This is a genomic window from Streptomyces sp. NPDC049597 (assembly GCF_040675505.1).
Classification (GTDB): Bacteria; Actinomycetota; Actinomycetes; order Streptomycetales; family Streptomycetaceae; genus Streptomyces.
Genome location: NZ_JBFAOY010000039.1, coordinates 1 through 51,432, shown reverse-complemented (window position 1 = coordinate 51,432; position 51,432 = coordinate 1). Strand labels below are relative to the sequence as shown.

37 protein-coding genes, 6 tRNA genes and 1 riboswitch are annotated in these 51,432 nt (G+C 72.1%); of the genes, 18 read left to right on the top strand and 25 right to left on the bottom strand.

From position 1 onward, the window contains the following. Positions 1-374: 374 nt before the first annotated feature. Positions 375-941 carry a MarR family transcriptional regulator gene (locus AB0K02_RS30025; protein WP_365995715.1) on the bottom strand — a complete coding sequence of 189 codons (567 nt, stop codon included), beginning with the start codon at positions 939-941 and terminating at the stop codon, positions 375-377. A 158-nt stretch (positions 942-1,099) separates the two neighbouring features. On the opposite strand from AB0K02_RS30025, the gene AB0K02_RS30020 reads away from it, so the two are divergent. Beyond that, the gene (locus tag AB0K02_RS30020) at positions 1,100-2,374 is read left to right on the top strand and encodes an MFS transporter (RefSeq protein ID WP_365995717.1); all 1,275 of its coding nucleotides are present in this window, start codon (positions 1,100-1,102) and stop codon (positions 2,372-2,374) included. Between the two features lie 4 nt (positions 2,375-2,378). On the opposite strand, the gene AB0K02_RS30015 is transcribed toward AB0K02_RS30020, so the two are convergent. Further along, positions 2,379-4,034 carry a SpoIIE family protein phosphatase gene (locus AB0K02_RS30015; protein WP_365995713.1) on the bottom strand — a complete coding sequence of 552 codons (1,656 nt, stop codon included), beginning with the start codon at positions 4,032-4,034 and terminating at the stop codon, positions 2,379-2,381. A gap of 129 nt (positions 4,035-4,163) precedes the next feature. After that, positions 4,164-5,627 (bottom strand): NAD(P)/FAD-dependent oxidoreductase, encoded by a 1,464-nt coding sequence (locus tag AB0K02_RS30010; RefSeq protein ID WP_365995712.1) that lies wholly within the window; start codon positions 5,625-5,627, stop codon positions 4,164-4,166. 325 nt (positions 5,628-5,952) lie between these two features. Here AB0K02_RS30010 and AB0K02_RS30005 point away from each other — a divergent pair, with 325 nt between their 5' ends. Together AB0K02_RS30005 and AB0K02_RS30000 are read left to right on the top strand one after the other, a co-directional pair. Beyond that, on the top strand, positions 5,953-6,735 hold the full coding sequence (locus AB0K02_RS30005; RefSeq protein WP_365995711.1) for a helix-turn-helix domain-containing protein: 783 nt from the start codon (positions 5,953-5,955) through the stop codon (positions 6,733-6,735). A gap of 231 nt (positions 6,736-6,966) precedes the next feature. Next, positions 6,967-8,997 carry a sigma-70 family RNA polymerase sigma factor gene (locus AB0K02_RS30000; protein WP_365995710.1) on the top strand — a complete coding sequence of 677 codons (2,031 nt, stop codon included), beginning with the start codon at positions 6,967-6,969 and terminating at the stop codon, positions 8,995-8,997. A 144-nt stretch (positions 8,998-9,141) separates the two neighbouring features. On the opposite strand, the gene AB0K02_RS29995 is transcribed toward AB0K02_RS30000, so the two are convergent. Further along, complete coding sequence (locus AB0K02_RS29995) at positions 9,142-11,316, bottom strand: asparagine synthase-related protein (RefSeq protein WP_365995709.1); 2,175 nt, start codon at positions 11,314-11,316, stop codon at positions 9,142-9,144. Positions 11,317-11,998: 682 nt separating this feature from the next. Here AB0K02_RS29995 and AB0K02_RS29990 point away from each other — a divergent pair. From AB0K02_RS29990 to AB0K02_RS29975, 4 genes are all read left to right on the top strand, one after another. Beyond that, positions 11,999-13,483 carry an MFS transporter gene (locus AB0K02_RS29990; RefSeq protein WP_365995707.1) on the top strand — a complete coding sequence of 495 codons (1,485 nt, stop codon included), beginning with the start codon at positions 11,999-12,001 and terminating at the stop codon, positions 13,481-13,483. A 159-nt stretch (positions 13,484-13,642) separates the two neighbouring features. After that, positions 13,643-14,884 (top strand): L-2-hydroxyglutarate oxidase, encoded by a 1,242-nt coding sequence (gene lhgO / locus AB0K02_RS29985; protein WP_365995705.1) that lies wholly within the window; start codon positions 13,643-13,645, stop codon positions 14,882-14,884. A gap of 374 nt (positions 14,885-15,258) precedes the next feature. After that, on the top strand, positions 15,259-16,050 hold the full coding sequence (gene trmB / locus AB0K02_RS29980; protein ID WP_365995704.1) for a tRNA (guanosine(46)-N7)-methyltransferase TrmB: 792 nt from the start codon (positions 15,259-15,261) through the stop codon (positions 16,048-16,050). A 112-nt stretch (positions 16,051-16,162) separates the two neighbouring features. Further along, on the top strand, positions 16,163-17,515 hold the full coding sequence (locus tag AB0K02_RS29975; protein WP_365995703.1) for a PrsW family intramembrane metalloprotease: 1,353 nt from the start codon (positions 16,163-16,165) through the stop codon (positions 17,513-17,515). A 168-nt stretch (positions 17,516-17,683) separates the two neighbouring features. On the opposite strand, the gene AB0K02_RS29970 is transcribed toward AB0K02_RS29975, so the two are convergent. The 3 genes from AB0K02_RS29970 to AB0K02_RS29960 all read right to left on the bottom strand — a co-directional run bounded on the left by AB0K02_RS29970 (position 17,684) and on the right by AB0K02_RS29960 (position 20,705). Beyond that, entirely contained in the window at positions 17,684-18,724 is a 1,041-nt protein-coding gene (locus tag AB0K02_RS29970) for a M23 family metallopeptidase (protein ID WP_365995702.1), read from the bottom strand. A gap of 11 nt (positions 18,725-18,735) precedes the next feature. After that, positions 18,736-18,892, bottom strand: a riboswitch (cyclic di-AMP (ydaO/yuaA leader). Positions 18,893-19,160: 268 nt separating this feature from the next. Continuing rightward, the gene (locus AB0K02_RS29965) at positions 19,161-20,363 is read right to left on the bottom strand and encodes a PP2C family protein-serine/threonine phosphatase (protein WP_365995716.1); all 1,203 of its coding nucleotides are present in this window, start codon (positions 20,361-20,363) and stop codon (positions 19,161-19,163) included. A 268-nt stretch (positions 20,364-20,631) separates the two neighbouring features. Beyond that, a tRNA-Met gene (locus tag AB0K02_RS29960) sits at positions 20,632-20,705 on the bottom strand. 251 nt (positions 20,706-20,956) lie between these two features. On the opposite strand from AB0K02_RS29960, the gene sigJ reads away from it, so the two are divergent. Beyond that, positions 20,957-21,835 (top strand): RNA polymerase sigma factor SigJ, encoded by an 879-nt coding sequence (gene sigJ, locus AB0K02_RS29955; RefSeq protein ID WP_365995701.1) that lies wholly within the window; start codon positions 20,957-20,959, stop codon positions 21,833-21,835. A gap of 115 nt (positions 21,836-21,950) precedes the next feature. After that, entirely contained in the window at positions 21,951-22,949 is a 999-nt protein-coding gene (locus AB0K02_RS29950) for a peptidoglycan recognition family protein (protein ID WP_365995700.1), read from the top strand. Positions 22,950-23,096: 147 nt separating this feature from the next. Here AB0K02_RS29950 and AB0K02_RS29945 read toward each other — a convergent pair whose 3' ends face one another. The 8 genes from AB0K02_RS29945 to AB0K02_RS29910 all read right to left on the bottom strand — a co-directional run bounded on the left by AB0K02_RS29945 (position 23,097) and on the right by AB0K02_RS29910 (position 33,056). Further along, on the bottom strand, positions 23,097-24,710 hold the full coding sequence (locus AB0K02_RS29945; RefSeq protein ID WP_365995699.1) for a phosphodiester glycosidase family protein: 1,614 nt from the start codon (positions 24,708-24,710) through the stop codon (positions 23,097-23,099). 602 nt (positions 24,711-25,312) lie between these two features. After that, a tRNA-Lys gene (locus AB0K02_RS29940) sits at positions 25,313-25,385 on the bottom strand. A gap of 105 nt (positions 25,386-25,490) precedes the next feature. Continuing rightward, complete coding sequence (locus tag AB0K02_RS29935; RefSeq protein ID WP_365995698.1) at positions 25,491-28,526, bottom strand: FG-GAP-like repeat-containing protein; 3,036 nt, start codon at positions 28,524-28,526, stop codon at positions 25,491-25,493. A gap of 266 nt (positions 28,527-28,792) precedes the next feature. After that, positions 28,793-30,931, bottom strand: coding sequence for a DEAD/DEAH box helicase (locus tag AB0K02_RS29930; RefSeq protein WP_365995697.1), 2,139 nt, complete (start codon positions 30,929-30,931; stop codon positions 28,793-28,795). Between the two features lie 258 nt (positions 30,932-31,189). Next, on the bottom strand, positions 31,190-31,705 hold the full coding sequence (locus AB0K02_RS29925) for a hypothetical protein (RefSeq protein WP_365995696.1): 516 nt from the start codon (positions 31,703-31,705) through the stop codon (positions 31,190-31,192). Positions 31,706-31,870: 165 nt separating this feature from the next. Beyond that, on the bottom strand, positions 31,871-32,233 hold the full coding sequence (gene crcB / locus AB0K02_RS29920; protein WP_365995695.1) for a fluoride efflux transporter CrcB: 363 nt from the start codon (positions 32,231-32,233) through the stop codon (positions 31,871-31,873). Next, on the bottom strand, positions 32,230-32,709 hold the full coding sequence (locus AB0K02_RS29915; RefSeq protein WP_365995694.1) for a CrcB family protein: 480 nt from the start codon (positions 32,707-32,709) through the stop codon (positions 32,230-32,232). The genes crcB and AB0K02_RS29915 overlap by 4 nt, the downstream gene beginning before the upstream one ends. Further along, positions 32,706-33,056, bottom strand: coding sequence for a metallopeptidase family protein (locus AB0K02_RS29910; RefSeq protein ID WP_307714680.1), 351 nt, complete (start codon positions 33,054-33,056; stop codon positions 32,706-32,708). Before AB0K02_RS29910 ends, AB0K02_RS29915 begins: the two co-directional genes overlap by 4 nt. A 76-nt stretch (positions 33,057-33,132) precedes the next feature. On the opposite strand from AB0K02_RS29910, the gene AB0K02_RS29905 reads away from it, so the two are divergent. From AB0K02_RS29905 to AB0K02_RS29890, 4 genes are all read left to right on the top strand, one after another. After that, positions 33,133-34,695: a metallophosphoesterase gene (locus tag AB0K02_RS29905; protein WP_365995693.1), complete on the top strand. Its 1,563-nt coding sequence runs from the start codon at positions 33,133-33,135 to the stop codon at positions 34,693-34,695. Between the two features lie 80 nt (positions 34,696-34,775). Continuing rightward, a tRNA-Glu gene (locus AB0K02_RS29900) sits at positions 34,776-34,848 on the top strand. A 39-nt stretch (positions 34,849-34,887) separates the two neighbouring features. Continuing rightward, a tRNA-Asp gene (locus tag AB0K02_RS29895) sits at positions 34,888-34,962 on the top strand. 22 nt (positions 34,963-34,984) lie between these two features. After that, positions 34,985-35,061 (top strand) — tRNA-Phe (locus AB0K02_RS29890). A 105-nt stretch (positions 35,062-35,166) separates the two neighbouring features. Here the strand turns inward: AB0K02_RS29890 and AB0K02_RS29885 are convergent. From AB0K02_RS29885 to AB0K02_RS29875, 3 genes are read right to left on the bottom strand one after another with little or no spacing between them, the layout of a single operon-like run. After that, positions 35,167-35,997 carry a cytochrome c biogenesis CcdA family protein gene (locus AB0K02_RS29885; protein ID WP_365995692.1) on the bottom strand — a complete coding sequence of 277 codons (831 nt, stop codon included), beginning with the start codon at positions 35,995-35,997 and terminating at the stop codon, positions 35,167-35,169. Next, the gene (locus AB0K02_RS29880; protein ID WP_365995691.1) at positions 35,994-36,752 is read right to left on the bottom strand and encodes a DsbA family protein; all 759 of its coding nucleotides are present in this window, start codon (positions 36,750-36,752) and stop codon (positions 35,994-35,996) included. The genes AB0K02_RS29885 and AB0K02_RS29880 overlap by 4 nt, the downstream gene beginning before the upstream one ends. Before the next feature lie 58 nt (positions 36,753-36,810). Next, complete coding sequence (locus AB0K02_RS29875; RefSeq protein ID WP_365995690.1) at positions 36,811-37,413, bottom strand: hypothetical protein; 603 nt, start codon at positions 37,411-37,413, stop codon at positions 36,811-36,813. A 118-nt stretch (positions 37,414-37,531) separates the two neighbouring features. On the opposite strand from AB0K02_RS29875, the gene hrpA reads away from it, so the two are divergent. The 3 genes from hrpA to AB0K02_RS29860 all read left to right on the top strand — a co-directional run bounded on the left by hrpA (position 37,532) and on the right by AB0K02_RS29860 (position 42,122). Then, positions 37,532-41,494: an ATP-dependent RNA helicase HrpA gene (hrpA, locus tag AB0K02_RS29870; RefSeq protein WP_365995689.1), complete on the top strand. Its 3,963-nt coding sequence runs from the start codon at positions 37,532-37,534 to the stop codon at positions 41,492-41,494. A gap of 90 nt (positions 41,495-41,584) precedes the next feature. Then, positions 41,585-41,659, top strand: a tRNA-Asp gene (locus AB0K02_RS29865). 271 nt (positions 41,660-41,930) lie between these two features. After that, complete coding sequence (locus AB0K02_RS29860) at positions 41,931-42,122, top strand: DUF6274 family protein (RefSeq protein WP_365995688.1); 192 nt, start codon at positions 41,931-41,933, stop codon at positions 42,120-42,122. A 357-nt stretch (positions 42,123-42,479) separates the two neighbouring features. Here AB0K02_RS29860 and bldC read toward each other — a convergent pair whose 3' ends face one another. Both bldC and AB0K02_RS29850 read right to left on the bottom strand, forming a co-directional pair. After that, positions 42,480-42,686 carry a developmental transcriptional regulator BldC gene (bldC, locus tag AB0K02_RS29855; protein ID WP_003949541.1) on the bottom strand — a complete coding sequence of 69 codons (207 nt, stop codon included), beginning with the start codon at positions 42,684-42,686 and terminating at the stop codon, positions 42,480-42,482. 478 nt (positions 42,687-43,164) lie between these two features. Next, a complete protein-coding gene (locus tag AB0K02_RS29850; protein ID WP_365995687.1) occupies positions 43,165-43,995 on the bottom strand; it encodes a hypothetical protein in 831 nt (276 codons plus the stop codon). A 154-nt stretch (positions 43,996-44,149) separates the two neighbouring features. On the opposite strand from AB0K02_RS29850, the gene AB0K02_RS29845 reads away from it, so the two are divergent. Next, positions 44,150-45,241 (top strand): Glu/Leu/Phe/Val dehydrogenase dimerization domain-containing protein, encoded by a 1,092-nt coding sequence (locus AB0K02_RS29845; RefSeq protein WP_365995686.1) that lies wholly within the window; start codon positions 44,150-44,152, stop codon positions 45,239-45,241. Between the two features lie 280 nt (positions 45,242-45,521). Further along, a complete protein-coding gene (locus tag AB0K02_RS29840) occupies positions 45,522-45,785 on the top strand; it encodes a DUF3073 domain-containing protein (RefSeq protein ID WP_365995685.1) in 264 nt (87 codons plus the stop codon). 54 nt (positions 45,786-45,839) lie between these two features. Here AB0K02_RS29840 and purM read toward each other — a convergent pair whose 3' ends face one another. The 5 genes from purM to AB0K02_RS29815 all read right to left on the bottom strand — a co-directional run. Then, positions 45,840-46,907, bottom strand: a complete 1,068-nt coding sequence (purM, locus tag AB0K02_RS29835; RefSeq protein WP_365995684.1) for a phosphoribosylformylglycinamidine cyclo-ligase — start codon at positions 46,905-46,907, stop codon at positions 45,840-45,842. Between the two features lie 42 nt (positions 46,908-46,949). Next, entirely contained in the window at positions 46,950-48,467 is a 1,518-nt protein-coding gene (purF, locus tag AB0K02_RS29830; protein ID WP_365995683.1) for an amidophosphoribosyltransferase, read from the bottom strand. Between the two features lie 455 nt (positions 48,468-48,922). Continuing rightward, positions 48,923-49,729 carry an META domain-containing protein gene (locus AB0K02_RS29825; RefSeq protein ID WP_365995682.1) on the bottom strand — a complete coding sequence of 269 codons (807 nt, stop codon included), beginning with the start codon at positions 49,727-49,729 and terminating at the stop codon, positions 48,923-48,925. A gap of 48 nt (positions 49,730-49,777) precedes the next feature. Next, positions 49,778-50,566: a sterol carrier family protein gene (locus tag AB0K02_RS29820; protein WP_365995681.1), complete on the bottom strand. Its 789-nt coding sequence runs from the start codon at positions 50,564-50,566 to the stop codon at positions 49,778-49,780. A gap of 83 nt (positions 50,567-50,649) precedes the next feature. Continuing rightward, positions 50,650-51,432, bottom strand: a 783-nt coding sequence (locus tag AB0K02_RS29815) for an AIR synthase-related protein (protein ID WP_365995679.1), incomplete at its 5' end; no start/stop codon positions are given.

Below are 51,432 nucleotides of genomic sequence, written 5' to 3'. Positions count from 1 at the left end.
CTCTATCAGATCTTTCCGATCCGATTTCCTCGGTGCTTTCCAGTTCTTCGCTTTCGCGCTTCCCTTTCCGGCGGTTCCGACTCTATCAGATCCTTCGGGCCTGATTCCCAGTCAGAGGGGGTTGTCCTCCCGGCCGTTGGGCCGTTCCGACGCCCAAACTCTAGCGGGTTTCCCGGGCGACTCATAATCGAGTCATCGAAATGAATTTCGGCATGCGAAATTCACCCCGACTGAGGGATCGTGCTGAGTTTGGTTGCCGCATCAGCGGCGAGGATGGCCGTCGCAGAACCGTTCCGGCCCCGCGACAACTCGAAGAACCTTACGGATCGACGGGGGCCGTGTCAACTCTTCCCTGCCGCCGCCGAGACCGGTCCCTAGTCCAGGTCGGTCAGGCGTCCGCCGGCGTCCGGCTGATCGTGCTCGACCCGGCGCAGCACGCGGATCAGCAGCTCGCCCAGCAGGGCGCGCTCGTCCGCTGCGAGGTCCTGGAGCAGGTCCTCCTCGAACGTGGTGGCCATGCGCATCGCCTCGAGCCACTTCGTGCGGCCCTCGTCCGTCAGCTCGACGATCACGCGGACGCGGTTGTTCTCGTCCCGGTCGCGGGTCACGAGACCCTCGCTCGCCATCCGGTCGATGCGGTGGGTCATCGCGGCCGGCGTCAGACCGAGTCGCTTGGCGAGTTCCCCGGGGCCGAGGCGATAGGGGGAGCCGGAGAGGACCAGAGTCTTGAGGACCTCCCATTCGGCGTTGCTGATGCCGAGGGCCGCGACCTGGCGGCCGTACGCGACGTTCATCCGGCGGTTGAGCCGTCCGAGTGCGGAGACCACCTTCTCGACCTGGGGGTCGAGGTCCCCGTACTCGCGCTGGTAGGCGGCGATCTGCTCGTCGAGGGTCGGCTCCTGCGGGCCGGAGACGGCGTCCGCGGGGGTCTCAGTAGGCATGCGCGGAAGTATCGCACGGCACTCGTTGGCCTTGAAGTCCTTCAGTGTGTACTGTTGAGCTTCGAACTTTACTGTTGAAGTCTTCAGACTTCAGTCCTCCAGGTCCTGCAGGACCTCGACCGAAGTGGGTGAGTGTGACCAAGGCGAAGGGTGCAGCGATGCGCCGGATCCAGGCGGGGAACGCGCTGAGCGCGTTCGGGCTCGGCTTCACCGTTCCGTACCTCTACGTCTACGTGGCGCAGGTGCGCGACCTGGGCGCGAGTACGGCGGGAGTGGTGCTCGCCGTCTTCGCGATGGCCGCCCTCGTCGCCCTGCCGTTCACCGGGCGGGTCATCGACCGGCGCGGCCCGCTGCCCGTACTGGTGGGCGCCGCGGTGCTGGCGTCCGTCGGCGCGGCGGGCATGGGGCTGGCGGGGAGCGTTCCGGCCGTCGTCCTGGCGGCGGCGGTGCTCGGCGCCGGGACCGCCGTCATGCAGCCGGCGCTGGCCACCATGATCGTCTGGTGCTCGGAGACCACGACGCGGACCCGCGCCTTCGCCATGCAGTTCTTCCTGCAGAACCTCGGTCTCGGCATCGGCGGCCTGATCGGCGGGCACATCGTCGACGAGAGCCGGCCCGACAGCTTCACCGTGCTGTTCGGCATCGAGGCCGCGATGTTCCTCGTCCTCGCCGGTATCGCGCTGACCGTACGGCTGCCCGAGTCCGCGGCGCTGCGCGGTGTCCGGCCCGCCGCCTCGGAGGGCAGGGCCAGGGGCGGCGTGCGCGCGCTGCTGGGACACCGGGCGATGGTGCAGCTGCTGGTGCTGGGCTTCGTCCTCTTCTTCGCCTGCTACGGGCAGTTCGAGTCGGGACTCGCCGCGTACGGCACCGAGGCGGCCGGGATCGAGCCCGCCACCCTGGGCACGGCGCTCGCCGCCAACACCGCGGTGATCGTGGCCGCGCAGTTCCTGGTGCTCAGGTTCGTCGAGCGCCGCAGCCGCAGCCGGGTCATCGCCTCGGTCGGCCTGATCTGGGCCGTGGCGTGGACGGCCGCGGGCTACGCGGGCCTCGGCCACGGCAGCCAGGCCATGGCGACCGCCGCGTTCATCTCGACGTACGCGCTGTTCGGGCTCGGCGAGGCCATGCTGTCGCCGACCGTGGCGCCGCTGGTCGCCGACCTGGCGCCGGAGTCTATGGTGGGGCAGTACAACTCCGCGTTCGCCCTGGTCAAGCAGCTCGCGCTGGCGGTCGGTCCGGCCGTCGGCGGTCCCATGGGCGCCGCGCTCCACGCGCCGTACATCGTGACGTTCGTGCTGTTCTCGCTCGGCATCACGGTGCTCGCGCTGCGGCTGGGCAAGCAGCTCACGCCGGTGCAGGACCGCCCGGCGCCGGCGGCGAAGTCCCGCGTGGTGACCGTGCACAAGCCCGAGGAGGCCGTCGCCCCCGCCCACTGAGGCGTCAGGGCAGGGCGAACTCGCACCAGACGGCCTTGCCGCCACCCGGCGTGCGGCGGCTTCCCCAGGACGAGGCGATCGTCGCGATGATCGAGATGCCGCGGCCCGCCTCGTCCTCGGACTCCGCCCGGCGGCGTCGCGGCAGGTGCTCGTCCCCGTCCGTCACCTCGACGATCAGCCGCCGGTCCGTGCGGCGCAGCCGCAGGCGCATGGGCGGGGAACCGTGCTTGAGGGAATTGGCCACCAGCTCGCTCACGGCCAGGACCCCGAGGTCGTGCAGCTCGGGCGAGAAACGCCAGGAGGCCAGCACCCCGGAGGCGAAGGCACGCGCGCGGGGCGCGGCCTCGATGCCGCCGAGGAGGTCCAGCGCCGCGTTGTGGAACAGCTCGGCGTTCGCGCCTTTGCGGGTCGGATGCTGCAGGACGAGAAGCGCGACGTCGTCGTCGTGCTCGGCGGTCACCCCCAGGGAGCGGATCAGCCGGTCGCAGACCACCTGCGGGGTGCCGGTCGCACCGGACAGCGCGCGCTCCAGCGCCGCCATGCCCTCGTCGATGTCCTCGCGCCGGCGCTCCACCAGGCCGTCCGTGTAGAGGACGGCGGTGGCGCCGGGCGGGAGGTCGATGGACCCCGAGGCGTGCAGATATCCGCCGGTGCCGAGCGGCGGGCCGGTGGGCTCGTCGGCGCGGCGGACGGTGCCGTCCTGGTCGCGGACGAGGATCGGCAGGTGCCCGGCCGACGCGTACACCAGGCGGCCCTCGTTCGGGTCATGGACCGCGTACACACAGGTGGCGATCTGGCTGGGGTCGATCTCGGCGGCGAGCCCGTCGAGCAGCTGGAGCACCTCGTGCGGCGGCAGGTCCAGGCGGGCGTAGGCCCGTACGGCGGTGCGCAGCTGGCCCATGACGGCTGCCGCGCGGACACCGCGGCCCATCACGTCGCCGATGACCAGGGCCGTACGGCCGGCGCCGAGCGTGATCACGTCGTACCAGTCGCCGCCGACCGCCGCGTCCGTGCCGCCGGGCTGGTAGGTGGCGGCGAACCGCAGGTCGTCGGGCTGCTCCAACTCCTGCGGCAGGAGCGACCGCTGGAGGGTCACGGCGGTCTCGCGGTGGCGCCGCTCGCTGGCGCGCAGCCGCTCGGCCGCCTCGGCGTGGTCGGTGACGTCGGCCGCGAAGACCAGGACGCCCTCGGGCTCCTTGCCGCCGTCGGTCCGCTCGGCGGGCAGGCAGGTGACCGTGTACGACCCTCCGCCCCGGGTCCTGCGGGACTTGACCGTACGGGGCTTGCCGCTGCGCAGCACCTGGTCCATGAGCGGGAGCAGGCCGAGCTCGGCGAGCTCGGGGCAGCTGTCGGCGGCCGTGGTGCCGGGCGTGCGGTGACCGAAGGCGGCGGCGTACGCCTCGTTGACGTACGCGATGCGGTGGTCGGGGCCGTAGACGAGGGCGACCAGGGCGGGGAGGCGGCCGAGGATCTCCGGAACGGAGAAGTCCTCCAGCGCCGGAACGTCCGAGGGGAGCTCCGGGGGCTGTCCGGACTCACCGCGGGCCGCGGGCACCGCGCCCTCGCCCCGCTGCACCGGCGAGAGCCCCTGGTCGGTCCTCCGTGCTGCGGCGCGACGCTGCGTACCGGGGAGCCTGGGGCTCCAACGCGTGAAGTTCACTGACTTTCAAGCCTCAATGGGGGTCGTCGCCAAGGGTCACTCTGTGCAGGTGTGAGCCCACCTATGGTCACACGTCCAGTGTGGTCGACCGGACCGACAGTCCTCTTCGTCCAGTTCCTGTCGGCGGCGTCAGACGCCCGAAGGGCCGTCAGGGGAACTGTCCGCCGACTCGTCCGCGGCACTGGGCGGGGGGCCGCTGTCCTTTCCGTCGCCGTCGCGTCTGGCACCCGCGGCAAGTTCGAACTCTGCTCGCGGATGCTCCAGCGAGCCGAGGGAGACGATCTCACGTTTGAAGAGACCGGCGAGGGTCCATTCGGCCAGCACGCGGGCTTTGCGGTTGAAGGTAGGGACGCGGCTGAGGTGGTAGGTGCGGTGCATCAGCCAGGCCGGATAGCCCTTGAGCTTACGGCCGTAGACGTGGGCGACGCCCTTGTGGAGGCCGAGGGAGGCGACGGAGCCGGCGTACTTGTGGGCGTACTGGTGCAGCGGCTGTCCGCGCAGGGCGGCCGTGATGTTCTCGGCCAGGACCTTGGTCTGGCGCACGGCGTGCTGGGCGTTGGGCGCGCACTCGGCGCCGGGCCTGTCGGAGGTGACGTCCGGGACGGACGCCGCGTCACCCGCCGCCCAGGCGTGGGCGACGCCGTCGACGGTGAGGTGTTCGGTGCAGACCAGGCGGCCGCGCTCGTTGAGGGGGAGGTCGGTGGCGGCGAGCAGGGGCGCCGGTTTGACGCCGGCCGTCCACACGACGGTCCGGGTCGGGAAGCGGGAGCCGTCGCTGAGCACGGCGACCCGGTCCTCGCACGATTCGAGCCGCGTGTCCAGGCGTACGTCGATGTTCCGGGCGCGCAGTTCCCGGACGGCGTAGCGGCCCATCTCCTCTCCGACCTCGGGCAGGATGCGCCCGGCCGCCTCGACGAGGATCCACTTCATGTCCTCGGGTTTGACGTTGTGGTAGTAGCGCGCGGTGTAGCGGGCCATGTCCTCCAGTTCGGCGAGGGCCTCGACGCCCGCGTAGCCGCCGCCGACGAAGACGAAGGTCAGGGCCGCGTCGCGGATCGCCGGGTCGCGGGTGGAGGACGCGATGTCCATCTGCTCGATGACGTGGTTGCGCAGGCCGATGGCCTCCTCGACCGTCTTGAAGCCGATGCCGTAGTCGGCGAGGCCGGGGACGGGCAGGGTGCGGGAGACGGAGCCGGGGGCGATGACGAGCTCGTCGTAGGTGATCTCGACGGCCCCGGTGCCCTCCTCCTCGGTGGCGAGCGTGGTGACGGTCGCCGTCCGCTTGGCGTGGTCGACGGCGCGGGCCTCACCGATGACGATCGTGCATCTGGCGAGGACGCGACGCAGGGGGACGACCACATGGCGCGGGGAGATGGAACCGGCCGCGGCCTCCGGCAGGAACGGCTGATACGTCATATAAGGGTCGGGGGCGACCACCACGATCTCGATGTCGCCGCGGTCGAGCTCCGGCTTCAGCTTCCGCTGCAGGCGCAGCGCGGTGTACATCCCGACGTAGCCGCCGCCGACGACCAGAATGCGTGTGCGCGGCGAGGTGCCGGAGGTCGTGCCCCGGGAGTTTGCAGCCTTCACCATCCCATGACGCAACGGCCTCAGTCGTTTGTCCACAGGCCCGGCGAATTGTGTGACCGGAAGCCGTCGGTGGCCCTGTCGCGGCACAGCTCGGGGCATAACGGAAGCCTCGCAGGTCAGGCCGGGCGGGGTGGCGGGAGGCAGCGGGTGGAATAGGGATCCTTCCGGTCCTTGCTCCGATCGGGGGGCGCTCCGCACGAAGTACCCCCTTCTGAATTGACTCCGGCTCAACTATGTTCGTTGTCGATCGGGGTGCCAGGCCATGGCACCCCGGCAGACCAGGGCGGGGATGTCTCCGGGGGGAGACGACATGACCGGGGGAACGCTTATGCACATTCAGGAATCGCATTGGCAGACCGCTGTCGCGCCGGCTTCGGCCGCGGACGGCAGTGGGAGCGGACAGACGGGTCCGCTCGGGACGGGCCGTTCGGCGCCGCTGCGCGTGGACGCGCAGCGCAATCTCGAGCATGTCCTGCGCGCTGCCCGTGAGGTGTTCGGCGAGCTGGGGTACGGGGCCCCGATGGAGGACGTGGCCCGGCGTGCCCGGGTCGGAGTGGGCACGGTGTACCGCCGTTTCCCGAGCAAGGACGTACTGGTGCGCCGGATAGCCGCGGAGGAGATCTCCCGGCTGACCGAGCAGGCGCGCACGGCTCTCGGGCAGGAGGAGGAGCCGTGGTCGGCGCTCTCCCGGTTCCTGCGCACCTCGGTGGCGTCCGGTGCCGGGCGGCTGCTTCCGCCGCAGGTGCTGCGGGTCCGGGCGGACGGCGACGAGACGGCGGGGCACGCCGACGACCTGCCGGGTGAGGCGCGCGAGGACATGTGGGTGCCGCAGCAGCGGGCGGCGGCGTCCGGGCTGCGTGTGGTCAGGCCGCGCCCTGTGCCGGCCGAGGAGCAGGACGACGCCGGCGCGGCGGACCTGCTGGAGGTCGTGGGCCGGCTGGTCGAGCGGGCACGGGCCGCGGGTGAGCTGCGCGACGACGTGACGGTGGCCGACGTGCTGCTGGTGATAGCGACGGCCGCCCCGTCGCTGCCCGACGCCGCGCAGCAGGCGGCCGCGTCGACCCGGCTGCTGGACATCCTGCTGGAGGGTCTGCGGCCGCGGTCCGCGTGAGGTTCCGCGCGGGACGCTCGTCCTGTGATCCGTGCCTGGCGGCTCGGCGCCGTAAGCCGCCCGTGTACACACGCCGGATTGATCCTGCCTCTTTCGGGTGACCGACGGTGGGCGGTTCGGGGGAAGTCGCCCCGGACGGGTGGTTGCGGCGCATGGGGGTTCGGAGTACAGCAGCCCTGTGGCACGCTTGCGCGGTAATTCGGGTCCGAAGTGCTTACGGGGGCTTCCGCGATGAGCGGTGACCATCAGGACGAGTCACTCGGCGGTGGAGGCTTCGGGACAGCCGGACCGCCACGGCGGGTGCCCGGCCAGAGCCGACGGAGCGGCTCGTCCGGTGTGCCGCGCCCGCGTGCCGACGGCCCGGACAGCGCGGACACCGGCCCGGACGGTGCCGTCAACGGCTTGGCGCACGAGCCGTATCCGGTGGACCCGGACGCGGACGCGGCGGAGTACGTCGTTCCGCAGCAGCGGGGCGGCAGAGCCGGTTCGGTGCCTCCGCCGGCGCACGAGCGCCCGTCGGCGGACGCCGAGCTGATACGGCGCTTGCGGGACGGCGACGACGGCGCCTATGAGGAGCTGTTCCGCCGCCACTGCGAGGCCGTCCGGCGGTACGCGCGTACGTGTTGCCGCGACGCGCACACCGCGGACGACCTGACGGCCGAGGTCTTCGCGCGGACCCTGCAGGCGGTGCGCGGCGGGGCCGGGCCGGAGCAGGCGGTGCGGGCGTACCTGCTCACCACCGTCCGCCGGGTCGCCGCCGCCTGGACGAAGACGGCGAAGCGGGAGCAACTGGTCGACGACTTCGCGGTGTTCGCCGCGGAGGCGGCACGCAGCACGGACGCGGCGACGGACGACACCCTCGGCCTCGGGGCGGACGTGCGCGCGATGCACGAGGCAGAGCAGTCGCTCGCCATGCAGGCCTTCCGGTCCCTGCCCGAGCGCTGGCAGGCCGTGCTGTGGCACACGACGGTGGAGGAGGAGTCACCGAGCGACGTCGCTCCCCTCTTCGGCCTGACCGCCAATGCGACGGCGGTGCTGGCGAGCCGGGCCAGGGAGGGGCTCAAGCAGGCGTACCTCCAGGCCCATGTGAGCACCGCGCTCACCGCGGGCGGCGACTGCGCCCGGTACGCGGACCGGCTGGGCGCGTACGCCCGCGGCGGCCTGCGGATGCGGGCGGAGCGGGGTCTGAGCAAGCACCTGGAGGAGTGCGTCAAGTGCCGTCTGGCCGCCGGTGAGCTGGCCCATGTGAACGCGGGCATTCCCGCACTGCTGCCGATCGCGCTCATCGGCTGGTTCGCCGCCGGGTACTCCCTCAAGGCGGCCGGGATCGTCGCCGGCGGTGCGGTGGGCGCGGCGGGTGCCGGGGCCTCCGCGGCCGTCACGTCGGGCGCGTCAGGCGGGGCCGCGGCGTCCGGCGCGTCCGGCGCGTCCGGCGGGGCCGCCGTGGAGGGAATCGGCGCGCCCGCGAAGGCGGTGATCGCGGCGGCCGTGGCCGCCGCCGCGACGGCCGGGCTGGTGTGGGCGTTCTGGGGCGGCCCGGAGCCCCGGCCAGAGCCGGATCCCGTGGCCGAGCCCCCGGCCGCCCAGCCCGCCGCGCCGGTGCCGCCCGCACCCCGGCCGAAGCCCGAGCCGCCGACAACGCCCGCGCCCGTTCCCCAGTCGGCCGAGGCCGGCCCGAAGTCGACGCCGAGCCCCACTCCCACGCCCACGCCGACGCCGACGCCGCGACCCGTCGAGCCGAAGCCCACCCCGACCCCCGGTGCGCCCACGACACCGCCGACGCCGACTCCCTCACCGACGACGAAGCCCGTGCCGCCTCCCGCGCAGCCGAAGGTCTACCGGGTCAACCGCCTGGGCTACGGCATCTTCGGCGACCACACCGGTCCCGAGGTGCGGCACGACGAGAGCAGCTGGATGTGGCAGCGCTCGGGCATGTCGATCGACGGCAAGAGGTACGGGCACGGGGTGACGGTGCACGGCAGGTCGTCCGTCACCATCGACCTCAACCGCGCGTGCACGGCCTTTGACGCGTCCGTCGGCGTCGACGACCTGACGCCGGGGGCGCGCCCGGTGCGCTTCTCGGTGTACGGGGACGGGCTCCGGCTCTGGCGCTCGGCCGCTCTCGGCCACGGCGACGCGGCGGTGCCGGTCCACGTGCCGCTCGCCGGCCACAGGACGCTGCGTCTGGTCGTCGAGCCGGGGGACGCGTGGGGGACGGCTGTTCTCGCGGACTGGGCGGAGTCCCGGATCAGCTGCCGCTAGGCAGCAGCGGCGGAGATCTCCCGCCCCTGAGCCGCCGGGCGCGGCGAGGTCGATCTCGCTCGCCCGGCCGGTACGCACGCCCTCGGGCGCGCATACCTCTTGATCCGTGCGTCGCGCCCGGCTCGTCCGTGCGTCGCGCCGGCTCTACGCCTGGAGCGTCCGGCGTTTGGGGACGCCTCCCGCCACCGCGCGGCGGCGCGGCGCCGCCGTGCCCGTCCAGCAGGTTCCGCGGCGGGACAGGAGCCGGCGCAGCCACAGTTCCGTGGACACCAGGTCGGCGAGGCCGTCCAGCGGGACGGGTTCGCCTTCCGAGGCGGCCCGCAGCGCCTTGCGGACGACGCGGGCCTCCACCAGGCCCGCGTCCGCGAGCAGCGGGGCGTCGAACAGGGCCATCAGATGCGGGAGCGCGGCCCGCAGACCGGTGCGCGCCGCCGCCGTCGCCGTATGCGACGCGTGCGTCGTGGCGCCCCAGCCCGGCGGGAGGTCGTGGACGCCGGCCCCCGCGAGGACCGTGCGCAGCACCGATGCCCGCGCCCCCGGCTGGACCCGCAGCGATTCGGGGAGGTCGCGGCTGGCGCGTACGACCTGGTTGTCGAGGAAGGGGGCGTGCAGCCGCTGGCTGCGGATCTCGGCGGCCTGCTCCAGGATGCGCTGGTCCGCCGCGTGGCGGCTGAGCGCCGCCCGGGCCCGGGCCTCGCCCGGCCGCTGCACGGATGTCGGCCGCGTCGCCGCCTCCATCAGGCGAACCGATACTTCAGCCAGTGCCTCGCCGGTCAGCCAGCGGGCTGCGGGGCCGGGCCGTGCCCAGTTCAGGGCGGCGAGCGAGGCGCCCACCGCTCCGTTGAGACCGACCGCGCCCGTGCGGTTCGCGGAGAGCAGCCGGTCGGCGGCGGCCTCGAGACCGGCACGGTAGGGCGTGCGGGCCAGACGTCGCGCCGCCCGGTACACGGTGAGCGGCACGAACAGCGACTGCGGCGAGGCGCCGTCGGCCCGGGCCAGTGCGGTGACCGGCCGCAGCAGATGGCGTCGGCGCCGGTCCATCAGCAGATCCGCGAGCCGCGCCGGATGCGCGTCCAGCACCTGCCGTGCGCCCGCCCCCGTGAAGTGGTCGGCGCTGCCGGCCGCGAGCCGGCTGCGGTGCCGTTCGGCCGTCACCAAGGCCGGCGCCGGCTCGTCGGTGAGCGGCCCCGAGTCGAGTCCGGCGTACGGGAGGGACTCCTCCCCGGCCGCGACGACGACATGGTGCAGCCGCGGGTTGGCGGCGATGGCGCGGGCGCGTTCCAGCTCCGGCTCACGGGCCTCGCGTCCCGTGGTGACCAGGTCGTTGAAGGTGACGGCGAGCAGCCGCTCGCCCGCGCCCGTCCCGTGCCCGAGCACGGTGCCGGGCACGCCGGGCAGCCCGGCGGCCAGCAGCGCCAGCGTGCTGGAGGCGCTGCCCCCGGACAGGTCGGCGCCGATGCCGGGAGCGGGCGCCCCTCGTGCGGCGCGGCGTTCGGCGGGACCCATTCCCGGCACGGGGCCCGGGTCGGGGGGCAGCGTCTCCGGTGCGTGCCGCGGGGCGGTGAGCCTCGCCCGTACGGCGTCGACCAGCGCGTCCCGCACACCGTCGACCGCCTCGGCCGGGTCGATCTGGGGCCCGGCGACGGCCAGGGAGGCCACCGGCTCGTAGCCGGTGATCTCCCGTGAGCCCTCCCGCAGGATCAGCGCGTGCCCGGGCGGGATGCGCTTGACCCCCGCGTACGGGGTCGAGTCGCGCAGCGCCTCCGGGGTCTCGGGGCAGGCGAGCAGCGCGGCCAGGTGCCCGATGTCGAGCTGGGCCTCGATGAGGTCGGCGAGCGGGAGCGCCGCGGTGGCGTACGCGGTGCCGCCGGCCCAGGGGGTGTAGAAGACGGGCCGGGCGCCCGCGAGGTCACCCACGACGGTGATGCGGCGTCCGGCCTGGACCACGACCGTGTAACTGCCGGCCCATGCCGTCAGATGCCTCAGTGCGCCGCCGCGCGCCGCGAACAGCCCGACCCGCAGTTGTTCGTCGCTGGCGGCGCAGCAGCCGAGGACGGCGAGCCGGGTCACCGCGGGCGGGTTCGCATCCCCGCCGGGGATGGAACGCGCGGGCGGTTCGGCCGTGACGACGCGCACCTCGTCGGGCCGCCAGTCGCCGACCGCCCACAGCGGATCGGGGTCTCCCCACAGCAGTTGGGCTCCGACGGGGTGAACGGTGCGGCCGTCGATGCCGAGGTCGTCAAGGGCGTCAAGGTCTCGGACGGCCCCGGCCGTGCCGAAGTTCGCGGCGATACTGCTCCACCCCACCAGCCACCGCATCCCCGCCTCCACGATTCCCGAAGCCGTTCGGGAACATGCTGCCACGAAGGAGGCGCACCGGAGGGCGCTCCGGTAGCGCGCGCAAAAAGTGAACTCGCCGGTGGCATGGGCGTTTCGACGGCCGCCAGGAGGCCGGTCGAGCCGCCGCCAGGCGTCGTACGGTGGTTTCGGAGCCCCTCCGGCACAGACGGCATTCGGCCATTCTCGGCGAGCGGGCCAGGACGCAACCTCCAGCCCGGGAGGCGGAGTTCGCCTCCCGGACCGGTCCGCCGCCCGCGGGGAAATTGAGGCGGCAGTGTCCCCCAGCCCACTGGTTTCCAGTACGCAGTGGGCCGACCCACGCGGTACCGATGGAAGCGCTCCCGAACATCCTCGGCCAGAGCGCACGCGCAGGCGCACGGCCACACGGCCGGAGCACGACGGAGCACGGCTGCCGGTGGCGTACCCCCGCCCGCACAACAATCCCGCCATACGGAACACCGCCTCTTAACGGTAGGGATGTGGCGAACTACGCTGGGTTTACTGCTGTCCTCGGCAGGAGCGCATATTCCGAAGGGCTCGGCCACCTGCTTTTGCAGCCGGGACCGCTCGGACGCGGGGGGTGTGCGAACCGGGAGGACACAGCACGAATGCCGTGCGCCGAAGGCGTCACGGCAGCTGTCTGTGTGTCGAGGGGTGGCGCATGTCCAGGGAGCAACGCGGGCCGAACGAAAAGCTCGGCACCGTTCTCGCCCTCGCGGGAATCAGCAACGCCGGCCTCGCCCGGCGGGTCAACGACCTGGGGGCGCAGCGCGGCCTGACCCTCCGCTACGACAAGACGTCGGTGGCGCGGTGGGTCTCCAAGGGCATGGTGCCGCAGGGCTCCGCGCCCCATCTCATCGCCGCGGCCATCGGGGCCAAGCTGGGCCGGCCGGTGCCGCTGCACGAGATCGGGCTGGCGGACGCGGACCCGGCGCCCGAGGTCGGTCTGGCCTTCCCGCGCGACGTGGGCGAGGCGGTGAAGTCGGCCACCGAGCTGTACCGCCTGGATCTCGCCGGCCGGCGTGCGGGCGGCGGGGGCATCTGGCAGTCGCTGGCCGGTTCGTTCGCGGTGAGCGCGTACGCGACTCCCGCCTCGCGCTGGCTGATAACCCCCGCGGACCCGTCGGTCGAGCGGCTCGTCGGCACCCCCGCGGGCGCCGGACAGGCCGCGCCCGCCGGCGCGTCCGCACCGGCCGCCCCAGAAGCCCCGGACGGCACGGACACGCCCGTGCGCGTCGGCCACAGCGATGTGGCCAAGCTGCGCGAGGCGGCGGAGGACGCGCGTCGCTGGGACTCCAAGTACGGCGGCGGGGACTGGCGTTCGTCGATGGTCCCCGAGTGCCTGCGCGTGGACGCGGCCCCGCTGCTCCTCGGTTCGTACTCGGACGAGGTGGGCCGCGCCCTGTTCGGCGCCACCGCCGAACTGACGCGGCTGGCCGGGTGGATGGCGTTCGACACCGGCCAGCAGGAGGCGGCGCAGCGCTACTACATCCAGGCCCTTCGGCTCGCCCGGGCGGCGGCCGACGTGCCGCTGGGCGGCTACGTGCTCGCCTCGATGTCGCTGCAGGCGACCTACCGGGGCTTCGCCGACGAGGGCGTCGACCTCGCGCAGGCCGCGCTGGAGCGCAATCGCGGCCTCGCCACCGCCCGGACGATGAGCTTCTTCCGGCTGGTGGAGGCGCGCGCGCACGCCAAGGCGAACGACGCCGCGGCGGCCGGCCAGGCGCTGAAGGCCGCCGAGGGCTGGCTGGAGCGGTCCCGTGAGGGCGACGCGGACCCGTCGTGGCTCGGCTTCTACTCCTACGACCGCTTCGCCGCCGACGCCGCCGAGTGCTACCGGGACCTGAAGGCTCCCCGCCAGGTGCGCCGCTTCACCGAGCAGGCCCTGTCGCGGCCGACGGAGGAGTTCGTCCGCTCCCACGGCTTACGCCTGGTCGTCTCGGCGGTGGCCGAGCTGGAGTCGGGGAATCTGGACGCGGCCTGCGCGGCCGGCACGCGCGCGGTGGAGGTCGCGGGCCGGATCTCCTCGGCCCGCACCACCGAGTACGTACGGGACCTGCTGCACCGCCTGGAGCCGTACGGCGACGAGCCCCGGGTGATGGAGCTGAGGGAGAGGGCCCGCCCGCTGCTGGCGGCGCCGGCGTAGGCGGCCGGCCCTCGGGCGACGCAGGCGTCCACGACGAGGCGGGACGGCGGAGGGTCCGGCCGGGACGGGATGTGAGCAGGTGACGCGCGCCCCTCGGTCCACGCTGGTTTAAGCGCATTGTCGGCGGGCCAGTGCACTATCGGGGTGGGAGGTGACGCGGTGACGGCGTCCGGGCGGAGCTTCGACTGCGACGTGCTGGTGGTGGGCGGCGGGATCGTCGGCCTGTCGGCGGCGTATGCCCTCACGCGTTCGGCGCCCGGGACCCGGGTGACGGTCCTGGAGAAGGAGCAGGGACCGGCCCGGCATCAGACCGGGCGCAACAGCGGCGTGATCCACAGCGGCATCTACTACCGGCCCGGCTCCCTGAAAGCCCGGTTCGCGGTGCGCGGCGCGGCCGAGATGGTCAAGTTCTGCGCGGAGTACGGCATCGACCACCAGGTCACGGGGAAGCTGATCGTCGCCACGGAGCGCGAGGAGCTGCCGCGGCTGCACGCCCTCGTCCAGCGCGGCCGGGAGAACGGCATCCCCGTGCGCGAGCTGGGCCCGGCGCAGATCGCCGAGTACGAGCCCGAGGTGCGCGGCCTCGCCGCGATCCACGTCGGCACGACCGGCGTCTGCGACTACGGCGCGGTGGCGGCGCAGTTCGCGCGGGCGTCCGACGCGGATGTGCGATACGGCGAGGAGGTCACCGCCGTCGACCGCCGGCCGTGGGGCGTCGCGGTGCGCACGGCTTCGGGGACGGTGGTGCGCGCGCGGGTCCTGGTGAACTGCGCGGGGCTGCACTGCGACCGGGTGGCGAGGCTCGCGGGCGACGACCCGGGGATGCGGATCGTCCCCTTCCGTGGGGAGTACTACGAGCTGACCCGCCCCGCTCTCGTCCGCGGCCTGGTCTATCCGGTGCCGGACCCGGCGTTCCCGTTCCTCGGGGTACATCTGACCCGCGGCATCGACGGCGGTGTCCACGTCGGTCCCAACGCCGTCCCGGCCCTGGCCCGCGAGGGCTACACCTGGTCGGCCGTGCGCCCCCTGGAGCTCGCGGAGACCCTGCGCTGGCCGGGTTCCTGGCAGATCGCCCGCCGGCACTGGCGTTACGGGGCCGGCGAGCTGCACCGCTCCCTGTCCAAGCGCGCCTTCACGCAGGCGGTGCGCCGGCTGCTCCCGGCCGTGTCCGAGGACGACCTGCGCCCCGCCCTGGCCGGAGTGCGGGCCCAGGCGGTGCTGCGGGACGGGACGCTGGCCGACGACTTCCTGATCCGCGAGGCGCCGCGGACGGTCCACGTGCTGAACGCCCCGTCCCCGGCGGCCACGGCGTCCCTCCCGATCGGCCGGGAGGTGGCCCGCCGCGCGCTCCAGGCCCTGAAGGAGGACCGGATCCACCACGCGGACGCGCCCGGGCACTGACATGGCAGGGCAGGGCGGTCGGGCTCCGGCACCGACGCGGCAAGGCGACCGGACACGCACCGGGCGCACCGACGCGGCGAGGCGACCGGCCACCCTCCGGACACGCCGACGCGGCAAGGCGGGGCGGACGAGCCAGGGGCACTCACGCGACAGGGCGACCGGACACGCCCCGGGCGCACCGACGCGGCAACGCCGGGCGGGCGGACTCCGGTCCTGAAAGGCCTGGGCCCGGCGGACTCCGGTCCGGAAGGGCCCGGGCGCGGCAGGCCCCGCGCCCGGAGGGGCCCGGCGGGCTCCGGCCCGGTCGGCCCACGCGCCCGGCCCCTCCCGCGCCCGGCAGGGCCCCGCGGCCGGCCTCGTAGAATCGAGGCATTGTGTCTGAGTCTCGAAACACCACCCCCGACACCCCGCGCCCAATAATCCGCGCCAAGGGCGAGCCGCGTTTCCCCGGCGGGCCCGCCGCCGATCCGGCCGGGTCGCATCATGAGCGGCGCATCCGCAGCTTCCAGCCGCGCCGCAGCCGGGTGACCGCCGGGCAGGGCGACGCGCTGCAACGGCTGTGGCCGGTGTGGGGACTCGACATCGACGGGCACCGGGTGCTCGACCTCGACGAGATGTTCGGCGGGCTGCCCGTCGTCCTGGAGATCGGGTTCGGGATGGGCGAGGCCACCGCGCAGATGGCCACCGACGATCCGGACACCGGCATCCTCGCCGTCGACGTGCACACACCGGGCCAGGGCAACCTGCTCGGCCTCGCCGAGCGGAACGGCCTGACCAACGTGCGGGTCGCCAACGGCGACGCCATCATCCTGCTGCGCGAGATGCTGCCGCCCCGTTCGCTCGACGGCATGCGCGTCTACTTCCCGGATCCCTGGCCCAAGAAGCGCCACCACAAGCGGCGGCTGATCCAGCCGGAGTTCCTGACGCTGGCCGCCCAGCGGCTTCGACCCGGGGCTGTCCTGCACTGCGCGACCGACTGGGAGCCGTACGCCGAGCAGATGCTCGACGTCCTCACCGCACACCCGGACTTCGAGAACACCGTCCCGGACGGCGGCTACGCCCCGCGTCCCGCATTCCGTCCGCTGACCCGCTTCGAGGGCCAGGGTCTGGACAAGGGCCACAAGGTCCACGACCTGTTGTTCCGCCGGGTGCTGCCGCAGGCGTGACCGCGCGGGCCCTCGCCGTCGGGCCCTGACCGATGCGGTGCGGACACGGTGACGTACCGCGCACCTCGCCGCACCCTCGCCGGTTGTCGGTGCCTCTCGTTAGGGTCGACAGGTGTCCCAGTCGTCCGCGCAGCACACGATGGCGAGCCGCCCGCCGCATCCGGCGGTGCCCCCGTGCCGGCAGGAGCAGGGCGGCGGGCCGGCCGGCGGCGTGCCGCAGACCGCCGCGCGGCGCCGCCGGATGCGTGCCGCCCGTCTGTGGCGCAGCCGTGCGGTCCGGGCGGGTGTGCTGATCACTCTGCTCGGGCTGTGCGGACTGGTGATCCTCGCGCTCGTACGGGAACAGACCGGCACCCAGGGCTTCCTGATCGGCCTCGGCCTCGCGACGCTGCCGGTGCCGCTGCTGGTGGCGGCGTTCCGCTGGCTGGACCGGGTGGAGCCCGGCCCCTGGCGGAATCTGCTGTTCGCCTTCGCCTGGGGCGCGTGCGCCGCCGCCCTGATCGCGATCCTCGCGAACACCTTCGCGACCCGCTGGATCGCCACCGCCACCGCCGATCCCGCTTCCGCCGACACCCTGGGCGCGACGGTCATAGCACCGGTCGTCGAGGAGAGCGCCAAGGCGGCGTCGGTCCTGCTCCTCTTCCTCTTCCGAAGACGGGACTTCACCGGCCTCGTGGACGGGGTGGTGGTCGCGGGCGTGACGGCGACCGGCTTCGCCTTCACCGAGAACATCCTGTACCTCGGCAACGCCTACGGCGAGGACCAGGCGTTCGGCACCTCGGGCCTGGCCTCGGTCACCGCGGCGACGTTCTTCGTGCGGATCGTGATGTCGCCGTTCGCGCACCCGTTGTTCACGGTGCTCACCGGCATCGGTTTCGGCCTTGCCGCACTCGCCGCGCCCCGTCGGCGCATACGGCGCATCGCGCTGCCCCTGCTCGGCCTCGTCCTCGCGATGGGCATGCACGCCCTGTGGAACGGCTCGGTTTCGCTGTTCGGCCCGTGGGGTTTCTACGGGGTGTACGCGGCGTTCATGGTGCCCGCCTTCGGGCTGCTGACCTGGCTGACCATATGGACCCGGCAGCGCGAGCTGCGCACGATATCGAGCGAGCTGCCGGCGTACGCGGCGGCGGGCTGGCTGGCGGACGCGGAGCCGCAGGCGCTGTCCTCGATGCGCGCCCGCACGATGGCGCGCGACTGGGCACGGCGGACGTACGGCCCTGCCGCGGGCCACGCGGTCTCCGAGTACGAGGCGTTCGCGACGTCGCTCGCCTCTCTGCGCCACCGGGCCCACCGCGGCGCCGCGGGACCGGACTTCGCGGAGCGCGAGCGGGAGCTGCTGCACCACCTGTGGCGGCGCAGGGACGTGGCCGCGCCCGCGCTCGTGTACGCGGCGCGGGCCACGGGCCGGGTCGCCGTACCGCCCCCGCACCGCGACTACTCCGGCTACAACCCGTACCGCCGCTGACCGCGCGGCCCTCGTCGCAGCTGCCGCGCCCCGCCCGCCTCGCACGAGGCGTCGTCGGCGTCGCGTCCGCGCCCTGCCGCCGCGCACAGGCGCCACCGGGGACGGCGCGGACACGGGGACGCGCGGCACCCGAACCCCGTACCGCGCGCCGTCGGCCGCTGCCCTCGATCAGATCGTGAGGCCCTTGTCCCGCAGCCAGGCCATCGGGTCGAGGCCGGAGCCGCCCGCGGTGTGCACCTCCATGTGCAGGTGCGGCCCGGTGACGTTGCCGGTCGCGCCGACGCGGCCGATGGTCTCGCCTGTGGCGACCGTCTGGCCCGCGCTCGCGGTCATCGACGACAGGTGGGCGTACCAGACCTCGGTGCCGTCCTCCAGCTCCAGCACGATGCGGTAGCCGTACGAACCGGACCAGCCGGCCGACTTGATCGTGCCGCCGTGGACCGCCTTGACCGGGGTGCCCGTGGGAGCGGCGAAGTCCAGACCGGTGTGCTGGCCGGAGGACCACATGGAGCCGGACTCGCCGTACGTGGAGGTGATCGTGTACGAGGAGGTGGGCAGGGCGTAGCTCGCGGCGAGCTTGGCGAGGCGCTCCGCCTCCTCCTTGGCCCGCGCGGCCTCCTCGGCCTTCCGCTTCTCCTCGGCCGCCTGGGCCTCGGCCTCGCTCTGCTGCTTCGCCGCCGCGGCGGCGGCCTGCTCGGCGGCCAGCTTCTCGGCGGCGGCCTTCGCCTCGGCGTCCGCCTCGGCGCGCTGCTGCTCGACCTGCTGGAGGATGCGGGCGCGCAGGGCCTCGCCGGCGCCGGCCGACTGCCCGTCGGCACCCGTCCCGCCATCGGCGACGGTCGTCATCGCGGTCAGGGGGGCCGCGTTCGCCTCGGAGCCGGAGTCGTCGGAGAGGAGGGAGCCCACGCCCGGAAGTGACGCGGCGTCGGGGAGCTTGTCCGCGATCGAGTCCGGAAGGGAGATGGAGACCGCCGGCTTGTCCTGGGCGGTCGCTATGCCACCGGCGCCGACCGCGGCGATGACACCGACGCCGAGGACGGTGGAGCTGCGGGCGAGCCCGCCGCGCTGCTTGACGACGCGGTGCCGGCCGCGCACCGGACGGATGGATTCCTCGGTGGGATTCCATTCCTCCCACGTCCGCTCCGCGGTGTCGCCGCCGAAGTGAGCGGGCACGAACGGGGCCTCGGGGGCAGGCATGTTGGACGCCACGAAGGCGTACTCCTTTCCTTCCTTCTCGCCTACCGGGTTAGCTGACGGGTTCGGAGCAGGAAGGTCTCCTACGGGCGTCCTCGGCCGCGGACTGAGCGGCAAACGATGCCCGATTCACCCCAATTGGTGGTTCCCCGGTTCCCTTGCGGGATTCGGCGCGTGCGCACGGTGCCGTCTCTTGCGACGGCTGGGACGACCGCGCTGCGTTATCGAACGTTAATAGAAGCCGGGGCCGGATTCCAAGCTGTTCCGGCTGATCATTAACGCCCGCGGCCAGGACTTACCAGGACAGAAGCAGGCGGAATCGGGCGACTTGATCACCCTTCAGGCCGGCGACATCACCTGACGTTGCGTCAAATGTTATGCAGAGTGACACCGTTTGGCTACACACCGTACTGATGTGCTGAGCGTTCGCCGTCCCCTCGGGCTGCGCCCCTCAGTCCGGCGTGCCGTGCCCGCTGCTCCGCCACCCGCCGTCGGTGTGCCGTACCCCCCGCGCCGGGCGGGCGCCGCCCGCGCCACGCACCGCGCGCCGCCCCTGCGTCCGGGACGCGCCGTCGGCGGACACGACCGGCACCGTCCGCCGCCGTTCCGGCTGCCCCACCCCGGGCCTGCCGACCGCCAGGAGCGCCATGTCGTCCGTGGACCTGCCGCCCGTGTACCGGCGCACGTCCTCGACCAGCGCGTCGAGCAGGCCCTCGGGGCCGGGGAAGACGCTTCCCCGGAGTCGTTCACCCGGGTCGTAGAAGACGCCTCGGGCGTCACGGGCCTCGGACAGGCCGTCCGTGTACAGCAGCAGCGTCGCGCCGGCGGGCAGCGGATACTCCTCCGCGCGGTCGGGCCACAGGCCCAAGTCGCCCATCCCCAGGGGCAGCGCGGCCTCGGACGGCTCCAGCACGTCCAGCTCGCCGTCGGCGTGCAGCACCAGCGGGTCGGGATGCCCGCGGTTCACCAGCCGTACGGTCCCGTCCCCCACACCGTCGCTGGGCGGGATCTCGCCGAGCACGGCGGTGGTGAACCCCTCGATGGCGTCAAGCCCCTCCCGCCGCATGTCCTCGCGCTTCAACGCCCGCTCCAGCCGCCGTGCCACGCCTTCGAGCGAGGTCTCCTGCTCGGCCGCCTCCCCAAAGGCCCCGATCAGCACGGCGACGGCCGCCACCGCCTCCATCCCCTTGCCGCGCACGTCCCCGACGATCAGCCGCACCCCGTGCGGGGTGTCCTGCACGGCGAAGAGGTCACCGCCGATGAACGCGTCCGCCTGCGCCGCCTCGTAGCGCGCCGCGATGTGCAGACCGGCGATCCGGTCCGCGGGCGTGGGCAGCACGGCGCGCTGCGCGGCCTCGGCGATCACCCGCGCCGAGGCGAGCCGCGCGCTGCTGCGCCTCACGACCCCGTTGATCAGCAGCGCGAGAGCCGCCACGGTGAGCACCGTGCTCGTCTCCGTGAAGGCGGTGATCTGGGCGATGGTGTTGTTGTAGGTGTGCAGGCCCGTCGTGGCCAGGACGGCGGCGATACCGGTGAGCAGCGTCACGACCCAGGTGACGATCGGCGCCGCGATGAGCGGGGCCGCGGCGAAGAGCGGCACCGCGGTGAAACGGGCCGGCGTCAGCAGGTCGAAGACGATGCCGGCGGCGATCATCACGGCGGGCAGGAGACGGACGAACCACGGCGCGCCGTAGCTGCTGCGCTGTTCTCGCCCCACAGGTGTTCTCCCTGCCGCTCCACCCACGGCCACGGACCGGTGCCGCGCACTTCCCATGCTGCGCGCCCCGGGGGCGCGCGGCGACTTGCCACGTCCGGCCGCACAGAAGCCCAGGTCACGACGCCGAAAACGAGGGCGCAACCGACGACGGAAACGACGGCGGCCCGGCAATCGATCATCTCGATTGCCGGGCCGCCGTCTTCAGTAGCGGGGACAGGATTTGAACCTGCGACCTCTGGGTTATGAGCCCAGCGAGCTACCGAGCTGCTCCACCCCGCGTCGGTGAACACCACCTTACGCCATCCGGAGCAAGATCCACTCCCATTTACCGGTCCGGTCCCGCCGATCCGGCCCCACAGGTCGTCTCCGCCGCGTTTTCGGCCCCCGCGGCGACGTTTTCGGCCTCCGCGGCCACGCTTTTCGGCCTCGTCCCGGCACATCCGGCCTGGTGGCACCGTTCGCGTCACATCCGCGCCGCGCACTCCGTCAATGCTGTGACAGGCCGGACGACGACGGACACGGGGCGGACGATGAACGAGCACGACTTCCTGGCGCAGCGCTTCGAGGAGCACCGCGCGCACCTGCGCGCGGTCGCGTACCGGATGCTCGGCTCGCTGACCGAAGCCGACGACGCCGTCCAGGAGGCCTGGCTGCGTCTGAGCCGCTCCGGCTCCGAACGCGTCGAGAACCTGGGCGGCTGGCTGACCACCGTGGTCGGCCGGGTCTGCCTGGACATGCTCCGTACCCGTGCGTCACGGCGCGAGGAGCCGATGGAGACCCGTCTGCCCGAGCCGATCGTCACCGGGGCGGACGCGCTCGACCCCGAGCACGAGGTCCTGCTCGCCGACGCGGTCGGCCTGGCGCTGCTGGTCGTCCTGGAGACGCTGGCTCCGGCGGAACGACTCGCCTTCGTGCTGCACGACATGTTCGCGGTGCCGTTCGACGAGATCGCCCCCGTGGTGGGCCGCACCCCGGCGGCCGCGCGCCAGCTGGCGAGCCGGGCCCGCCGCAGGGTGCAGGGGACGGCCGCAGTCCCGGACGCCGACCTCGGCCGGCAGCGCGAGGCCGTCGACGCGTTCCTCACGGCGGCGCGGGGCGGCGACTTCGAGGCCCTCATCGCGGTCCTCGACCCGGACGTGGTGGCCCGCTCCGACGGCGGCGCGCTGCGTCCGGGCGCACTGGTCCGCGGTGCCGAGGCGGTCGCCGGCCAGGCGATCACCTTCGCCCGCCTCGCCGAGGTGGCCCGCCCGTGCCTGGTCAACGGGGCGGCGGGCGTGGTCGCGGCGACGGACGGGGTGCCGGTGTCGGTGATGGCGTTCACGGTGAGCGGCGGCCGGATCGTCGAGATCAACATCCTGCGGGACCCGGAACGGCTGAAGGCCCTCGACCTGGCCGCGCCCGGGGCGTGAGCGGCGCCGACGACAGGGGCCCAATCGGGGTGGCCCACACGGCGGTTGGGTATTTCACCACTGACTCGCCGATCGCTGCGCGACCACACCGTGACGCACACCGAGAGGAGACCCGATGGCCGAACCGCTGTCCGCCGACCAGTTGCTCACCGCCTTGCGGAACGAGGGACTGCGCGTGGTGGAGTACCGCGACTGGCGCACCCACAACCGCAACCATGTGGGCCCGTGGGCCCCGGTGCACGGCGTGATGGTCCACCACACCGTCACCTCAGGCACCGAGTCCTCGGTGGAACTCTGCTACAACGGCTACTCCCAGCTGCCCGGACCGCTGTGCCACGGCGTCATCGCCAAGGACGGCACGGTCTACCTGGTCGGCAACGGCCGGGCGAACCACGCGGGCCTCGGCGACGACGACGTCCTGCGCGCCGTGATCGCGGAGAGCGCGCTGCCTCCCGACGACGAGGCGAACACCGACGGCAACCGCCACTTCTACGGCTTCGAGTGCATCAACCTCGGTGACGGCCAGGACCCGTGGCCCGCCGCCCAGCTCGAAGCGATCGAGCAGGCTGCCGCCGCGATCTGCCGGGCCCACGGATGGACCCACCGCAGCGTGATCGGCCACCTCGAGTGGCAGCCGGGGAAGGTCGACCCGCGCGGGTTCACGATGGCGTCCATGCGCGAGCGCATCGCCGTACGTCTCGCATCCGCCCCGCCGTCCGAGGAGGACGACATGCCCGACAACTGGAATCTCGCCTCTGCCGCCGACATGACGCTGTCCCCCGGCCACTGGACGACCGTCCCGGTGGGCTCGGCGGACCTGCTCACGTCCGCCGTGCGCTACACCGGCGCCATGCACCTGACCCTGACGGCGCCCGCGGGCGGGACGGTCCAGGGCCGCTTCTACCACCTGCGCCCCGACGGCACGCGCTGGACCGGCCCGATCGTGGAGCGCCTGACCACCTCGGGTTCGAGCTTCCTGGACTTCCCACACGCCGGCTCCGTCGCCGCGGACGAGAAGGTCCGCTTCGAGGCCGTCTACTTCCCGGCCTCGTCGACGGACTCCGCGTCCGCCTCGATCACGTCCTCCTGGATCCGCGGCCTGTCCTGGTCGTGACGACCGCCGGACTCGCGGCCCGCCGCGCGCCGGCCCCGGATCTCGCCTCCGAGGCCCGAGACCACAGAGCATTCCAGCCGGTCGAACCCCGTCGAGGTGCCCCGGCAGGTCGGAGGAGACCCCGACCTGCCAGGGCCACTGCCTCGATCAGGAGGTCGCGCGCGGGTGCACGAGCAGCACGTTGCCGAGCGGACGCTGACCGGTCGCGTCCGACGGCCGGTTGACGACTCCCGACTCCGCCGTGGCCATGACGCTGGAACCTCCGCCGTCGAGGTTCATCGCCTCACGCGCACCGAGCTGCCGCATCAGCCGCGCGGCCTCCGCGACACCCAGCCCCTCGCTGTAACCGGCCTGCCGGCCGTCGACGACGACAAGCAGCATCCTGCCCCAGTAGTCGACGCCGATCATCGAGCGCGGATTGCTGCGCACGGTCCAGTTGTACGTGAAGGTCTGGTCCGCGCCGTCGCGGATGATGCCGTCCTGCTGGGCGTTGACCGACACCCGCCCGTCCCTGACCAGGGTCGGGCCGACCTGGAGGATCGTCGTGTCCGGGGTGAGCTCCACCAGGCGGCCGCTGCTGTCCCTCACCTGCTCGGTGAACGTCAGCGTCTCGCCGACCGCGGCGTGCGCCAGCAGCCAGTCGGCGCTCTCGCCGATCGCCTGGACGGTCGAACCTCCGGCGGGCACGCGGGCTCCGCGTGAGGTGTTCACCGCGGTCACGCGGCCGTTCGCGTCGAGCACGGCTTCCGCACCCGGGCCGGCCGGGGGCTTGCCCCACTCCGGGGTGAACCGCACCAGCTCGCTGCTGTCCGTGCACCGCAGGTCGTGCTGCGCCTTCTCGGTCGGCAGGTCGCCGCCGACGCCGCCGCAGTTCCAGACGACGCCGGGCAGGCGGTTCACCCCGTCGATCTCGACGCTCTCCGCGCCGGCCCGGAGCGTCACGTGCGCGGTGAACGTGTCCACGTCGACGGACCGCCCGCCGCGGGTCAGCTTCACGCCGGCCCGGCCCTGGGTGGCGGAGCCGATCAGCTTGCCGTCCTTCACGTACATGCCGCCAGGCGCGTTGTTGTAGAACCACTGGCCGTTGACGCCGGCTATCGCGCCCGTCGACGCCATGAGGTCCGTCAGCGTCTCGGTTCCGTTGAGCGCGGGCCCGAAGTCCGTGCCCACCGTGCCGCCGAAGGTGCGGAAGTCGAGCCGGAGCACGTGGACCTTCTGCGGTGCGTGGGCGTCGGTGCCGTCCTGCGCCGTGTAGCGCGTACCGCCGGCGAAGCCGGCCGCCTTGACCCGGCCCAGCACGGCCGTCGCGTCGGCGGCGTCCACGTAGCGGCCGATGCGGACGGTCCAGCCGAGCGTTCCGGGGCGGCGGTCGGCGAACGCCGGTGATGCGACCCTCTCGACCCGCGGCTCGAACCCCTTCTCGCGCAGCGCCGCGGCCACGCGGTAGGCGGTGGTCTCGGGACCGAGCGCCGTGCCCGCGGAGGCGAGCGGGCCGTCGGGGGTGGCCGGCAGATAGATGTGAACGGTCCACCGGTCGTTGGCATCCTGCTTGCCGAACGTCATCGAGGTCAGCGTCGCTCCGGGCGCCACGGTGGTGGTCACCGGCGGGGCGCTGGGCCTGAGCGGCTGGTTCGCGAAGCGGACGGCTGATGCCGGGGCCGCCGAGGGGTGCGGCGACGCGGCCTCCGCGAGGGGCGTGGCCGCGGCCGCGACCAGCACAGTCGCAGCCGCCGCCATGAGGGAAAGGGACTTGCGCTGCATGGGCGTCCTTCCGTCGTCGGAACGTAAGGCAAGGCAAGGCGCAGTCGATTGCCGTGAGATGGCTCGGAGTTCAACGGACGAGGCAGCTAGAGGAAAGGCTGCGGTCCGAGGAGATGATTGCCCCGTTCGCGCTGCGCGACGCGGGGCACTGGCCTTCTGCTCGTGGGATGTTGGGGGTGTGGGGCGCGTAGCCCGGCCGGAGGGCGCGGAGTTACCTGCCGTCCGATATGCCAGTTTGCTGACGCTGCATCACTTTCACTCGGCTTTGCGTGCTCGATCAGCCGGCATCTGATCACGTTCATCCGAGACGGCGACGGTGACGGTCTCCACACGATCAAGGAGGCGCTGCGGCACTCCACGGTCACGCCGACCCCCGGATACGTACGCGCGCCTTCTCCCACAGGTCGGCGAAGCCGGACAGGAGCCGCCGCCACGCCGGTCCCGAGCCCGCCAGGGTGTCTCCTCAGCGGCTCCCGCCAGGACGCCCCCTCGCGCACCGCGCCCCCCACACGAGGCCGGAAAGGACGCAGCGCCCCGACCGGTCGAAACCGATCGAGGCGCTGCGTAGCAGGTCAGGTGCGCTCTGCCACCCCTGCCGACGGTAGGCCGTGTGGGACTCGAACCCACAACCAACGGATTAAAAGTCCGCTGCTCTGCCAATTGAGCTAACGGCCCTCGGCACACCTGAGCATAACCAAAGAGATCCCCATAACCGATCGGGTATCCCGTACTGGCCTGTCCCGCCGCGGCCCGGTCACCCCGGACCGCGGCGGGGGCACGTCAGTACAGGCCCTTGAACGCCTGCCAGCCGCCCGTGCCGATCAGCACCCGGGCCGCCAGGGTCCCGCTCCCCGTCGCACTGTGCCGGTACAGCCGGCCGTCACCCGTACGGCCCAGGAGGTCCGGCTTCCCGTCACCGCCGATGTCGCCGACCCCGACGACCGAGGTGTAGCCACCCCAGCCCGTCGCCAGCTTCACCCGCGGCGTGACGCCACCGGTGGCCGTGCCGTAGTACCGCCACAGCACGCCCGCCTGGTCGACGCCGAGCAGGTCACCGCGCCCGTCGCCGTTCAGGTCGCCCGCGCCGACGATCTTCGCGTACGTCTTCCAGTTGGTGCCGATCTTCACCCGGCCCTTGAACCGGTGATCGGCCGTTCCCGCGTAGAAGTACATGTCACCTGTCGTCGCCTGACGCGCGATCAGGTCGGCGTAGCCGTCGGCGTTCACATCGCCCGGTGACGTCAGCACGTCGTACTGGCCCCAGCCCGTACCCACCGATGTGTACGGCGAAGAAGCCGACACGACCTTCCCGCAGCCCTGCCGGTACGCACGCAGCTCGTTCCCGGCACGGACCAGCACGTCGTTGCAGCGGTCGCCGTTCACGTCGCCGAACGGCACCAGCACCGCCGTCGTCGCGAACTTCGTCCCCGTCCCCGCGATCCGCGACGACAACCCGCCCGTGCCCGTGCCCTTGTACAGCGACACGAGACCCGTCGAGTCCATCACCAGCAGGTCGCCGAAACCGTCGTCCCCGACGAGATCACGCCACACCGGCGCGGCCCCGGTAACGGCCACCGCACCCGCCTCCGTCAGATCCGCGCCCTGGCCGTCGGCGGGCTTCACGCTCAGCGACCAGGAGTACGCGCCGTTCCCCACGAGCCGCCCGTTCGCGTCCTTGCCGTCCCACACCGGGCTGACCACGCCGCGCGCCTCGCCCCCGGTCAGGGTGCGTGCCACGGTGCCGGTCGCCTTGTGCGTCAGCGTCAGCGTCCAGGACGCGGCCGGCTTCGACAGCCACCAGCGCGGCTTCCAGGCACCCGCCTTCAGGTTCGCACCCGTCGCCACGTCGGAATCGATACGGGCCAGCGGCGAGGCCGGGATCCCGAGATCGGCCACCCGGATGTCACCGGCGGCGTTCTCCTGGTAGGCGACACGGCCGGCGGCGGTGTCGATCGTGTACAGCCCGGACTCGAAGTTGTCGTCGCTCGTCAGGTACGTCTCTTTGAGGACCGGCTCGGGACCGCGGACGTCGATGACCCGCACCTCCCGGCCCTCGCCCTGGACGACGTAGCCGTCACCGAGCTGCGAGAACGGCTCCGTGTAGTTCCGGTTGGTGTTCTTGTCGAGGTCGTGGATACCGCCCCTGTCGGGGGTGCCGGCACAGGTCCAGCTCAGCCAGTGGGCCGTGACCTTGAGGAACTCCGCCCGGCAACCGGTTCCCAGATCCATCGTGCGCTTCACGGCGCCGGTACGGACGTCGTAGCCGACGACCGTTCCGTTCACCTTGCCCTGCGTCCAGAGGGTGTCGCCGTACAGGTCGTAGTCGAAGGGCACCTCGAACGTGGCGAGCCGCTTGCCCGTGTCCAGATCGAACGCGGTGTTCGTCACCCACTCGCCGGTCTGGGTCCGTCCGCTGCCGATCGCGTAGCGCCCGGAGACGTCATAAATTTGAACGTTCGTGACTTCGCCGGTGAGGACGCGCCCCGAGGTCGCGCCCTGCTCGACCACAAGCGGGTCGAGCTGCGACCCGTAGGGCGGCTGGACGACCATCCGTCCATCGCCGGTGGCCAAGGGCTCCGGACAGCCGTTCGTGTCGCACTCCTGGAGGGGGAACCCGAAGTCGCCGCGCTCCACCGTCGTCCCGGCCGTCAGCTCACCCGTGACCGAAACCGTCCGCGAACGGTAGGAATTGGTCTCGTCCGGCATCCGCTCCAGGGAGTGGAGCTGTCCATGGCTGAAGGTGAACGACCGTGGCTTCGAGGTGAGGGGGGTGACGTCGACGAGCTCGGCCGCGGTCGTCCCGTCCCCCTCCGCCCGGAGCCGCTGGACGCCCAGCGCGTCGGCGGCCGCACCGGCGATCAGCAGCAGCCCGCCGTCCGGAGCCGCCATCACCTGCCCGCGCCCGTGGGTGAAGAGCGTGGTCTCGTCCCCGCCCGTGCGCGGCACGGAGACCACCCGGTACGGGGCGGAGGACGCCTGGCCGGAGGCGCGGCCGACGATCAGCCGGTCACCGACGACGCCGAGCAGCACATCGCCCTCGTTGTACGGGAGATCGGCCGTTCCGGTCAGGGTGAGCGGACCCGGCGCGTCGGCGCCTCCCTTGGCGTAGAAGCGCGCCTTGCCGTCCTTCGCCCACTCCACGATCTCGGTCGGGCCCTGAACGGTGGACACCGGCGCAACGGTCGCGTCGGCGGGCACGGTGCGGACCTGCGCCGAGGCCAGATCGACCCAGGCGGAGCGGGAGACGCCGCCCACCTCGTAGGTGGCGAGGATGCCGTCCGCGCCCCCGGTCACCGCCCTGGCGGGCGGCTGCGCGCCTTCCGGCCAGCCGGTCACGGGCGTGACCTGCACGGAGCCGTTCACCAGCCGGAGCAGATGCCACGCGCGCGGGGCGGTCGACGTCGCCCGAGTGAAGGTGACGACGGTGGAACCGAAGGCACCGATGTACTCGTGCCCGCTCGGGATCGTGAGGCGGCTGACGCTGTCCGTGGCCATGTTCACCAGCCGGACCTCGTCCGGCATGGACCCCGGGTTGTCCATGTACGAGGCGAAGCCGTCGAAGCCCGCGCCGTAGGTGCCGTCGGCCTCCGGACCCTCCTGGGAGGTGGAGATCGGGGAGGAGTCACCGGCATAGGTGCTCCAGAAATGCCCGACGCCCTGCTCGTAGCGCAGGTAACCGGTGGGACCCGCGACGAGCGGGACGACGGTCCGCGGCTGCGGCGCGGCGGCCGCCGGGAAGACGACTCCGCTGCCCTCGGCCGCGGTGGCCGTGAGCGCGAAGGGGCCGACGCCGGCGACAAGGGTCGCTGCGGCCACGGCTGCGATGGAATGGCGTACGAGAGCGCTTCGAGGCACTCGGGTCCCTCCCCGGGATGCATAAGAGAGGCATGGGGAAATCAGCGGTGCCCGTGCTGAACAGCAGTGTGTGAAGGCCCCCCGGCCGCACCCGCCCCCATGCAAGTGGGCCGACTGTAACAGCAGCCCCACCAGCGGCGGAAGGCACTTTCGAACCCGTTCAACGCAACAGGGCCCGTACGCCACCGAAGTGTCGTACGGGCCCTGTCCCAGCAGGTCACACAGCGTCAGCCGTTGCGCTTCCAGCGCGGCTTGTCGTCACGGCGGCCACCGAAGGAGCCGGAGTTCGAACCGGCGCCGCGGTGGTCGTCACGGCGGCCGTACGGACGGTCGTGGCGCTCGCCACCGGAGCGGAAGCCGCCCGAGGGGCGGTCGTCGCGGCGGCCGTACGGACGGTCGCTGCCGCGGTGCGCGGACGGGCGGTCGTCGCGGCGGAAGCCGCCACGGTCGTTGTCACGGCGCTCGAACGAACGGCCGCCACGGTCGTCACGGCGGAAGCCACCGCGGTCACCGTCCCGGCGGTCGTCGCGGCGGAACCCGCCACGGTCGTTGTCACGACGCTCGTCGCGGCGGAAGCCACCACGCTCACCGTCACGGCGGTCGTCACGACGCTCGAAGCCACGGTCGCGGTCGAAGCCGCGCTCGCGGTTGAAGCCGCCACGGTCGTTGTCCCGGCGGTCGTTGTCGCGGCGGAAGCCACCACGGTCGTTGTCACGACGCTCGAACGAACGGCCGCCACGGTCGTCACGGCGCTCGTCACGGCGGAACCCGCCGCGGTCGCCACGGTCCCGGTCACGGCGCTCGAAGTTGCCGCGGTCGTCACGACGGTCGTACGCGGGGCGCTCCTCGCGGGACTCACGCTCCGGCTGCGCCTCGGGCACGGCCGCGATCTCGGCCTCGGCGGCCTCGGTCACCTCGGCGACCGCGGCCTCCGGGTCCTCGCCGCGCTCGCGGGCGGCACGCGCCACCAGGCGGTCGGCCTCCTCGCGGAGCTCGGCCGCGCGGCGCTGCACGCGCTCCAGCTGGCGGGTCAGCTCGACGACCTCGCGCTCCGCCTGCTTGGCGGCGTTGTTCGCGGAGTCGGCCTGGACCTCGGTGAGCGAACGCGCGCCGGTGATCTCCGCGACCTCCGGGTCGAACGCGCCCGCGCCGCCGACGATGTGGCGCGACGCCTCGACGCCCGCGTCCTCCATGAGGCGGAAGATCTGGCGGCGCTGGTGCGGCAGCGACAGGGACACGACCGTGCCGGACTTGCCGGCGCGGGCGGTACGCCCCGAGCGGTGCAGGTAGTCCTTGTGGTCGCCGGCCGGGTCCACGTTCAGGACGAGGTCGATGCCGTCGACGTGGATGCCGCGGGCGGCGACGTCGGTCGCGACGAGCGCGTTGACGTAGCCGTCCTTGAAGTCGGCCAGCGTGCGCGTACGGGCGCCCTGCGTCATGCCGCCGTGCAGCGCGTCGGCCTTCACACCGGAGTCGCGCAGCTGCTCCGCGATGCGGTCGGCGCCCAGCTGGGTGCGGACGAAGATGATCGTGCGGCCCTTGCGCGCGGCGATGGCGGCGGTGACCGGCGCCTTGTCCTTGGGCTTCACGACGAGCACGTGGTGCGTCATGGTCGTGACGTTGCCCTGCGCGCTGTCGACCTCGTGGCTGACGGGGTCGGTCAGGTAGCGCTTGACCAGGGTGCTGATCTCGTTCTCCATCGTGGCGGAGAAGAGCATGCGCTGGCCGCCGGCCGGGACCTGGTCCAGCAGCTCGGTGACCTCGGGCAGGAAGCCCAGGTCGGACATCTGGTCGGCCTCGTCGAGGATCGCGACCCGGACGTCCTCCAGGGAGCAGGCGCCGCGGTTGATGATGTCGCGCAGACGGCCCGGGGTGGCGACGAGGATGTCGACGCCGCGCTCGAGCGCGTAGATCTGGTTGCCCATGGACGTACCGCCGCAGACGACCTTCATCTTGAGGCCGAGCACGTCGCCGTACGGCTGGAGGGCGTCCGCGACCTGCATCGCGAGCTCGCGGGTCGGGGTGAGGATGACGCCGCGCGGCTTCTTCTTCTCGGTGTGGCCGCCGGCCAGGGTGGCGAGCAGCGGGAGACCGAAGGAGAGCGTCTTGCCGGAGCCGGTGCGGCCGCGGCCGAGGATGTCCTTGCCGGCCAGGGCGTCCGGGATGGTCGCTGCCTGGATCGGGAAGGGGGTGGTCACGCCGTTCTGGGCGAGCTTGCGGACGACGCCCTCGGGCAGGCCGAGGTCCGCGAACGTGACCTGGGGCTGCTGGGGCTCGTCGGCGACCGTCTCGGCGGCCACGGAGACCGTCTCGTCGAGCGTGTCGTTCTCGGGCATGACGGCGTGATCAGTACTGAAAGTGGACATGCGAAATGCGAAACCTTCCGGAGTCTCGGCACGCGCCCAAACCCCGTGAATTCGCAATTCGACCGCCTCGATGCGGTCAGCCACGGCTAGGGAGATACGCGCCACACGGCGCGCTTCCGTTTCGGCGCCGGGCAATGGGATCAAACGATCTACCACCATACGCACCCTCCCCGGGCAAAGGCAAACCGCCTGCGCGTGACCCGCGTTACATCCGCCGTCCGGGCGAGGGCGGGGCCGACTCCCGCCCCCGCCCGGGATCTACGCCGGTCTGTCCTGCGGCGACGCCATGGGCTCGGTGCCGCCCCCGTGGCCGCCCGGGTGCTCGACCGACCGCATCGCCCCGGCGTGCACCTCGGGCGCCGACGACGCCGGCGGCGGGTCCGTCGGCTCGCTCGGCTGCGGCGTCGGGCTCGCCGGGGGCGTGGGCGACTGGGGCGGAGGGAGGGTCGGGGGCTGCTGGGTCGCGGGCGGGGACCCGCCGCCGTGCGGCGGCGTCGGCTTCGTCCCCGGCTTCGCAGGCTTCCCGCCCGGCGTCGCCGCCCCACCGCTCGCCCCGCTGCTCGCCGCACCGCTCGGGCTCGGCGATCCCTCGGCCTCCGGCCCCTTTTCGGCGTCGTCCGCCGTCGCGCCCTTCCCGTCCCGCTCCTCCTCGCCGTGCCCGACGGGGCGCTGCGCGCCGCCCGGCGCCCCGTGACCGCCGTCCGGCTCCGCCGCCGCCCCGCGCGGCTCCGCCGAGGTGCTGGGCGCGGGCTTGCGGCCCTCGTCTTCGCTCACGCTCATACAGCCTGTCGAGGCCAGGGCCGCCAAGGAGGCGGCGATCCAGACGGCCGTCCGGCCGGGGGCTGACAACTGGCGCACGGGGGCACCTCCGGGACACGGGTTCGCGGGTCGCCCTGCCCAACTCCCGTGACCCCGCGGGGGACACGCCTCCCGGCCCCCTCAGCCCACGATGCCGCGCGCCAATTCCACGCCCAGGAACACCGATCCGAGCCCCACCAGCAGCGAAGCGGCCACGTTCGCCACGGCCAGGAACCTCCAGCCGCGCTCGGCCAGCCGCAGCGTCTCGTAGGAGAACGTGGAGTACGTCGTGAGCGCACCGCACAGCCCCGTGCCGAGCAGCGCGTACGTACCCGACGACACCGACGCCCCGGCCAGGACGCCGAGGACAAGACTGCCCACGGCGTTCACCGTGAACGTCCCCCAGGGGAACACCGAGTCGTGCCGCGCCTGCACCGCGCGGTCCGTCAGGTAGCGCAGCGGGGCGCCGACCGCCGCGCCCAGGATCACGAGCAGCCAGCTCACCGCCGGACCGCCCACCGCGTCACCGAGGCCGCCGCCCACACGGCGGCCAGCGCACCGGCGACCGTGCCGCCCGCGTACGCCAGTGCCGCGCCCGCCTCCTCGCGCTCCAGCAGTTCGGTGAAGTCGAGCGCGTACGTCGAGAAGGTCGTGAAGCCCCCCAGCACGCCCACACCGAGCAACGGCCGCACCAGCGGATGCGCGGACCGGCCGCCTTCGCTCACGAGGACCATCAGCACGCCGATCAGGGCGCAGCCCACCACGTTCACCCAGAAGACTGCCCAGGGGAACGCCCCCTCCGGCGTGGGCCACAGCCGCGTCGCCCCGTACCGAGCCGTCGCACCCACCGCGCCGCCGGCCGAGATCGCCCCGAGCACCGCCCACTTGTGGGCGCCGGCCAGCTCCGCGCGCTGCGCCGGGACGTGCAGATCGACGTCCGGGTCGATGGCCTCTCCGGCGCTCCCGGGGCCGGAACTCACCCGTACCCCAGGGCGTGCAGCCGCTCGTCGTCGATACCGAAGTGGTGGGCGATCTCGTGCACCACGGTGATCTCGGTCTCGGCGACGACGTCCTCACGGGTCTCGCACATCCGCAGGGTCGGGCCGCGGTAGATGGTGATCCGGTCCGGCAGCACACCCGCGTACCACTCGCCGCGGTCCGTCAGCGGAGTCCCCTCGTAGAGCCCGAGCAGCTCGGGGTCGTCCGGGGTGGGTTCGTCCTCGACGAACACGGCGACGTTGTCCATCAGCCGCGTCAGTTCGGGCGGGATCCTGTCCAGGGCCTCGGCGACCAGTTCCTCGAACTCCTCGCGCGTCATCTCCAGCACCCGGCCATTGTCACGCACGGCACGCGGACCGCGCCGCCCCGGCATGGTCGCCGGTCGCACCGGGCATACGGGACCAATGGCCCGCGAAGCCCCGGAACCGAACCAGCCGAACCGCCCGACCCGCCCGAACCGCCCGTTCCGTACCGCGCCGCGCCCCGGCGGCCGCACGTCCTCGCAGACCACCGCACTCACCACGGCCCAACGGCCCTGGGTCCGCGCCCTCGGACTGACGGCCGTCGTCCTCCTCGGCGCCTGGCTCGGCCTGCTGGTCGTCGGCAACGTCCGTACGCCGGTCGGCCCGATGGACGCCACCATGACGTTGCGCCCCTCCCTGAGCGGCGGCACGAAGATCAACGTCTCCCCGCTCGGCGCCCTCGAACTCGACTCCCACGTGGCCCCCGTCCGGCTCGACGTCGACGTGGACCGCCTCGACCCCGTCCGCTCCCAGGCCCTGGTCGAACACCCCGAACGGCTGTCCGGCCTGCAGGAGGAGATTTCCGCCGACGTCCGGGAGGGGACCACCGAGCTCGCCCTGCGCTCCTGCGTCGCCGTCGTCTCCGGGGCGACCGCGCTGGGCCTCGCCGTCTACCGCCGTCCCCGCCGCGCCCTCGCCGCCGGCGGCCTCGCGCTCGCGCTCCTCGCCGCGTCCGGCGTCTCGGCGGCCGCCACCTGGAACCCGAAGTCCGTCCTGGAGCCGAAGTTCTCGGGACTGCTGTCGTCCGCGCCCTCCGTCGTCGGCAACGCGCGCTCGATCGTGACCGAATTCGACGTTTACCAGAAGGAGTTGGCACGCCTGGTCACCAACGTGACCAAGCTGTACGACGCGACGTCGACGCTGCCGGCCTACTCGCCGGACCCGAGCACGATGCGGGTGCTCCACGTCTCCGACATCCACCTCAATCCGGCGGCCTGGCACATCATCGGCTCCCTCGTGGAGCAGTACGGCATCGACGTGATCATCGACTCCGGCGACACGATGGACCACGGGTCCTCCGCCGAGAACGGCTTCCTCGACCCCATCCCCGATCTGGGCGCGCCCTACGTGTGGGTCCGCGGCAACCACGACTCGCGCACGACACAGGAGTACCTGTCCCGGATGAAGAACGTCCACGTCCTGGACGAGGGGCGGGCCGTGAGCGTCGGGGGACTGCGCATCGCGGGCAGCGGCGACCCGCAGTTCACCCCGGACCGGTCGGTCGAGGCCCAGGGTGACCCGGCGGAACGCATGACCGGCATCCGCCTCGCCTCCGCCCTGCGCGACCAGGAGCGCGCGGGCACCCCCGTCGACATCGCGGTCGCCCACAACCCGGTCGCGGCCCGCGAGACCGACGGCACCGTGCCGCTGGTCCTGGCGGGGCACATCCACAAGCGCCACACCGAGGTCCTCCCGCACGGCACGCGCCTGAGGATCGAGGGGTCGACCGGCGGCGGCGGGCTGCGCGCGGTGGAGGACAAGGAGCCGGAGAAGGTGCGCGCCTCGGTGCTCTACCTCGACCGCACGAGCCGGCGGCTGCAGGCCTGGGACGAGATCACGCTGGGCGGCCTCGGCCTGACGACAGCGGAGGTCAGCCGCCATGTCGCGGAGCCGCGGGAGCCTTCTCCGAGCCCGTCGGGAAGGTCGCCGACGCCCTCCGCGTAAACCGTTTTGGCGATAGGTCCCCGCATCCCATATGCTTCTCACGTCCCCGACGCGCTGAGAAGCGCCCAGGCGGGCCCTTAGCCCTCATCGTCTAGTGGCCCAGGACGCCGCCCTTTCAAGGCGGTAGCACGGGTTCGAATCCCGTTGGGGGCACGCATCACCGTGTGCGAGACTTGTTCTCGCACAATGCTTGGTCCTGTGGAGCAGTTTGGAGTGCTCGCCACCCTGTCAAGGTGGAGGCCGCGGGTTCAAATCCCGTCAGGACCGCTGGAGCTCGAAAGAGCTTCGTGGCTGGGTAGCTCAGTTGGTACGAGCGATCGCCTGAAAAGCGATAGGTCGCCGGTTCGACCCCGGCCCCAGCCACCAGCCGAAGGCCCCGATCCCCGGATCGGGGCCTTCGCCGTTTCCGCGGCCACCTGACCTCCGCGCGCCCTGGGGCGGGATGCGAGAGCGCCCGCCCCAGGGCGCGCGCTACGCCTTCTCCCGCTCGCCGCGCCGCCAGCCGCGTACGCCCAGGACCAGCGCCGCCACCGCGACCACCAGCACCAGCAGCGCCCAGTCCGGCACCGCTCTGCCGATGCCCGAGGCCCACTCCTCCACCGCGAACGAGTCGTCGACCGAGAGCAGGCCGGGCAGGGCGGTCGTGCCGTCGAAGGCCAGGAACACCGTGCCCAGCAGCACGAAGAACAGGCCCGACGCCAGCGACGTCGTGTGCAGCCGGAACCGGCCCGCGCGCAGTTCCCGGCCGCGTAGCCACCGGCGGCCGCCCAGGTCGAAGCGGTCCCAGAGCAGGGCGAGCAGGAACAGCGGAACCGCCATGCCCAGGGCGTAGACCGCGAGCAGCAGCCCGCCGTAGACCGGGCTCCCGCTCAGCGCCGCGACCGTCAGCACGCTCCCGAGGATGGGACCCGCGCAGAAGCCCGCCAGCCCGTAGACCAGGCCCAGGGCGTAGACGGACAGGGCCGTCGTCGGACGGATCCGGCCCGACACCTCGGCGACACGGCGCGAGGCGAAGCCCATCCCGAGGATCTGCGCGACCCCGAGCCCGACGATCAGCCAGCCGCCGGCCGCGACCAGCAGGTCGCGATGGCCGTAGAAGAGCCGGCCGGCGAAGGACCCGGCCACGCCGAGCGGGACCAGGGTCGTCGCGAGTCCCGCGAAGAAGATGCCGGTGCGTGCCAGCAGCCGGCCCGTGGAGTCGACCGAGTACGCGAAGAACGCGGGCAGCAGCAGGGCGCTGCACGGGCTGATCAGGGCGAGGAGCCCGCCGAGGAATGCCGCCAGATAGCCGATGTCGTTCATCGCACGCCCTGCTTCGCGCTCCGCTCCGCCGCCTCGATCGCCTCGGTGAACGTCTCCAGGGGCTGTGCTCCCGCGATGGGCCGGCCGTTGACCAGGAAGGACGGCGTGGATGTGGCGCCCAGACCGTAGCCCTCCTCCTGGTCCCTCGTGACCGCCTGGCGTGCGGCGTCACTGTCCAGGTCACGCGTGAAACGGTCGAGGTCGCGCACCCCGGCCTCGCGGGCCAGCGCCGTGAGGCGGTCCCGGCCGAAGCCCTTCTCCTTCGCGCCCTCCGCGTACGCGGCGGCGTGGAACTGCCAGAAACGGCCCTGCTGGCCCGCCGCCCACGCGGCGCGCGCGGCGGCCTCGGACGCCTCGCCGAAGATGGGGAAGTTGCGCCACTCGATCCGCAGGACACCGGCGTCGACGTACTTCCTCATGAGCCGCGGCTCGGTGTCGCGGGCGAACTTCCCGCAGTAGCCGCACTGGAAGTCCGCGTACTCGATCATCACGACGGGCGCGTCCGCGCGGCCGGCCGCGAGCGGGTCCTTCGCGTCGCGGCGCGCGAGCTTCTCCAGCTCGGGGTGCGTGCCGGCCTGCGGCTCGGCGGAACCGTCGGCGGCGGAGGGGGAGCCGACGGACGAGGACGCGCCGGACGGCGCGGACTCCGGCCGGGTGGCGGTGTAGGAGGCGAAGCCGAGCAGCAGCGCGGCGGCGAGCACGCCCGCGCCGATGGCGAGCGGCTTGCGTGAGGAGGTGGACGTGGCGGAAGGCATGGAAGCTCCTGAACGAAAGGCCTGAGGGAAACGGATGCCAGCGAGGGGACCGGCGGGCCTATACGCGCAGGACAAAGAGGTCGACCGCGGAGGGCGGCGCGAGCGGGGGCGGGCCGGGCAGGGGCGAGATGTCCAGCGCGGTCTGGTCGCAGACGGGCGCGACGCAGCCGCTGCCGTGGGCCTGGGGCAGGGCGGGCAGCAGTTCGCACGCGGAGCCGCCGCGCGGAGGCACGCCCGGGTGCGCCCCGCTGTCCCCGGCCCCGGTGCGCTCCCCGCATGCGGGCAGCTTCGCGGCCCTGGCGAGGACCGCCTCGCCCGGCGCGGACCCCCCGCCCGCCCGCACGCCGGCGGCACCACCGCGGGCGACGTCCGAGCCGGCACCGAGGGCGGATGCCACCCCGATCCCGGCGACCGGCGGGGCCACGGCGCCGCTGACGAAGCCCTGTCCGGCGGCCACGGGACCACGATGCGAGACCTGCCCGGCGGCCACGGCGCCGCTGACGAGGCCCTGCCCGGCCGTCACCGCACCACGATGCGAGCCGGCAGGCGCCGCCGCCTCCGCCGACAGCGCCGCCACACATCCCAGCATCGTGCCGAACAGCCCGAGCAGCAGGCTCGCGGTCACCGCGAGGCGGTGCCGGCGGTCGCGGCCGATCAGCATGGGCGCGCTTTCCCTTCGGGACGCTCGGCAGGGATGAACGATTCGCTCCATACTGCACCAGCTTGCTGACGAAATGAGTTCGCCAGTGCTTTCCGGAGAGTGCGATCCTGGACCCCGTATGTCTACTTCCTTCGCAGACCTCCAGACCCTGCTGGCCGGGGCGTCCCTGCGCGACGCCCACCGGCTCGGCCGCCGTCTCGAGGGCGCCCGCCGCATCCGTAAGCCCGAGGCGCGGCAGGCCGTGCTGGACGAGATCGCCGCCGACGCCGAGAAGTCCGCGGCCCGCACCGCGCGGCGTGCCGAGCGCGTGCCCGAGATCACGTATCCGGAGCAGCTCCCGGTCAGCCAGAAGAAGGACGAGATCCTCCAGGCGATACGGGACCACCAGGTCGTGATCGTCGCGGGTGAGACCGGGTCGGGAAAGACGACCCAGATCCCGAAGATCTGTCTGGAGCTCGGCCGCGGCGTGCGCGGCATGATCGGCCATACGCAGCCCCGCCGGATCGCCGCCCGTACGGTGGCCGAACGCGTCGCGGAGGAGCTGCGCACCCCGCTCGGCGAGGCCGTCGGCTGGAAGGTCCGCTTCACCGACCAGGTGAACCAGGACTCGACCTTCGTGAAGCTGATGACGGACGGCATCCTGCTCGCCGAGATCCAGACGGACCGCGAGCTGCGCGCCTACGACACGATCATCATCGACGAGGCCCACGAGCGGTCGCTGAACATCGACTTCCTCCTCGGTTACCTCGCGCAGCTGCTGCCCAGGCGCCCGGACCTCAAGGTCGTGATCACCTCCGCGACGATCGACCCGGAGCGCTTCTCCCGCCACTTCGGCGACGCCCCGATCGTCGAGGTCAGCGGCCGGACGTATCCGGTCGAGGTCCGTTACCGCCCTCTGCTGGAGGAGGACTCGGAGGACTCCGACCGCGACCAGATCACCGCGATCACGGACGCCGTCGAGGAGCTGATGGGCGAGGGCAAGGGCGACATCCTCGTCTTCCTCTCCGGCGAGCGCGAGATCCGCGACACCGCGGACGCGCTCAACAAGAAGCAGTACCGCTTCACGGAGGTCCTGCCGCTGTACGCACGGCTCTCGCACGCCGAGCAGCACCGGGTCTTCCAGCCGCACACCGGCCGCCGCATCGTCCTCGCCACGAACGTGGCCGAGACCTCACTGACGGTCCCCGGCATCAAGTACGTGATCGACCCCGGCACCGCCCGGATCTCGCGCTACAGCCACCGCACGAAGGTCCAGCGGCTGCCGATCGAGCCGGTCAGCCAGGCCAGCGCCAACCAGCGCAAGGGCCGCTGCGGCCGTACCTCCGACGGCATCTGCATCCGCCTGTACTCCGAGGACGACTTCCTCTCGCGCCCCGAGTTCACCGACGCGGAGATCCTGCGCACCAACCTCGCGTCCGTCATCCTCCAGATGACCGCGGCCGGACTCGGCGACATCGAGAAGTTCCCGTTCATCGACCCGCCGGACCACCGCAACATCCGCGACGGCGTGCAGCTGCTCCAGGAGCTCGGAGCCTTCGACCCCGCGGAGAAGGACCCCCGCAAGAAGCTCACCCCGCTCGGCCGCAAGCTGTCCCAGCTCCCGGTCGACCCCCGGCTCGCCCGGATGGTCATCGAGGCCGACAAGAACGGCTGTGTGCGCGAGGTCATGGTGATCGCGGCCGCGCTGTCGATCCAGGACCCCCGCGAGCGCCCGGCCGACAAGCAGGCACAGGCCGACCAGCAGCACGCACGCTTCAAGGACGAGACGAGCGACTTCCTCGCCTTCCTCAACCTGTGGCGCTACGTCCGCGAGCAGCAGAAGGAACGCGGCTCCTCCAGTTTCCGCCGCATGTGCAAGCAGGAGTACCTGAACTTCCTGCGCATCCGCGAGTGGCAGGACATCTACTCGCAGCTGCGCACGGTCGCCAAGCAGATGGGCATGCACGTCGAGGAGCCCGCGGCGGGCGAAGGCGTCCCGGAGCAGGCCGTCCACGTGTCCCTGCTCTCGGGCCTGCTCTCGCACGTCGGCATGAAGGACGTGAAGAGCTCCGGGGCGGAGGGCGGGAAGAACACGGCGAAGAACGAGTACCTGGGCGCGCGGAACGCCAAGTTCGCGATCTTCCCGGGCTCCGCGCTCTTCAGGAAGCCGCCGCGTTTCGTCATGTCCGCCGAGCTCGTGGAGACCTCGCGCCTGTGGGCCCGTGTCAACGCGAAGATCGAGCCGGAGTGGATCGAGCCGCTCGCCCAGCATTTGCTGAAGCGCACGTACAGCGAGCCGCACTGGGAGAAGGACGCGGCGGCCGTCATGGCGTACGAGAAGGTCACGCTCTACGGCGTGCCGATCGTCGCCCAGCGCAAGGTGAACTACGGGCGCATCGATCCGGAGACCTCCCGCGACCTGTTCATCCGCAACGCTCTCGTCGAGGGCGACTGGCGCACGCACCACAAGTTCTTCGCGGACAACCGCAAACTTCTGACCGAGGTCGAGGAGTTGGAGCACCGCGCCCGCCGCCGCGACATCCTCGTGGACGACGAGACACTCTTCGACTTCTACGACCAGCGGGTCCCCGAACACGTCGTGTCCGGCGCCCACTTCGACTCCTGGTGGAAGCACAAGCGCCGCGAGCAGCCGGACCTGCTCGACTTCGAGCGCGAGATGCTCATCAACGAGAAGGCCGGCGCGGTCACCAAGGACGACTACCCGGACTCGTGGCGGCAGGGCCGGCTGAAGTTCCGGGTGACGTACCAGTTCGAGCCGGGCGCGGACGCGGACGGCGTCACCGTGCACATCCCGCTCCAGGTGCTGAACCAGGTCACCGACGAGGGCTTCGACTGGCAGATCCCGGGCCTGCGCGAAGAAGTCGTCACCGAGCTGATCCGCTCTCTCCCCAAGCCGGTCCGCCGCCACTACGTGCCGGCGCCGAACTACGCGAAGGCGTTCCTGGAGAGGGCCGTGCCCCTGCAGGAGCCGCTGTCCCTCACCCTGGCGCGTGAGCTCCAGCGCATGGTCGGCGTCCCGGTCACGGCCGACGACTTCGACCTGTCCCGGGTCCCCGACCACCTCAAGATCACTTTCCGCATCGTCGACGAGCGGCGGCGCAGGCTGGCGGAGGACAAGGACCTGGAGGCGCTGAAGCTCCGGCTGCGGCCCAAGGCCCGTCAGGCCCTGTCCAAGGCCGCCGCCTCCTCCGGCCCGTCGGGCGAGTCGCTGGAGCGCACCGGCCTGAAGGACTGGACGATCGGCACGCTGACGAGGGTGTTCGAGACACGCCGGGCCGGCCAGCCGGTCAAGGCGTACCCAGCGCTCGTCGACGCGGGCGAGAGCGTCTCCGTACGGCTCTTCGACACCGAGGACGAGCAGGCGCAGGCGATGTGGCAGGGCACCCGTCGGCTGATCATGCTCAACATCCCGGTGAGTCCGGCGAAGTTCGCCTCCGACAGGCTGACCAACCAGCAGAAGCTGGCGCTGTCCCGCAATCCGCACGGCTCGGTCCAGGCACTGTTCGAGGACTGCGCCATGGCGGCGGCGGACCGGCTCATCGCCGACCACGGCGGACCGGCCTGGGACGAGGAATCGTTCCGGAAGCTGTTCGACAAGGTCCGCGCCGACCTCGTGGACCTGACCGTCCGCACGATCGACCAGGTGCAGCAGATCCTTGCGGCCTGGCAGGCCTGTGAGCGCCGCCTGAAGGCCACGAACAGCCTGGCTCTGATCAACAACGTCCAGGACGTCCGCGAGCAGCTGGCGGCCCTGATGCCGGCCGGCTTCGTGACGCGTACGGGTCTGCGCAGGCTGCCCGACCTGATGCGCTATCTGGTCGCCGTGGACCGCCGCCTCCAGCAGATGCCGACGGCCGTCCAGCGCGACACCACGCGCATGGAGAAGGTCCACGAGATGCAGGACGAGTACGCCTGGCTGCTGGAGCAGTTGCCCCAGGGCCGACCGGTGCCCCAGGAGGTCCTGGACATCCGCTGGATGATCGAGGAGCTGCGGGTGAGCTACTTCGCGCACGCGCTGGGCACGGCGTACCCCGTCTCGGACAAGCGGATCGTGAAGGCGATCGACGCGGCCGCACCGTGACGGCCCCGTCGCCCTGGGTGAGTTCGACCTGACCAGCGAACCTGCTGTACAGTCTCTCTCGCGGCCAAGGAGTATTCGGCCGCGAAACCTGGTCCTGTGGAGCAGTTTGGAGTGCTCGCCACCCTGTCAAGGTGGAGGCCGCGGGTTCAAATCCCGTCAGGACCGCGCGATTCACCGAAGGCCCGCATCGACGTGATGCGGGCCTTCGTCGTTGTCCCGGACGCCGATCGTCGCACCCGGGTGCCGAAGCCCCGCCACCGGGGCGCCTCGCCGAAGGCGGGAGGAACCCCGTCGGACGGCGAATCCCGCCAGGAACCCCGCCTGTTCGCGCGCAGAACCCTCGTCCCGTAGGACGTGGGTCTTCGTCGTCTGCGCCCTCGCGCCGTCTTGACGGTGTCATCCACCGCGGGTACCCAGGGTGCAGGGGGTGGCGTACATGGCGGCGTCTGCGGCGAGGCGGCACGAGACACGCGCGCTCCTGCGCGCCCATCTGGCGGCCGCCACGGGCTACCGCCACCTCACGAGGACCTGCCCGGTGTGCCACCGGCTCCTGCGCCTGGCCATGGAGCGCCCCGAGCCGCCCGGGCCGGCCGTCTCCGACCCTGCTCCGGAAGCCACCGAGGAGTGACCAACACCCGTCGCGGAGAGGGACTTTGGGTGTCGGTCCGGATTTTGGCAAGAGCCGTGCAGTGTGACGGGTGTCACCGAACTAATTTCCTGAACGAGGGCACTTAACCCCTGCCTACACCGTGCCGATTTAATATGTGCCATTGCACCACTCCCCCAGGGGCCCCAGAGGTCGACACCGATGTCATCGCGTCACGCCGGTAACAGTCGGCACGGGCGCACAAAAAGATCGCGCTGGACCCGGCGGAGTCCAGCGCGATCGAAGACGAAGGCCTGTTGGGGCAGACGCACGTCTGTGGAGCCAGTGGTGGGCTCATCCAGGGTGGGGGCCCAGGAAATGCCCGGTCAAACGGGGTGTTCAGGCCTCGCTGCGCTGCTGCGGGATACCCGCAAGCAGTGCGCGGACCTCTGCCTCGCGGTAGCGGCGATGTCCACCGAGCGTGCGGATGGACGTGAGCTTGCCCGCCTTAGCCCAGCGGGTGACCGTCTTCGGGTCCACGCGGAACATCGTGGCGACCTCAGCCGGGGTCAGCAGCGGCTCGGCATCAGGGGTGCGAGCGGTCATGAGCGGCCTCCTCGGGAGAACCGAACCTTCTCGGTTCTTTCCTCTAAATTCTGCACCTTGACCCGCGTTGCCCGAAATGGCGGACGCGGGCCGAGTCGGTTATAGGACGAACGGCTTGTCCTCGGCACTACAACTACACCATCTGTCCAGCCACGTCGGCCAAACCGATGGAATTGCCCTCTCAGGTGTCCATCAGCGGCGGAAGGCCGATGGACCATGCCATAACGGACAGTCACGTCACAGTGACGATCAGTCACAGAGCGATCAGGAGTCCTCAGACCCCCCATAGCGTGCAATGCTGAGCAATCCGCCCTTACTTGGACGGAAGGAACCCTCCCCGGACTCCTTGTCCTATTTTGACACGAGGGTGGGCGATAGGCGCAAGGGGGCGGTTAGTGTAATCCATCACGCTTGGGGCAATCGCCCGGATCGGGACCTACGTCCCCCCGCCCGGCCACCGGCGGCGCCGTCCACCCCGTCAGTTCGCGAATTGACGATCCCTCACGGCCCTCCAACGCTCCGTCAGACGCCCGTACGCCTCGGCCGCGCCCTCACCGTCCCCGGACCGCAGCGCGGCGATCCCCTCCGCCGCGTCCGCCGCCGACCGGTCCTCCGCCAGGGCATCGCCGGGCAGCGCGTGCACCAGACCGCCGTAGTCCAGCTCGACCAGTGACCGCGGGTGGAACTCCTCCAGCCACCGCCCCACGTCCACGAGGCTCTCGGTCAGCGGACCCTCGTCGATCGCCTCCCGCAGCGTCCGTAGCCCACGGGCCAGCCGCCGGCGGGCCTGGACCATGGGCGTCCGGTAGCGCAGCGAGGGCCCGGCGGCCGTGTACTCGCGCTCCTCGTCGGCGAAGAGCACGAACCAGCCCACGGGCACCCCCCACACGGCCGTCCTGATCCACGGGCGGGCGTCCGGGTTCTCCTGTCGCCACTGCGCGAAGTCGGCGGCGGCCTGCTCACGCACGACCCGCGGCAGCGCCGCGTCCAGGAGCGCGCCGGGCAGCTGCGCGGACAGCTCCTCCAGGGCCAGCCACCCGCGCAGGCGCGTGCGCCACGGGCAGACGCACACCACGCCGTCGACATCGGTCACGAAGGCGTCCGCGCTCTCGTGGACGCGAACCACGACGGGCGGGGTCGGCAGCAAGTCGGCAAGTGAGCGGCGGAGTTCGTCCTGGGCGGTCGGGGTGCCCTCCCTGCGCGCGTAGCGGGCCCAGTGGCTGCGCTCCGGCTCGGGGAAGGCCGTCAGCGGCTCGTAGATCCGCAGGTAGGCCGCGTACGGGACGAGGACCGATGACAGCGCCGGCATGCCGCAGATCCTTCCATGTCCGTACTCCGGTGGAGGGTGATCCGCGCCACCGGGTCGGATCTACGCTTGCTGAGGACTTACTCTCTTGCCCACCGGGCCTTCCCCACCCGCAGGAGGGCCCGCATCCGCCGCTTCGTACTTGGGAGTCACCACCGTGACCGATGTAACCGGCGCTCCGGTCGATGTACTGAACACTCTGTTCCGATCGGAGCAGGGAGGGCACGAGCAGGTCGTGCTGTGTCAGGACCGCGCCTCCGGCCTGAAGGCCGTCATCGCCATCCACTCCACCGCCCTGGGCCCGGCCCTCGGCGGCACCCGCTTCTACCCGTACGCCTCCGACGAGGAGGCCGTCGCCGACGCCCTGAACCTCTCCCGGGGCATGTCGTACAAGAACGCCATGGCCGGCCTGGACCACGGCGGCGGCAAGGCCGTGATCATCGGCGACCCGGAGCAGATCAAGTCCGAGGAGCTGCTGCTGGCCTACGGCCGGTTCGTGGACTCCCTCGGCGGCCGTTACGTGACCGCCTGTGACGTCGGCACCTACGTGGCCGACATGGACGTCGTCGCGCGCGAGAGCCGCTGGGTCACCGGCCGCTCCCCCGAGAACGGCGGCGCGGGCGACTCGTCCGTGCTCACCGCGTACGGCGTCTTCCAGGGCATGCGCGCCTCGGCCCAGCACCTGTGGGGCGACCCGACGCTGCGCGGCCGCAGGGTCGGCGTCGCCGGCGTCGGCAAGGTCGGCCACCACCTGGTCGAGCACCTGCTCTCCGACGGCGCCGAGGTCGTGATCACCGATGTGCGCAAGGAGTCCGTGCGCCGCATCCTCGACAAGCACCCCTCGGTCACCGCGGTCGCCGACACCGACACCCTGATCCGCACCGAGGGCCTGGACGTCTACGCGCCCTGCGCGCTCGGCGGCGCCCTGAACGACGGCAGCGTGCCGGCGCTCACCGCCAAGATCGTCTGCGGCGCGGCGAACAACCAGCTCGCGCACCCGGGCGTCGAGAAGGACCTCGCCGACCGCGGGATCCTCTACGCCCCCGACTACGTGGTGAACGCCGGCGGCGTCATCCAGGTCGCCGACGAGCTGCACGGCTTCGACTTCGACCGGTGCAAGGCGAAGGCGTCAAAGATCTTCGACACCACGCTGGCAATATTCGCACGTGCGAAGGAAGACGGCATTCCGCCGGCCGCTGCGGCCGACCGGATCGCCGAGCAGCGCATGGCCGACGCCCGCCGTCGCTGACCCGGGCACCCGTCCGGCCCGCCGTCCGGGGAGACAAGACTCACCCCGGTCGGCGGGTCGGGCGCCAGGAAGAGGTTAAAATCGCAGTTGACCAGCGAGGACAGGGCGCCTCGCGGGTCGTGTGAGGCGGCACCTCATGCGGGCGGCGTACCGTATGGCCGCGGAAGCAGGTACCGTTGAAGCCCTACGGACCGAGCTCTTCACGGAGAGCCCGTTCCGACTCATGAACGCGTGTCAAGACTCTGGGGCCGTCGAGCCCCGTCACCGAGGGGGTCGAGCCATGGGGCGCGGCCGGGCCAAGGCCAAGCAGACAAAGGTCGCCCGCCAGCTGAAGTACAACAGCGGCGGGACTGACCTGTCGCGTCTGGCCAACGAGCTGGGCGCATCGACTTCGAGTCCGATTTCGAGCCAGCCGCCGAACGGCGAGCCGTTCGAGGACGACGACGAGGAAGACGACCCGTACGCGCGGTACGCGGACATGTACAACGACGACGAGGACGAGGACGAAGAGTCCGGCCCGTCGTCACAGCGCCGCGGCGCTTGACGCTGTACTCACCGACCCGGTCCGGGGCCTGCCCCGGACCGGGTTCTGTGCTGTTCAGCTTGCGTAGTCGCCGGTCAGTTCGGCGCCCGTGGCGCGATCACCGCGCTCGATGATCTCGCCCGCGACCCAGGCGTCCACGCCGCGGTCGGCGAGGGTGGTCAGCGCCGCCTCGACGGACTCCGCCGGGACGACGGCCATCATGCCGACACCCATGTTCAGCGTCTTCTCCAGCTCCAGCCGCTCCACCCGACCGGCCCGGCCGACCAGGTCGAACACCGCACCCGGGGTCCACGTCGAACGGTCCACCACCGCGTGCAGACCCTCCGGGATCACCCGCGCCAGATTCGCCGCCAGCCCCCCGCCGGTGATGTGACTGAACGCATGCACCTCGGTCGTCCGCGTCAGCGCCAGACAGTCCAGCGAGTAGATCCTCGTCGGCTCCAGCAGCTCCTCGCCCAGCGTCCGGCCGAGCTCCTCGACCCGCTGCTCCAGCGACATCCCCGCCCGGTCGAACAGCACATGCCGCACCAGCGAGTACCCGTTGGAGTGAAGCCCCGACGACGCCATCGCCACGACCACGTCACCCGTCCGGACACGATCCGCACCCAGCAGCCGGTCCGCCTCCACCACACCCGTGCCCGCACCGGCCACGTCGAAGTCGTCCGGCCCCAGCAGACCCGGATGCTCCGCCGTCTCACCGCCGACCAGCGCCGTACCGGCCAGCACACAGCCCTCGGCGATGCCCTTCACGATCCCGGCCACCCGCTCCGGATGCACCTTGCCCACACAGATGTAGTCCGTCATGAACAGCGGCTCCGCACCGCACACCACGATGTCGTCCATGACCATCGCGACCAGGTCGTGCCCGATCGTGTCGTACACGCCCATCCGGCGGGCGATGTCGACCTTCGTCCCCACACCGTCCGTCGCGGACGCCAGCAGCGGACGCTCGTAACGCTTCAGGGCCGAGGCGTCGAAGAGGCCGGCGAAGCCACCCAGACCGCCCAGAACCTCCGGGCGCTGCGTCTTCCTCACCCACTCCTTCATCAGCTCGACAGCGCGGTCACCCGCATCGATGTCGACGCCCGCGGCTGCGTAGCTGGCACCGGTGGTCTCACTCATGAGGTTGAGAGCTTTCGTGTCGTGACTGCGTTGGAGCGGGGATTACGGGCGACGGAGCGCGTCGGCGGCGTCTGCGCCACCCGCAAGCTCGGTCTCCAGCAGCTGCTTGCCGAGCAGCTCGGGGTCGGGCAGCTCCATCGGGTACTCGCCGTCGAAGCAGGCGCGGCAGAGGTTCGGCTTGGCGATGGTGGTCGCCTCGATCATGCCGTCGATGGAGATGTACGCGAGGGAGTCGGCGCCCAGCGACTTGCCGATCTCGTCGATCGACATGCCGTTGGCGATGAGCTCGGCGCGGGTCGCGAAGTCGATGCCGAAGAAGCAGGGCCACTTCACCGGCGGGGACGAGATCCGGATGTGGACCTCGGCGGCGCCGGCCTCACGGAGCATCTTGACCAGGGCCCGCTGGGTGTTGCCGCGGACGATGGAGTCGTCCACGACGACCAGCCGCTTGCCGCGGATGACTTCCTTCAGCGGGTTCAGCTTCAGGCGGATGCCCAGCTGGCGGATCGTCTGCGAGGGCTGGATGAAGGTGCGGCCGACGTAGGCGTTCTTCACCAGGCCGGAGCCGTACGGGATGCCGCTGGCCTCGGCGTAGCCGATCGCGGCGGGCGTACCGGACTCCGGCGTCGCTATGACGAGGTCGGCCTCGACCGGGGCTTCCTTGGCCAGTTTCCGGCCCATCTCGACCCGGGAGAGGTAGACGTTCCGGCCGGCGATGTCGGTGTCGGGACGTGCCAGGTAGACGTACTCGAAGACACAGCCCTTGGGCTTCGCTTCTGCGAAGCGAGAGGTGCGGATGCCGTTCTCGTCGATGGCGATGAGCTCGCCGGGCTCGATCTCGCGGACGAAGCTCGCGCCGCAGATGTCGAGAGCGGCGCTCTCCGAGGCGACGACCCAGCCGCGGTCGAGACGGCCCAGCACCAGCGGGCGGATGCCCTGCGGGTCGCGGGCCGCGTAGAGGGTGCCCTCGTCCATGAAGACGAGCGAGAAGGCGCCCCGGACGTCGGGAAGGACCTTGGCGGCCGCCTCCTCGATCGTCAGCGGCTTGCCGTCCTCGTCGACCTGTCCGGCGAGCAGAGCGGTGACCAGATCCGTGTCGTTGGTCGCGGCGACCTGGGTGGCCCGGCCGTTCTCCTTGGGGAGCTCGGCGACCATCTCGGCCAGCTGCGCCGTGTTGACCAGGTTTCCGTTGTGGCCGAGCGCGATCGAGCCGTGGGCGGTGGCCCGGAAGGTCGGCTGCGCGTTCTCCCACACGGAGGCGCCCGTGGTCGAGTAGCGGGCGTGACCGACCGCGATATGACCGGTCAGGGAGCCGAGAGAGGTCTCGTCGAAGACCTGGGACACAAGGCCCATGTCCTTGAAGACGAGGATCTGAGAGCCGTTGCTGACCGCGATTCCCGCGGATTCCTGGCCTCGATGTTGGAGGGCGTAGAGCCCGAAGTAAGTGAGCTTCGCGACCTCTTCACCCGGAGCCCAGACACCGAAGACGCCGCAAGCGTCCTGGGGGCCCTTCTCGCCGGGGAGCAGGTCGTGGTTGAGTCGTCCGTCACCACGTGGCACGCCACCGAGTGTAGGCGAGATCGACCACTGGTCCGAATTGGGGATGCCTCGCAACCCGATTCCGGGAGCCCTCCGAGCGGCCTCCGCGGAGCGCCGGAGGCAGGAATCCGCAGTGCCCGTACAGCCGTCGGGACGCTGCCGGAGATCGACAAGTCGTCCATTCCGGCGTCCGCATCCCGGGACGATCGTTGACGCACCTGGCCGGTCCCGGCCGGGCCCGGGTGTCGCGCAGCCCCTCGGTGACCGTGCGGTCACACGCGTGGAGCCCCGCCACGCCGACCGGATACGTGGCGCGCGCCACCTGTCGCCGCGTGCGCTAGTTCACATCCGGCCCCGTCGACAGCGGGGCGCATTTGCGAACATTCCGGGCATCGTCGGGCCCTCCCCGCACCCTGTCGGCACCCGTTTGCGGTGGATATGTCCCTGCGGTTGCCGCCCCCCGCGATGCCGGCCGGTCAGCGCATGTCCGCGTACGCCGCCAGGCCCTTGCCGTTGGACGCGGTGAGGGTGAGGGCGCGGTGCTTCACCTCGTACTTCACCGTCCCCTGCTTCAGGACCTGGACCAGCTCGCGCTCCAGATCCATCACCGGGCCGGGACACACCTTCCGGGTGGAGGCGAGGCGGCCCAAGGTGATCGAGTCCCCGGAGACCTTCGCGGTGCTGGTGAAACGGTTGCAGCCGAGGCTGCCGCCGACGGTCCCGTCCTCGGCGATGGTCAGATGCGCCGTGCCTTCGGTACCCGCCGGCAGGGACGTGACCGTCTCGCCCTCGACCAGGGAGTCGACGGTCCACTTGGTGCCGATCAGCGGGGAGGGCCGCTCGGCGGTCAGCGCGATCGCGTCGCCCTTCTCGGTGGTGAGGGTGAGCCTGCCGTCGGTGAGCTTCGCCTTGAGCTTGCCGGAGAACGCGGCGCGCAGGGCGTCCTCGAAGCCCTGGATCTTCTTGTCGCAGGCCATCTCGGTCATCTCACCCGGTCCGACCGTCACGGTGTCGCCCTCGACCGTGATGTCGGCGCCGAAGTGGTTGCAGCCGTAGTTGCCCTGCGCCCGGCCCTTGTCGGTGATCTCCACATACGCGTCGGCCGGGGAAGCGGTCTTCGTGCCGTCGGCGCTCACGCTCTCCACGGACCAGCGCACGCCGGTGAGAGGAAGGTCGGGTGCCACGGATTGGCCGCTGCGGGCCCCGCCTCCCTGCTCCGTGCCGCAGGCGGCCAGGGCCAGAAGGGCCAGGGCGGTGACAGGAATGCTCAGCTGGTAGCGCATACCCCTGGGACGGGGCGGCCCCGTGGTCGGTTCCCCCGGATCACGCGGTCAGCCGAGGATCGGCAGGAGCCCCCCGAGGTCCGCGCGCTCTCCGCTCGCGCTGACCTTCGCGGCATCCAGCGCCTCCCGCCAGCCCGTGCGCCCGGTGGCGAGCCGGATCCAGGTCAGCGGGTCGGTCTCGACGACATTGGGCGGCGTCCCCCGCGTGTGCCGGGGGCCCTCCACGCACTGGACGACGGCGAACGGCGGAATCCGCACCTCGGTCGACGCCCCGGGCGCCTTGACCGCGAGCGCGTCGGCGAGCAGCCGCGTGCAGGCGGCGAGCGCCTGCCGGTCGTACGGGACGTCCAGCCCGGTCGCGTCGGCCAGGTCGTCGGTGTGGACGACCAGCTCGACGGTGCGGGTGACGAGGAAGTCCCCGAGCCGCATGGCTCCGAACCGCGTCGGCACCAGCCGCTCGTCCGGCACCAGCGGCAACAGCTCGCCGACGCGCTCGGCCGTGCGCGCGTACAGCTCGCCGAGGTCACCGGCGGCCAGCTCCCGGGTCAGCTCGTCGATCTCCCCCGCGGCCGTCACCGTGGCGAACGGCCAGTCGAGCAGCGCGACGTCCTGCCGGGCCGGCTCGGGCAGCGCGAGGTAGTGGGGTACGGCGCCGACCGCCATGGCGACGTGTGCGACGAGCTCCCGTACGGTCCAGTCCCCGAGCCGGGTGGGCTGTTCCAGCTGCTGGGGCGTCAGCAATGCCGCCGCCTCACGGACATGCCCGAACTGGGCCAGCACGGCGGCCCGGACCTTGGCGGAGTCGTACGTACGCGGACGCTTCTTGGCCGGTGGCATGACGCCGACCCTACGGGGTGGGTACGACAGGACGCCGAAGCCCCCGCCCGGTCTGACCGGGCGGGGGCTTCGGAGCACGCGTCTCAGACGAGCAGACCCGGAATGGTCTCCTCGTGTGCGGTGCGGAGTTCGTTCAGCGGGATGCTGAACTGGCCCTGGACCTCGACGGTGTCGCCGTCGACGACGCCGATGCGGGTGGCGGGCAGGCCCCGGGCGCCGCACATGTCGGTGAAGCGGAGTTCCTCGCTGCGCGGGACGGCCACGATGGCGCGGCCGGCCGACTCGGAGAGCAGGAAGGTGAACGCGTCCAGCCCGTCGGGGACGATCAGGCGGGCGCCGTTGCCGCCGCGCAGGCAGGACTCCACCACGGCCTGGACCAGGCCGCCGTCGGACAGGTCGTGCGCGGCGTCGATCATGCCGTCGCGGGAGGCGGAGATCAGGATCTCGGCGAGGAGCTTCTCCCGGTCCAGGTCCACCCGCGGGGGCAGGCCGCCCAGGTGGTCGTGGATCACCTGGGACCAGGCCGAGCCGCCGAACTCCTCGCGGGTGTCGCCCAGCAGGTACAGCAGCTGCCCCTGCTCGGCGAACGCGACGGGGGTGCGGCGGGTGACGTCGTCGATCACACCCAGCACCGCGACCACGGGGGTGGGGTGGATGGCGACGTCACCGGTCTGGTTGTACAGGGAGACGTTGCCGCCGGTGACCGGGGTGCCCAGCCGCAGGCAGCCGTCCGCGAGACCGCGGGTGGCCTCGGCGAACTGCCACATCACATCCGGGTCCTCGGGCGAGCCGAAGTTCAGGCAGTCCGAGATCGCCAGCGGCTTGGCGCCGCAGGCCGCCACGTTGCGGTACGCCTCGGCCAGCGC

What these genes read in the sequence shown, in the direction of transcription:
- AB0K02_RS30025 (WP_365995715.1), bottom strand. Translation starts at nt 941, where the DNA reads ATGCCTACTGAGACCCCCGCGGACGCCGTCTCCGGCCCGCAGGAGCCG.
- AB0K02_RS30020 (WP_365995717.1), top strand. Translation starts at nt 1,100, where the DNA reads ATGCGCCGGATCCAGGCGGGGAACGCGCTGAGCGCGTTCGGGCTCGGC.
- AB0K02_RS30010 (WP_365995712.1), bottom strand. Translation starts at nt 5,627, where the DNA reads ATGGTGAAGGCTGCAAACTCCCGGGGCACGACCTCCGGCACCTCGCCG.
- AB0K02_RS30005 (WP_365995711.1), top strand. Translation starts at nt 5,953, where the DNA reads ATGCACATTCAGGAATCGCATTGGCAGACCGCTGTCGCGCCGGCTTCG.
- AB0K02_RS30000 (WP_365995710.1), top strand. Translation starts at nt 6,967, where the DNA reads ATGAGCGGTGACCATCAGGACGAGTCACTCGGCGGTGGAGGCTTCGGG.
- AB0K02_RS29995 (WP_365995709.1), bottom strand. Translation starts at nt 11,316, where the DNA reads ATGCGGTGGCTGGTGGGGTGGAGCAGTATCGCCGCGAACTTCGGCACG.
- AB0K02_RS29990 (WP_365995707.1), top strand. Translation starts at nt 11,999, where the DNA reads ATGTCCAGGGAGCAACGCGGGCCGAACGAAAAGCTCGGCACCGTTCTC.
- AB0K02_RS29965 (WP_365995716.1), bottom strand. Translation starts at nt 20,363, where the DNA reads ATGATCGCCGCCGGCATCGTCTTCGACCTGCTGACGCCGGCCCGTTTC.
- sigJ (WP_365995701.1), top strand. Translation starts at nt 20,957, where the DNA reads ATGAACGAGCACGACTTCCTGGCGCAGCGCTTCGAGGAGCACCGCGCG.
- AB0K02_RS29950 (WP_365995700.1), top strand. Translation starts at nt 21,951, where the DNA reads ATGGCCGAACCGCTGTCCGCCGACCAGTTGCTCACCGCCTTGCGGAAC.
- AB0K02_RS29945 (WP_365995699.1), bottom strand. Translation starts at nt 24,710, where the DNA reads ATGCAGCGCAAGTCCCTTTCCCTCATGGCGGCGGCTGCGACTGTGCTG.
- AB0K02_RS29930 (WP_365995697.1), bottom strand. Translation starts at nt 30,931, where the DNA reads ATGTCCACTTTCAGTACTGATCACGCCGTCATGCCCGAGAACGACACG.
- AB0K02_RS29905 (WP_365995693.1), top strand. Translation starts at nt 33,133, where the DNA reads ATGGCCCGCGAAGCCCCGGAACCGAACCAGCCGAACCGCCCGACCCGC.
- AB0K02_RS29885 (WP_365995692.1), bottom strand. Translation starts at nt 35,997, where the DNA reads ATGAACGACATCGGCTATCTGGCGGCATTCCTCGGCGGGCTCCTCGCC.
- AB0K02_RS29880 (WP_365995691.1), bottom strand. Translation starts at nt 36,752, where the DNA reads ATGCCTTCCGCCACGTCCACCTCCTCACGCAAGCCGCTCGCCATCGGC.
- AB0K02_RS29875 (WP_365995690.1), bottom strand. Translation starts at nt 37,413, where the DNA reads ATGCTGATCGGCCGCGACCGCCGGCACCGCCTCGCGGTGACCGCGAGC.
- hrpA (WP_365995689.1), top strand. Translation starts at nt 37,532, where the DNA reads ATGTCTACTTCCTTCGCAGACCTCCAGACCCTGCTGGCCGGGGCGTCC.
- AB0K02_RS29860 (WP_365995688.1), top strand. Translation starts at nt 41,931, where the DNA reads ATGGCGGCGTCTGCGGCGAGGCGGCACGAGACACGCGCGCTCCTGCGC.
- bldC (WP_003949541.1), bottom strand. Translation starts at nt 42,686, where the DNA reads ATGACCGCTCGCACCCCTGATGCCGAGCCGCTGCTGACCCCGGCTGAG.
- AB0K02_RS29850 (WP_365995687.1), bottom strand. Translation starts at nt 43,995, where the DNA reads ATGCCGGCGCTGTCATCGGTCCTCGTCCCGTACGCGGCCTACCTGCGG.
- AB0K02_RS29840 (WP_365995685.1), top strand. Translation starts at nt 45,522, where the DNA reads ATGGGGCGCGGCCGGGCCAAGGCCAAGCAGACAAAGGTCGCCCGCCAG.
- purM (WP_365995684.1), bottom strand. Translation starts at nt 46,907, where the DNA reads ATGAGTGAGACCACCGGTGCCAGCTACGCAGCCGCGGGCGTCGACATC.
- AB0K02_RS29825 (WP_365995682.1), bottom strand. Translation starts at nt 49,729, where the DNA reads ATGCGCTACCAGCTGAGCATTCCTGTCACCGCCCTGGCCCTTCTGGCC.
- AB0K02_RS29820 (WP_365995681.1), bottom strand. Translation starts at nt 50,566, where the DNA reads ATGCCACCGGCCAAGAAGCGTCCGCGTACGTACGACTCCGCCAAGGTC.